A 57671-nucleotide genomic window follows, 5' to 3' on the forward strand; every position below is an offset into this window, starting at 1 on the left:
TCCTGGCGACCCTGATCGCTACCCGTCCCGGGACGAGGTCGTCGCCTACCTCGAAGCGTTTGCGGCCACGCTGGACGTCGAGCTCCGTACTGGCGTACGCGTCGTCAAAGTCACCACCGCCGGTACGGGCTTCGCTGTTCACACGGAGAGTGGTGAGGTAGTTCAGGCTGCGGGAGTCGTCGCGGCCAGCGGCTCCTTTGGGAGCCCCTTCGTCCCGTCACTACCCGGCCTGGACGGCTTCACCGGCGACGTACTGCATGTGGCGGGTTATCGCAGACCTAAGTCGTACGCCGGCCAGCGGGTCGTAGTAGTCGGTGCAGGCAACTCTGCCGTCCAAGTCGCCTACGAACTCGCAGACGTCGCCACGGTGACACTGGCCGTGCGTAGACCCGTCCAGTTCATCCCGCAGGTCCGTGGTGGCCGTGACATGCACTATTGGCTGACGAAATTGCGTATCGACCTACTGCCGCCCGCCGTACTCTCGCGGGTCATACGCGGCACTCCCGTCTTCGACACCGGCGAATACCGCGCCGCGCTCGCGTCGGGCCGGTACCGCCAGCGTCCGATGTTCAGTGGCTTCGACGGCGACCACGTGGTCTGGCCGGACGGTGAGCGGGAACGGGCCGACACGGTCATCCTGGCGACCGGCTATCGCCCGAACGTCGACTATCTGGAACCACTTGGCGCTCTCGACACCGCCGGGCTGCCGCTGCACAAGGGCGGGGTTTCACTGACGCATCCCGGCTTGGTCTATGCCGGACTGGAGTTCCAGCGTTCGTTCTCGTCGAACACCCTGCGCGGCGTACACCGCGACGCGACCCACGTCATCGCCGCACTGAAGGCTCATCTCTAGGGACCGCCTTGCCTGTTGATTCGATATAAGTCAAGATAGACGCATGTCGAAGCAGGAGATTCCCTTGGAACGCAGCGGTGGGTGCTGCACGCCGATCTCGGTGGCCGCGCTGGACTCGACCGCCGCCGCCGATGGTGCAGCGGCGTTCAAGGCACTCTCCGACCCGATCCGGCTCAGGCTGATGTCGATCATCGCATCATCGGGTGACGAGGTCTGTGTCTGCGACATCACTCCGCATTTCGAGGTCAGCGGACCGACGATCTCCCACCACCTGCGGGTCCTTCGCGAGGCCGGGCTCGTGGATTGCGAGCGCCGCGGCACCTGGGTCTACTACTGGTCCATCCCCGAGCGTCTCACCTGGGTATCCACGCTGCTGTCCGTGCCGGAGACCGCCGGCGCCTGAGCGCGCCCATCCCCTCAAACCCAGCTGGAGCTCTGCCTGTGACCGACCTCGTCTTCGAGTTCGAAGCCACCGACGAAACCCGCGCCTGACCTTGACGTCCTCGGCCTCCCAGGTGTCCTCGGCGTCGTTGGCCTCCCAGCGCGTGCGAGTGGCCGTCATTGGTGGCGGTCAGGCGGGGCTCGCGACCGGGTTCTACCTGCGCCGGGCGGGGCTCGTCCCTGGTGTGGACTTCGTGATCCTCGATGCGGCCGAGCAGCCGGGCGGCGCGTGGGCGCGGATGTGGCCGACGCTGCGCACCTTCTCCCCCGCCCAGTACTCGTCGCTACCCGGCTGGATGATGCCCTCGTACGCCGGGTATCCGCCGGCCGGACACGTCGTCGACTACCTCACGCGGTATGAGGAGCGGTACGACTTGTCGGTCCAGCGCCCCGTACGCGTCCATCGCGTCGAACGGGCCGACGGCGGCCTGCTCGTACGTACCGACAAGGGTGATTGGCTCGCCGAACACGTCGTCTCGGCGACAGGCACTTGGTCGCGCCCCTTCTTCCCGACGTACCCGGGTCGCTTTCGCGGCCAGCAACTCCACACCGCCCAATACCACCGGGCCGCCGACTTCGCCGGCCAACGAGTCGCCATCATCGGCGGCGGAAACTCGGCCGCCCAAATCCTCGCCGAGGTGTCCGCGGTAGCCGATACAACCTGGCTGACCCAACGCCCACCCCGCTTCCTCCCGGATGACGTCGACGGGCGCGCCCTCTTCAACCTCGCCACCGCCCGCCGCCAGGCCCTCGCAACACCAGCCGGCTCGACGACCTCAACCAGTACAACGGCCTCAGCGAGTACAACGGCCTCAGCGAGTACGACGGCCGCGGGCAGTACGACGGCCGCGGGCGTTGGCGGCCTTGGCGACATCGTCATGGTCGAGGCCGTCCGCGAAGCCCGCGCCCGCGGCGTACTGGACGCACACCCGATGCTCACCCACCTGACCGACACGGGCTTCTCCTTGCCCGACGGCACCGACCAGCAGGTCGACACCATCATCTGGTGCACCGGGTTCCGCCCCGCCCTCGCCCACCTCGCCCCGCTCGCCCTCCGCGAACGCGACGGCCGCATCGCCACCGCCGAAACCCAAGCCCTGAGGGAATCCCGGCTCCACTTGGTCGGCTACGGCGACTGGACCGGTCCAGCCTCCGCCACCCTCATCGGCGTAGGCCAAACCACCCGCCCCCTGGCCGCCGCCCTGACCAATTGAGGTGGCAGACGCGCCGAACGGCGGTAGCCGCACTCGGGTGAGTGCGGCTACCACTTGTGTACGACGCTCGCGCAACAGCCGGCGGTCGTTCGGCTTCGTTGGTGTTACTTGCCTGCGTTGTAGGCGTTGATGAGGACGGTGCAGGGTGAGACGCCGCCACGGTTCTGGCTGTTGAAGAGAACGCTCGCCTCGACACCACCCGGGAACTTGGCGTGGCAGGTGTTCAGTTCAGTGCCGTTGAACTGCAGCAGACCGTCGTGCCAGTAGATGCCGGTGTTCGATCCACTGTTGGAACCGCCACGCCAGCCCAGCTTCAGGCTGTCCATCTGCAGACGAACGGCGGGCGAGATGATGGTGCCGTGGGCCAGGTGTGCCTGCCAGCGGACCAGGTCCATGGCCGACAGGTGCAGACCACGGTGTCCGGCGCACTGTTCAAAACCCACGCCGCTGAGCTGGTAGAAGACTCCGCCGTTGGCGACGTCGTTCACGTTGTAGGCCAGCGCCGCGGTGGACGGGTTGGCTGAGATACAAGAGGTCGGCGCGATGCCGGCCGGTGCGAGCAGCCGCTCGTTCACGTAGTTCAGAGCCCAGAGACCCGAGTTGGTCGAGGAGACCACCGGCACGCCGCGGTTCGGCTCAACGTCCCGCCACAAGCGCGGGATGATCAGCCGAAGGACGGCGTAGTTCATGTTCGTGTAGAGCCCCGGCGACGGAACCGTCAACTTGAGACCCACAGCGAACTCAACGCCGGTGTATGACTTGTTGTACTGCGCGAGCTGCGCGGCGGTCAGAGTCTGCTCCAGCTGCTCCAGGCCAGAGGTGTGGTTGAGCAGGTGCCGGAAGGTCACCTTGTCCCAACTCGCGTCCGCCTTCTGCTGGAAGCTGAGCGGCAGGAACGGCATGATCGGCGAGTTGACCGTGAGACCCGGCGTCTTCTCGATCAGCTTCTGCACGGCGACCGCGGTGAAGTTCTTGGTGGAACTGGCGATCTCCATCCGGGTGGTCGAGGTGAAGTTGACGTTGCCATCCGGTCCCGTGCGGGCCTTGCCGGCGCTGCCCGAGGTGGCGTACTGGCCGTTCTCGGCGATGGCATACGCGAAGCCGACCGTGTTGCCACCACCGAGCGCCTTGGCGATCGAGGCGCCCATGGCGCTGGTGTCGACGCTCGGATCGACGATGACGTCAGCGGAAGCCTGCGTGGCGGTGGCCCCGATGGCGGTAAGCAGAGCGGCCGCTGTGGCGACCGTGGCAATGGTGCGTCGGATGAACATTTTTCGTTTCCCCCTGGTCCGGCACCGGCTGTCCCGATGTCTCGTCACAACCTTCGCCGTGCAACCACCCTTCACGCATGAGGGACCACCCCTCATCCCCCCAACTGGGGGTACGCACATCTCCATCCCCTGCCCACCATCAGTCCGCGCGCCCGAAGCCTGCACGAGCGGTCTGCCTAGTTCGCTCCCTAGTTCGCTCTTCATGTTCTGCCTCCTTGACGCGCCTCGCCTGGGCCCCGGTTCGGTGGTCCGGGGCCCAGGGTCAGTGGCTCACGGCAACCACCGACACCAACCTCGTCAGTCCGCTCTGGGGAAGCCCGCTGACTAGGTCGGCGCAGAGAATGTACGGCTTTCCGGTGCGGATATCCGGGCAGAAATTGCCTTGTGGATAACGACTTTCGGGTTTGGACCGGTCTGCGCGGTCGACTATAATCGAGCACATGTTCGACACCGACCTGGCTGAGCTGGCCCCCGCGGAGCAACTGTCCGCGCTGGGCCAGTTCCGCCTGGGCCGCAATCGCATGGAGGTCCGCATCCTCGAAGGCATACTCGCCTTCGCCGACAACCATCCCGAGCCGCGCCCCTCCACCACTCGCAGCACCGGCGACCTCACCGCACCCGGCGGCGACGACCCGATCGAGGGGCTGCCGGGCATGGAACGGTTGAAGGTGTACGGCGGCGAGGGCTGCCCGCCAGTAGGCGAGTTCGTAGCCGCGGACCTGGGCGCCGTGCTGGAGATGTCATCGACAGCGGCCGCGGGCCTGCTGGGCGACGCGCTGGGGTTGCGGCACCGGCTGCCGCGGGTGTGGGCCCGGGTGCTGGCCGGTGAGGCACGGGCGTGGCGGGCCTGCCGGATCGCCCGCGCCACCGCGGCCCTCCCGCTGGAAGCCGTCGCGATAGTGGACGCGAAAGTGGAAAAGATCATCGACCGGGTCGGCCCGGACCGGCTGAAGAACATCGTGAACGGCGCGATGTGGCAAGCCGACCCCGAACGCGCCCAAGCCCAAGCCGAAGAACTCGCCCGCTCACGCGGCGTATGGGTAGGCCGATCCGACTCGCTAGGCACCAACACCCTGTTCGTCAGGGCCGCCACCGGCGACGTGATCCAAGTCGACGCAACTATCCAAGCACTGGCCGACGCGCTGAAGGCACTGGGCGACCCCGACCCGGTGGACAGGCGACGCGCCAAAGCAATCGGCTGGCTGGCCGACCCCGCCGACGCCATCAAACTCCTCCACGCCGCCCGCCACCTCGCCACCAACCCACCCCACCCAGCCGAGCGTCGAGCACCCCAGCCCAGCCCAGGCGAGCGCCGAGCAGCCGAGTCTGCCCCAGGCGAGCGTCGAACAGCCGAGTCTGCCCCGGGCGAGCGTCGGACAGCCGGGTCCAGCCCACGCGAGCGCCGAGCAGCCGAGTCTGCCCCGGGCGGGGACGGCACAGGCACAGGCAGCCACGGACCGAGCGGGCTCGGCTCAGGCGGGCACGGCTCAGGCGAGCACGGACCGAGCGGGCACGGCTCAGGCAGATCCCGGTCCGGCCAGGCGGCCGAGACCACGCCGGACCACCCCACCGAGGCCAGGACCGATGTCCGGGGCGAAGCCCGGGTAAGTGGGCACGCCGGTCACCGCGATGACGATCCGGCTGAGTCCCTAGCCGGCCGATCGGCCGAGTCCCAGGTCGGCCATCCAGACGGCGATCCAGGCAAGGTCACCCAAAAGCAGCCTGCTGAGGAAGAGGTAGCTCGGGAGGAGCAGTGGCTTCGGGGTGCGGGCTGGCAATTGGCTGCCGATGGATGGGATCAGTCGTACATTCCGGATTCGGATCAGCGAGGACTTGATGAACCTCCACCAGTCGAGGAACCGCCACCACCAGACGACCTGGTGCCCGACGGACACCCGTCGCCGGATGGCCCGATGCCCGGCGACCCACTGCGACATGTGCCGCTGCCGGACGTGCCACTGCAGGATGCGCCATCGCCGGACGCGCCGCTGCAGGGTGTGCCGGTGTCGGATGGGCCGTTGGCAGGGCTGCTGCCTGCGGCTGGAGGCGCGTGCGTACCTGCGGCTGGAGGCGCGTGCGTACCTGCGGCTGGTGGCACGGGCGTAGCTGCGGGTAGAAGCACGGGCGTTCCTGCGGGTGGAGGCGCAGGCGTTCCTGCGGGTGGAGGCGCAGGCGTTCCTGCGGGTGGAGGCGCAGGCGTTCCTGCGGGTGGAGGCGCAGGCGTACCTGAGGCTGGAGGCGCGCGGGGCGGTGCGGTTTGGGAGGGCGATGAGTTTCGGCGGGGGTCGTTGAGTAGCCGGTTGGCCGAGATCAAGGACAGTGCTCGTACTGGCGAGGCGCGGGCCGGTGCGGGGGCGGCTCGGGTGGAGGTCAAGGTGCACCTGAGTGCCGAGGACTTGGCCGCGCTGGCTCGCAGTGGACCACATGGCGAGGGCGCGGGCGGGAGTGGCGATAAGGGTGGTCGTGGTCGCGATAAGGGTGGTCGTGGTCGCGATAAGGGTGGTCGTGGTGACGATAAGGGTGGTGGGGTGATGCGGGTGGAAGGTGTGGGGCCGGTGTTGGCGTCACTGCTCAAGGAAGTGCTGGGGCATGACAAGGTCGTGCTCAAACCCGTCATCGACCTGCGCGAACGGGTCAGCGTTGACGCCCATGAGATCCCGGCACGTATCCGGGAACGCGTGTTGTTGCGGGATTTGTACTGCGTGTTCCCGTGGTGCAACAGACGGGCAACCCCTTCGATGGACCTCGACCACGTCGTGCCGTACCGGAAGGACGGGCCGCCGGGGCAGACCAGTACGGACAAGCTGGCGCCCGAATGCCGGTATCACCATCGGTTGAAGACTCATGGCGGGTGGAACTGCGTCGTGCTGACCGAGGGTACGTATCAGTGGACCAGTCCCGAAGGTGCCCGATTCGTGGTCGACCACACGGGGACCCGGGCGGTCGACGACGAAGCCGCGGATGCAGCCATGGATGCAGTTATGGATGCAGCCATGGACAGCTGGGTGTTGTCTGAGGTCGAGTCGGCGGCCGGAGGGCATGCGGCGCCTACGGCTGGAGGTCGAGGGGCGCGTGCGGGCGGCGGATCGGCCGGGTCAGTTGCGCCGGGCCGGCGTGGGAAGGCGCGCAGGCGGCGGGAGGGCCGTCCGCAATCGGGAGGGGAGGTGCGTGGTCAAAAGGCGCCGCTATCCAAATCCTGAGCGTTCGGCTCTGGGCGAGGGGCGACCGAGGGGTTACTTCGTGACGATGGGCATTTGGGTGAGGGCGCATTCGATCCAGGTTGTGCCGGGAGCTAGGAGGAGGGGTTTGCCGTTGGTGGTGGTGAATTTGAAGGGATCCGGGACCGCGCCTTTGGACCAGCGGCCGTTGATGACCTTGTTGCCGGTGAAGAGTTGGAGGTCGCCGGAGGCGTCGAAGAGGTCGAGGGTGGTCATGCTCGGTCTGGCCTGAGCGAAGCTGGTGTCGCGGGCGGCTTTCAGGACGATGACGTTGTCCGCGGTGACCTGGGTGCCGTTTTCGAGCAGGTGGCGCGACCACTTCTCGGCGCGGAGCCAGCGGCGGGTGCGGGCGTCGTACTTCCAGGTCACGCTGGCTGGTCCGCCGTACCCGATCGCCACCGAGGCGGCCTTCTTGCCTTGGAGTTGGGCGGTGGATTGGGCGGCGTCGGGCGCGTAGGCGAAGTACGGTATCGGGGCCGTCTTGCGGTCGGTCAGCGCGAGCAGTTTGGCGGGTTGGGCGAAGACGTGGTTCGGGGCTCGCCGGGTGCGGTCGATCTTGTACGTCCCGGAGGGCACGCGCAACGTGCCGAGGTTGGCGAGGCCCGAGGCGCGGTCCATGTATTCGAGCACCCACTTGTCGGCCATCGTGTTGGCGATGACGCCTTTGGTCGGGCCGATCAGCGCGGAGTCCATTGGGCGCAGAGAGCGTACGGGGCCGATCTGGGCCGGCAGGCGGGAGTGGAAGATCGCGGCGAGCCGGGTGGTGCCGGTGGCGATGGGTTCGACGAACACGATGTCAGCGTTGCCGAGTCCGCGGTGTGGATGGGCGTCCGCGGTGTTGGAGATCTTCACCGTGATCGCGGGCCGATGGGCAAGGTCCTGCTCGGTCCGTACGCCGGTCAATGGCGCGCGTCCGGCCATGCTCACGCCACCCTCGCCGGCCGGCGTCGTCGTCGCGGTACCGGGCGACCCGGGCAATCCGCTGTCCCACGTGCAAGCGGGGATGACGGCCAGCACGGTCAAACCGACCAGCGCCGGCGTGGTCGCGAACCGAGGTCCTCGGCGTACCGCGCGCACTCGTTCCATGGCTATACAGTGCCCCGCTCCAGCCATCACGAGCGGTAACCGGCGCGGCGCGTCCCGGCGCCCGAAATTGGTTGCTGAGGGCAAGAGGTTGTTTTCGGGGTGTGATCTTGACACGCGGTGTGCGGGCGAGGACTCTCGGAGAGGGACCCAGGGGGCGTGACCGGTTCGGATGGGCTGGTCTGAGCTGGGTGGGGGAGGAATGCGGCGTGCTGTTCGAGGAATATGGCCAGCCGTGAGGCGGTCCGCGCCAGACCCGGGCCGCTGCTGAAGGTCGAGGCCGAGAAGGCGCAACGCCTTCTGCAGCAGAGCGTGCGCCTGGTCGCCGATTTGCCGAAAGACTCGTCGGCCGATGTCGTCTGGGTGCAAGGCGCCAGCGAGTTGCTCGTACGCACCGGGTCGATCGGTCTGGACTGCCGCGAGGGTCTGATCACCGTGACGCTCACCGTCACGTGCGACCAGTTGCGCGAGGACGCGCTGATCCAGGTCCCGTTCGCGGTCGGTACTGATCGGGCGCCTGCCGGGCTGGTGATGTCCGCACTCACCCGGCCGGTCGGCGTTGACCTGGTGATCGACGAGTGGTCGTCCGCGCTGACTGCGTTCGCGTGGGAGGCGGTGCTGCATCTGGCGCAGACGCTCTGCGCGCAAGAGGGCGCGTTCGTGCCGGCTTCGATCGCGGCCGCCCGCGGCGTACTGCTGATCCTGCCGGTGGAGCGACGACCATGACGATGACCGCGGACAGCCTCGACTCGTTCGGCCGACTGGCGACGGCGATCGGCCTGCTCGATCCGAACGGCCAGCCCAACTCGTCCTGGTTCGGCGACCCCCTCGGAGCCACCGCGACGACCGGCAACCAGCACGGCCTGCGGCACCTGCTCGCGGACGACGCGCAGCGCACCGCGTTGTTCGAGTTCGTCGACGAGATCCTCGGGCCGCCGGACCAGCGGGTGCGTTCCGGCAAAACGTGGGTGCCTCTGTTCAGCGAACAAAGCATCACCTTGTACGCCGTGGTGGAGGCCGTCGCGGGCCAGGTCGAGCTGGGAATCGGCGTCGACCACAACACGGGTACGACGCTCCCCCGCGTTTCGACCCGGATCCACGTGCCGGTCTTCCGCTTCGCGCGACGGGGTGGTCCCGCCCTCGCCGGCACGGGCGACCTGCCGGCCTGGCTGATGCTCGGCACGCCCGGCGCCCGGATCGGGATCACCGTCGACGCGACCTTCACCGACACCACGCCACCGCCCGGCGAGGCGGGATTGGCCGGGGTCTCGGTCGGTCTCGGCATCCCGACCGCCAGCGGCGACGACCTCTCCATAGAGTTCGAGCTGCAAGGCCTACAGCTCCCCGGCGCCCAAGCCCCGCGCACGTTCTCGTTCGACGCGAGCAGTCTCGAAGAGCTCGGCACCGACGTATTCGACCTGGTACTCGGCCTCGTCCGTGCCCAGGCCGACGCCCTCAGCGGACTCGATCCAGCCCTCGCGCCGTTCCGCGCGGTCGCCGGTCTAATAGGCCTGAGGGACGTCGGCGGCCTACCCCCGCTACCGCTCGCCGATTTGCCGACACAAGGCATCTCCGCGCTGGTCGAGTGGGTCGAGCAAGTCCTGTCCGACAACACGGCCCGCGACGCCTGGCTGGGTGAACTCGCCGGCCTCCTCGGCGGCACGCTCATCCCTGCCGACGACGCCGTCCGGGTCACCGCAGGCCCACTCGAATTCGTCATCGGCATCCGCGTCGAACCGGGCTCGGCCGGTCATCCCCTGCTCATTCCTTGGGCCGAGATCGCCCTCAATACCGGAACGGGCGCCCGCGCCAGGCTCACCGCAGACCTGCTCCGCGCCGATACCGGAACAGGGGCCTGTACGGCGTTGCCGGCGCTCCGAGCCGAGGCCGTCTTCGGGGCTGACGCGGATGGCGCCGACCTCATCCCCGGCACAGCGCCCCACCTTGGCAGTGTCCACACGGGTATCGCCCTGGATCCGGCCGGCCGGCCCGCCTTCGTCCTCACCCTGCACGACGTCGTCATCACCAACGGCGGCCCGCGATACGACGTACTCGATCTCTCGTCGCCATCGGCAGCGCTGGATGCAGCGGCGGACATACTCGAGACCGCGCTGAGAAACGCCATCGCCGACCTCGGACCAGCAGGCGTGCTGATCAACCGGTTGATCGGGCTGGACCCGCCGACCGGCATCGACGCCATCGAACTACCAGAGCTGCTCGCCGATCCGATCAAGGCCATCCGCGACTACTGGCAGGACCTCACCGATACTGATGCGACGGCAGCCGCGGCCGACGTACTCGGACGACTGAGGTCACTCGTCACCGGCGAGCCGTTCGCGTTGATCGCCGGAGCCGGAACCGCCGTCGATCCCTGGCAAGTGGAACTGGTGGAAGGCGTCGAGCTGGACATCTGGCGAGACGGTACGACGCTGTCAGTGGACCTCGTCGGCGCGGTGACGACACCCGTTCTCGGCGAGCACGAAGTCACGGCCACCTTGGGCGTCCTGCTCCTCCGGACCGACCTCGCCACCGGCACGGCCGCGTTTGTGGTGGACACGCACGGCAAGCTGTCAATTGGCAGACAAGACGGCCAACCCGTCGAGCTGCCGCTCGGGTCCGTCGCGATCACGGCCAACGACTTCGCCATCGAGGCCAGCTGGTCCCCCGCCCATGGACTCCGCGCACTCGTCGGTGCCGACGGCCTCGCGGTGGTCGCGGGCGAGACGCGCATCGCGCTCCCGCTGCCGGAGTTCGACAACAACGGCGAGCTCGTCCTGCCAACCCCCGACTGGCCCGCCATCGAGCAAGCCGCCGCCGCACTCCTGGCAGAGCTCGGCATCCCTACGGTCGACGCGCTGCTCGAGTTCGCTGGTTGGACCGGGAGCGGCGCGCGGTTGTCATTGGAAGGCCTGCTCGGCCTGGATCCCGGCGCTGCCGTCCAAGCGTGGCTGGCCGATCTGATCCTCGATTGCGAGAACGTACGGACAGCGCTCGGCCCAGTCGCGGCGTTGCTGAGCGGCTTCCACACCAGCGTGCCGTTCGGATCGGGCTCAGTCCGTACGCCGTACCGCTGCCCAGTCGCCGGGCAGGCGCGCGCTCCCGGGCTGGCCGTTTGGATGGATCCGGGCTGCTCCAACGACTTCGCCGAACTGCTTCCACGCCTCACCGCCCTCACCATCGGCGAGCAACCCGAGCCGGAAACGATCGTCGGCATCCTGCGTGGCGCAGCCACCGCCCTTCCGGACATTGCCGATCTGCTGGTCGGACGCGACTCCCTCGCCGAGGGCCTCGGCCTGCTGCTGACCCGCTGGACCGGCACCGACGGCCTCACCGGGCAGCCCGCCACGCTCCCCGACGACGTCACCGGTCTCGAACTCGGCGGCCTGAGTTACGACGAACTCGTCGCCCTCGGCAGTGTCGGCCTACTGGTCGGCGACGTGCTCGACCCGGCCCCGGCCGCCGTCATCCACGTCGGCTGCGAAGCCACCTGGACCACCGACCGCCCAGCCGGAACCGCCTTCGACCGCACAGGCACCGAAACCGCCGACACCAGCGGCGCCATCCCGGCATCGGGCGGCGGTACCTGGTTCGTCCGGCTGCCCACGCCGGCGGCGGCCGCCATCGCGCGACCGGACCGCGGGGGTGTCGGTGAGCAGGCCGCCCGGCTCAGCGTCTTGCTGGCGGATCGGGCGGACCCTGTCGTCGTCATCGCGTACGGCGCCTGTGGTGCGGCCGCGATCCGGGCTGCCGCCACCGCCCCGGCCGTCTCCAACGTCGTGACAGTCGGTACGCCGTGGGCAGGTCTCGCCGTCGACAGCCTCCGCAACGGCCTCGGTGGTGACGCGCTGCGCCTCCTCGAACGACTGCGCCGGCCCAACGTCCCGTCCTGGCCAGACCAGTTGCTCGCGCAGCAGGCGACACCGCATGAGCAGGCCCGTCGGGTCATCCAGCGAAGCCTCAGCGACCTCGATCTGCCGTCGGCCGGTGGCGAGGCGAGACGTGCCGGATTGACCGTGCACGCGGTGTTCGGACAGCTGGATGAGTCGACCCTCAAAACCGGGCTCGGCGCATTCGTTGCCGACGGCATCAATGCGCGGATCGCCGCCAACATCCCACCACCCGGAGCCGACGACGCCGCCAGGACGGGACTGCACGCCGCCCTCGACGTACCGGTGATCGACCTGGATCTCGGCGGTCTCCTGGTCGGTATCGGTGTGCGCGTCGAGCTGTGCCGGATCGGTCGGGCGACACCAGGTCCAGGTCTGGAAGCGTCCCTGATCCGCGGTGTCGTGCTCGATGTACACCTCGGCGTGCACGACGGTTGGCTCGTCGGCGGCCCTGGTTCGGGCAGCACGGTCGGCGATCTGCGCTGGATGTCCGCCCAGATCGACGTACCCCTCGACGGCAGGCCGGGTGACGCCGAGCTGGTGCTGCACGAGGCGCGCGGTTTCGACATCGACCGAGAGCGGTGGGTGGTCCGAGCGGACGCGGCCGGCGCGGCGCCCGACGTACCGGCCATCGACATCACCGGCGTGGTTCCGGAAGTCCGCGTACTGCTCTCGGACGTGGTCGGCCGTCTGCGCGTGGCCTCACCCGATCTCGCCGCCGTGCTCGACCTCGTCGGCCTAACCCGCGCGGGCGGGCTGGACCCCGACGGCCTCGACCGGCTGCTGCACGACACGGCGATCACGTTGCGCGGCGCCGTCACGGCAGGCGCAGACGAACTCGCCACCCGACTCCGCGCCTTGGTGCCAGCAGCCACCGGCACCGGCAGCACTCTCAACTGGACGATCGGCCCGGCCACGATCGCCATCGACCTCGCCGCAGGCACGCTGACGGCCAACCTCAACGCGGCGCCACTCCAGCTCCAGGTCGCGTTGACCAGCACGGGCGCCTCGGCAACCGCGTCAATCGGGACAGCGGGCGGCCTTCAGCTCAGAGCGCGAACGTTGCCGACCGCAACGGTCTCGGTCGATTGGGCCGGACGCGAGGTCGCACTACTGCCCACCCCCGACCCAACCGCCCTCAAAGACCTGGCGACAACGCTGCTGCCTGCCGTCACGGCGCACGGCCTGCTCAGCGCGTTCCGACAACTCGTCTCGAGTACGGCGGCACCTCTGCTCGACACCGCGCTCGACGCGGTCGGCCTGCTCACACCGGCGGATCCGCTCGGCTTCCGCGGCGTCGTCGTACCGATCGGCCTGGTGCAGGATCCCGGCGCATGGTTGCGGAATGCGCTACCACTGCAGGCCACCAACGCGGTAGTGCTACTCGACGCGCTCGCACCCCTCGTCGTACCGGATCGCGGCTCGGCAACCGGCTGGCCGCTTGGCAATGGCGTAGCAGTCGGATACGGCGTCGAGGCGGGCGACCAGTTGCGGCTCACGATCGACGTCGGCCTGGCCGTGAACATGACCGGCGGGTCCATCGTCACGACCCAACTCGGCGGCGGCCTGCTGATCGGACCCGACGCACTCCCCCACCCGACCCTCGAGCTGTCCGTCAACGTGGACGGCCGCGGCCTCGCTCTGGTAGTTGCCCCAGGCACCGATCCCCCAGTCCGGCTCAGCCTCATCCGACCGCCCGCGCCCTCCCTCCAGCTCTACCCCGGTGGCCCCGGCTTCGGCGACGTACTGGCCACGGCCGGTGAAACCGTCGTACCGATCGTGCTCAACACCCTCGCCGGTCACCGCACCGACGCCGGTACGACGCTCGTGAAGGCCGTCGGCCAGGCCGTGTTCGACGTCGGCGGCGCACTCGATCTCCGGGACGGCGCGACGTTCACGGCGGCAAAGGTGACCGCCTTCGCGACCGATCCCGCGACCCGGCTCACGGCCCGGCTGCCGCAGCTCATCACCTCCGGTACGGCGGCCATCGCCAACGCCCTCGACCCGGCGCACGCCCTGGTCGAAGTCACACCCGGGCCCGACAAGGTGACGCTCGGGTTCGGCGTCGGCCGGGACTTCCGCGTGGTGCTCGACGCGAGTGGTGTCGTACCGGCGATCGAGATCCAGGCCGACGTCGAGATCGACGGGGTCGGCCGGCTGATGGTGGAACGGCTGCGGCTGTCGACCACCGGGGTCGACGTGGCGGCAACGCTTGGTCCGATCGTGCTGGACCTTGGGGCGTTCTCGCTAAGACCACTGATCGTCGTCCGGGCCGGATCCGCCACGACCGCACGCACAATAGGTGTCGGCCTCGCGCTGGACGATCTGGCAGCGAGGGCGGTGGAATTCCGGTGGGCGCTCGACGCCAGTCCGCCGACGCTCGCCGCGGTCCGCCGTACGGTGACCGGGGAATCGCTCGGCACCGAGGCCGAAGCCGGCCAATGGCTGCTGGCCCTCGCGCTTTCGATCGCGGGCGGCGTGGTGGTCGACGGGCTGCAGCCGGTGCTCACCGCGAAGGCGAAGGCATGCCTGCAAGGCGTCGTGTTCACGAACGTCGCGAGTAGCACCGAAGTCGATCCAGGCCTCGCGCTCGACCTGCTCAACCCCGACGCGCTACTCGTCAGACTGAAGCGCCTGCTCTGGAACGCCGCCCAGGCCCCCGCGTTGTCCGTCACCCTGGACGGCGTCGTGACCATCGGCCTGGCCGCCACCGGCGCCGCCACCAAGCAGCTCGGCGTCAACATCACGCTCGCGCCGGGCCGGCGCTTCACGATCGCCGAGGGGGACGTCAAGGTCGAGCTCGAAGTCGACGCGACCTGGGTCAACCCGGCCGTGCCCGCGGGCCTGTCCATCTACGTCCTATCCGGCCCCGACGCCGCCACGCTGGCCATCGTCCCGGCCGTCTCGGTCGCGGGCCTCGGTCTGCGGTTCAGCAAGATGACCGGCGCCCTGTTGTCACTGGGTGCCGTGTCGCTCGACGGCATCGCGGTCCACCTGTACGGCGAAGCCACGCCGGCCGGTATCGGTGGTGGCGTCAACCTCGAACTCGCCGGGCTCGCCTTCTCCCCCAGCGCGGGCGGCGGCAGCAACGGCGTGGCGAACAGCATCATGAACGACGCGGGCCAGGCCGGACCCGCGAGCCGTCCGGCCTTCTCGCCCTCGATCGCCGTCCAGAAACATCCCGGCCTTGGGCCTGCCGTATCCCTGCGGGCGGGACCGCCACCAGGGCCGTGGTGGATCGTCGTCCAGCGGCAGCTCGGCCCGCTGTACCTCGAACGCGTCGGCCTCGACACCGTTGAGACGGCCGGGACCGTCAGCCGTATCTCGCTGCTGTTCGACGGCCGCGTCTCGATCTTCGGCCTGACCGCCGCCGTCGACCGGCTGTCGCTCAGCTGGACCGGCGGCGACGTACTCGACGCCGACAGCTGGGCCGTCGACCTGATGGGCCTGGCGGTATCGGCCGACCTGTCCGGGATCTCCCTGTCCGGCGGCATGCTCAAGACGATCGGCCCACCGGAGAACGGTCCGGTCTCGTACGTCGGCATGCTGCTCGGCCGGTTCGGGATCTATGGCCTGTCCGTGTTCGGCGGTTACACCGACGACAACGGCAATCCGTCGTTCTTCGTCTTCGGCGCGATCAACGGGCCGATCGGTGGACCGCCCGCGTTCTTCGTCACCGGTATCGGCGGCGGTCTCGGCATCAACCGCGGCCTGCGGATCCCGGACGACGTCACGCACTTCAACGACTTCCCCTTCATCAAGGCGCTCGATCCCGCGTCCAGGCCGTCGGACGATCCGATGGGCGAGCTGCGCAAGCTCAACGAGTACTTCCCGCCACAGCGCGGCAACTTCTGGTTCGCCGCGGGGATCAGCTTCAACTCGTTCGCGCTGGTCGACGGCATCGCGGTGATCGCGGTGTCCTTCGGCGACGGGCTGGAGATCAACCTGCTCGGCCTCGCGCGGATGGCCTTGCCGCGACCGGAGGCGGCGCTGGTCTCGATCGAACTCGGCCTGCTGGCCCGGTTCTCCACCCGCGAAGGCGTGTTCATGATCCGCGCCGGGCTCACCGAGAACTCGTGGCTGCTCTATCCAGAGGTGCGGCTGACCGGCGGCTTCGCGTTCGCGATCTGGTGGAAGGGCCCGCTGGCCGGGCAGTTCGTGATGACGCTTGGCGGCTATCATCCGGACTTCCACCGCGAGGGCTATCCCGAGGTACCGCGGCTCGGCCTGATCTGGCGGTTCAGCGACGCCATCGTGATCAAGGGCGGCGCCTACTTCGCGCTCACCTCCGAGGCGCTGATGGCCGGTGTCGACGTCGAGGTCTCGGCGAGCTTCGGCTGGGCCTGGGCGAAGATCGCGTTCGGCGCGCACGGCATCGTCTACTTCGACCCGTTCTGGTTCGAGGTGATGGCGTACGCCCGGATCTCGGCCGGGATCAGGATCAGCACGTTCTTCGGCACGATCAGCTTCAGCATCTCAATCGGCGCCAAGATCAAGGTCTGGGGCCCGGACTTCTCCGGCGAGGCGACCCTGGAGATCGGGCCGTGCGACATCACCGTCGGCTTCGGCAGCGAGCGCAAGACCGATCCACGCACGCTGGCCTGGGGTGAGTTCGTCGCGAAATACCTGGAGGACGCCGGGTCCGGCACCGCCCGCGCGCTGTCGGCCATCACCGGACGCGGCACGTTGCCCGCGGCAACCAATGGCGACCGCTCGGCGCCAACGTCCGACGGTACGCCGGAGCGCCCGTTCGAGGTGTACGCCGAGTTCGAGCTGACCGTGGTGACCACGGTTCCGACTTCCCGGGTCGACGTCGATCTGGCGACCGGTGTCGTGCCGGTACCGGTGATCCGGTCCGACGGTTTGGCGGCGAGTCTCGGGCTGAAGCCGATGAAGTCCGGCTCGCTCAGTTCGACGTTGCGAATCCGCCTCGAGCAGCGCGACCCGTCGACCGGGGTTTGGCAGGCGATCAACGATCGGCTTCGGCTGCTGGGCGCCAACCTGGCCGCCGCCGCGCCGAGGCCCGAGGGCAGCACGATTGGCAGGGACTCGTTCCCGATCGGAGCCTGGGGTGAACCCGAATCCGACGGTGTGCCGGCTCCACTGCCGCAGGGAGACGTCGTACAGGCCGGCAATCTCGTCCGGCTGGTCGCCGAAGCCACCAACTTCGCCCGCGGGCCTGAGATCGACTACTACAAGGTGGAAGCCGCTCGTCGACCGCTGCCGCTGCAGGCCGGTGGGCCGGCGCGTGGCGATCTCCTCCAGCAGGCCACCACCGTCGTACTGCCCGTCGTCGGCACCGTCGCCGCAGCGCTCAACGCGGCAAGTGCGCAACTCTTCACCGCACAAACGGCCGCGACGCCTGCAGGGCTTCTGGTCACTGGTGAACGCAGCGCGCTGGCCAAGGCGTCGTACCGGGGTGAGGTCGCGGCGCCGCCTCTCTTCGGGACGCTGGCCGACGGTATGGCCGAGGTGAACGGTGACGACGCCGACGCCGGCCGGGTTGATCCGGGACCGGGCAAGCCGTTGCGCAGGTTGCGTACGCCCGTGGTGGCCGGCTATCTCACCGCCGGGTCAGGGGTGGCCGAGCGAGCGGGCGGTACGACGGTGGCCGATCGGCGGCTCAAGCGTCGTACGGCGCCCACCCTCGACTCGGTGCAGGCGCGGTTGGGGGCGCATCTGCCGATTCGGTTGCACACCACGGCCGTGCCTTCGGTCGAGCAGAAGGACACGTTGGCCGCCGTGCGGGTGCCGCGTACCGAGGCCGTCGGCGCGGTTCGGTCGTACGCGCTCGGGACCAGCGGCCTGACCGGCTTGGTCGGCGGTCTCGACAGCGGCTTCGATGACAATACGAGGGCCAACCGAAGGGTCTCGGACGAAGGACGCATGCTGGCCTCGGGCGAACTGGTCGTGCTCGCCTTGCCCGACGCGTCCGTCGACTTCGGGGACGAGCGGCCGCAGTTGATCGTCGACGGCAACGCTCGCGTGACCGTTCTTCGCGGCGACGGCGAGGTCGTCGTTGACGCGGTCATCCGCGAACTAGCGGTTCCACCCGGCGCGGCGCTGGTCGCCGTACAGGCTGATGGGCCGACCGGAACTGGCGACGGGCTCGCGGGTTGGCATCTGCGGTCGCGCGTGTGCTCTCTCGGCTCGCAAGCGGCGTTGGCCGCGGGCTGCGTGATCACCGCCGACGGCGGGCCGACCGTGCAAGGCGCCGTGTGGGTGACCGCAGCCGAGTTGCTCGCCGGCACGGCGGCCACCAAGACCTGGTTCAGCCACTCGATCCAAGCGGTCGCGGTTGTGCTCGAGGAAGGCTCGGGCGACCGGTTGGAGTCCGTCGAGCTCGACCTCACCGGCACCCGCCGGGCACTCGATGCCGATGGCAACGAACTGCCGCCGATAGTGCTGCTGTCCGGCGACCAAGCAGTGCTCATCTACCCGCTGCAAGGCGGGCGGACCCCGGTCGCCGTACAGGTTCGATCGGGTGGCGACTGGCAGGTCACCGGCGTGCTCGGCGGCGACCAAGGTGTAGAGGCGTTGAGCCAGGCCATCGTTCGCGACGGCGTCGTCGCCGCGGCCGGACGGCTGCTGTCGGCAGCGGGCGATGGGTGCCGCATGAGCTGGATCGAGGGACGCTGATGGCCGTCGGTGAAGGCAAGTTCGTGCTCTACTCGCGGATCGAGCCGCCGTTACAGGCAGGCGACTACCGCTTCAAGGTCAACCAGGACCTGACCGCCACCGGCCATGCCGCGGGACAGCTGCCGGTCGCGGAGTTGCCGGCGCACGTGACGGTCCGCTCCCCCAGGTACACGCTGCCGCCCGACCAGGTGTTGTCCACGTACCCGCCCGCCGGGAGCGAGGGCTCGTACGGCTCGCGCCTGCCGCAGGTGGTCATCCGGCGACGGACCCTGCCGTGGGAGCGCCTGGTCGAGACCGGCCAACCCCGCACGCACCCGTGGCTGGCGTTGGTGCTGGTCGCCGAGGGCGAGGCCGAGCTCAAGCTGAACCAGCCGGTCGCGCAATGCGTCACGCCCGGCAAAACCCTCCCGGGTAAGGCGGATGTCGAACTCGGCAACTACCTGCAGATCCGCAAGTCGATGGTGGACCGGATCTTCCCGACCCGGCTCGACGTACCGCTGCTGGCCCACGCGCGCGAAGTCGACATCCACGACACCGAGTTGATGATGGGCGACGACGACGGCTTCCTGGCCGTTGTCATCGGCAACCGTCTGCCATTGCCCGGACGCGACCCGCAGGGCAACCCGGTGCCGGTGAAGTACCTGGCCTGCCTGGTCAGCCTCGAAGGCCAGTTCACCAGCTTGATCCCGAGCGCGCCCGAGCCTTCGGCGTTCACGCTGCAACCGACGAAGACGGTCGCGATCCAGACCAACCTGGCCCAGTGGGACCACGCCAAGATGGGCATGACGCCGTACGACGTCACCCCGGCGCCGGCGTTCGACCACCTGCCGGCAGCTGCCGAGGTCCAGACCATCGGCACCATCTCCGGCATCCCGGCCACGGGCACGGCCGCGGCCAAGTCCGTGCAGCAGACCGGGTGGTCCGCGGAGGCGAAGCTGAAGAGCAACGCCGACGTGTACGCCGACATGGCGCGTGACTTCTCCGATGCCGTGGTGTCCGGGTTCGTCGCGGGTGACTTCGTCAAGCTCGATCCGACCATGCGGTTCCCGGTATTGCTGCACTGGAGCTTCAGCTCCTTCGGCAGCATGACGTTCCGGTCATTGGTCGAAGGGCTCGACTCGGGCCTGCTCGGCACAGTGCCGGAGGAGCCGGACGAGTCAGGCCGCAAGCCGCTGGAGGTCGTCGAGACCGGCCACACCGGGCTGGACCACCGACTTCGGCGCGGCGATGGCGTGCGCTGCTGGTATCGCGGTCCGTTCGTGCCGCACCCGACGAACCTGGAGCGACTGCCGCTGGCGCACGCGGCGGACCAGCTGCGCATCGTCGTACCGGATGGGCGGGAGGACATCTCGATCTCGGCGGCGTTCGAGATCGGGCGGTTGCTCGCACTGGCCCGGCCTTCGATGGTGGCGGCGCTGATGCGCTGGCGGCAGACCGGGTACCAGATCGCGCGCCGGGATGCGGTGTGGAAGGACCACGCGCACTTCCTGGCCGACATCCTCGGCGAGGTCGGCAAGATCGACGCCCGCATCGGCGTACGGCTCGGACGTGGTCTGGCCGAGGCCGCCATCAAGCGTCCGGAGGACCTGCTCGGCAACCCGGCGCCGCTGGTCACCCAGGGCGTACGCCTGCCAATCGACGAGTCCGCCGAAGCCTTGCTGGCAACGGGATTCGGGTTCTCACGGGAGGTGCTGACGGGTGATCCAGTGGAGGTACTCACGAGGCTGCGCGACACCTCGGTGCTGCGGTCGAAGCCGGCCAGCGTGAGCCCGGACGTACAACGGTTGCTCACGGCAACGTTGGACCGCGAGGTCGACCGGCTGGTGATGGACACGTTCGCCCGGAACAAGCGGATCCCGGACGCACTCGACCACCTGATCGAGGGGGACAACCGATGAAGGTCACCGCCACGGCCGTACTGAAAGAGCTGCCGTTCGCGATCAGCCAGCTGCCACCGGTCGAGATCGCGTCCGAGGACGACGGCGATGGCGCGCTTCCCGCCGAGCTGCGCGACTGGCTGGTTCGGCTGCGACTGCTCGACGGGGTGCCGTTCGCGTACCTGGTCGCGGACACCGAGCTGCTGCCGCCCGAGTCGATCCGCTGGTTCTACATCGACCGGCGCTGGACCGACGCGCTCGTCCAGGGCGCACTGGCCGTCGGCACGGTGAACAGCGACGACCGGACCCAGCTGACCGCGCAATACCCGAGCGTCCGGGACGAGCTGGACAACGAGGAGCGCAATCTCCGCCGGGACCGCGGCTCGAAGCGGTACGCCGGTGACGCCGGACCGATCAGCGGGTTCATCCTCCGCTCCCAGGCCGTCTCGGGTTGGCCTGCCATGCACGTCCGGGCGTTCAGCATCGACGCCGGACCGGATGCCGATGAGGCCCGGATCAAGGAGGACGAGCCCGGCCGGATGCGGCTGCTTCGGTTGGAACGGCTGGCGCCGGCGGTGTTGCTGTGCCTGTTCGACGGCGTGCCCAAGGTCGTCCATCTCGAGGAACCACGGCAGGGCGTGCAGTTCGGCTTCGAGGCCAACGAGCAGAACGGCCAAGTCGAGGCCACCCTCAAACCACGGAACGCGACCACCTTCGAATACCTGCCGGGCGCGCCGATCGACGTACCGTTCCGCGTCGGCACACCTGGCGTGGTCGACATCCAGCGGCTCGAACGGCGGCTCAAACCGCGCGTCGGCAGTGGCGCGGCGGATGGGCTCGACAGCTCCGAGTACGCCTTGCAGCTGGTGCGATTCCCCTTCCGCCAGGTCTTCGGGGATCCGAGTCTCACGCAGGTGAAGCTGGTCTTCAAACCGACGGTCGCGTACAAGGTCATGATCGAACAGGTCTTCCGGCAGGAGGGTCCGTGATGGTCGATCCGGAGCTGCGCCGCAAGGCCATCCTCGAACCCCGGTTCACCGTGCTCGCCCGGTCCGGGGTGGACTTGCCGACGATCGCGAACTGGGACCGTCGGATCTCCCGGCGGACCCGCATCCTTGTGCCCGTTGACGTCCAGGCGTTCGTGGTGACGGCCGTCGACGACGAGAAGACCGTGCCCGTCACGGGTGGAGCCGGTGATCCCGGTCCGTTCGATGCCGGCGAGGTGCGGCCCAGCGGCGTACATCTGCATTGGGCGATGCCGGACGCCCTGCTGTCGGGCAAGGACTACGAGGGCGCCCTGAAGTTGCCGGCACTACCCGATCGCTGGGTGGTCATACGGACGCTGCAACCGAGCGAAGGCGCGCAGGTGGACGTCCGTGGCTGGGTCATCGACGCGCCGACCGCGACGGTCATGCCGCTGCCGTCGTACGACGGAACCGTGCCGACGTCGTCGGGTCAGCCGTTGATCCAGCCACTCGATGGCGCTGCGGGCGGGTCGTTGCTCTGGACCGCGTCGTACTCGGCCAGTGCTGGGCGGTTCGGCTTCCACGATCCGCTGGATGATCTGGAGGGTAAGAAGCCCGAGGGCGAGCAGGCGGTTTACACCGTCGCCGGGTGGTGGAGTTCGCTCGATCAGGACCCGCTGGCCGGCTCCATCGGGCCGCGTCGGCTGGATGCGCGGCTGGCCGAGCTCGGCTGGCACGTCGTCCACGACGGTGACGACGACGCCTTGGTCGAGGAGGATCCGCGGCTGGTCCGGCTGCGTTCGGCGATCGGCCTGAAGGCGCCGCAGGAGAACGCTCCGGCCGCGATCAAGGGAGCAGACGGCCGGACGGTTTCGGGCGCCTTGGACAACATCACCTTCGCGATGAAGTCGCCGGTCAAGCTGGCGGAGAAGGTGCTGATGATGCCTGCACTTCCGCGCTACGCGACACTCGTGCACGGCAGCGTGCTCGGCGTTCCGATCGGCAAGGAGCTACCGGGTGCCGACGATCGGCCGGCGCCCGAGGCCGTCGGAGTGGCGTTCGGGCAGGACACCGATGACGTCGCGGCCGCCTTTGGCGCGAAGGCGTTGGGTCTGGGCGAGGCCGATCGGCGGTCGGCCGAGACGTTGATGGCGGCCTTCACCAGCGGGTTGATCGAGCAGCTCGGCTCGCCCGATGGGCTGGAGGATCTGGCCGAGCGCGAACACGGCGACGGCTTCTGGTCCTTACCCGGTACGCCGCTCGCCGCCGCGCAGCCCGACCGGTTACACGCCGAGGACAGCGCGCCGATGGGGCCGATGACCGTCGGCCGGAAAGGGCGAGCCGCGCAACCGCTGGACCGTCTCGCCGCTCGACTCGAATGGTCTGACGTGTCGCTTGGCACCGGTCGTACGAAGAAGGCGTTCGCCGCCCGGACGGGCGAGACGAGGTTGAAGGGGGTCGGGAAGGCGCTGTCGCAGTCGCGCGAGGTGGTTCGCCCGGCGCCACGGTTCTTCCGGCCGCAGGCGCCCATGCTCGCGTTGCGCGGCGCCCGGCCGAACCACCGGCACCACGGCGACGGCCTGTTCGACGGGAACGGGCGACTGCGCTGCCGCTATCCCCGCGAGTGCGTGCCGGAGATCGAAGGCGTAGTCACCGGCAGCGCCGTACTGCCCTCACTCGGCTCCGGCGCCATCCCGTCCGAGGTGCTCAGCGTCGTCCGCGAGGCCGTACTGCTGAACCCGTACGGCTATCGGTGGCTCGCCGCGGTCGGTGCTCCGAAGGGCGCGAACCTGGTTGCCTATAGCAACCGAATTGCCGCGGAGATGGTCCGGCTGTACGGCGTCGAGGGCGTGTACGACGGGACCTCGCACGTCGGCTCGTCATCGGCAGAGCCGGCCGCGAATGGCGGTTGGCAGGGGGTCTCCGTCAGCGCGACCATGATCAACCGGCAGATCACGGCGGTGCTGGCCGAGCACGCGCTGGTCCGGGGTACGCCGCCGAGCCCGGTCGCGCTGACCACCTGGCGGCAACCGTGGATCCCGCTCTGGCTGGAGTGGCAGGTCACGCTCGACGGGCGGGACTCGATCGACGGCTGGAAACTGGACGACCTCGACCTTGAGCCCGACTCCCCCGTCTCTGGCGGTGGCAACCCCGTCACGACCACGCTCACGGGGCGGAGCCCGATCGGGCAGGGTGTGTCGAAGTCGCTGCATGAGGGCATCCGGCGCTGGATCGGCACCGAAATCCAGCGCGACGCGACCGGCAGCTCGACCCTGCCGACGTCCGACCAGAACGCGCTGGAACGGCTCGGCGATCTGGTCGCACCGCTCGACCTGGTGTCGGCATCACTCGACGGCATCCGCGAGCAACTGCTCGGCATCCCGTACGTCGGCGTACTGGATCGTGGCACCGGCGAGGACCCGTTGCCTCAGGCAACCGGTGCGCCCGCGCCCCTCTTCGGCGGGACTTGTCGGCTCGACAATCTGCGTCTGGTCGACGCCTTTGGGCGTACCCTCGACATCCCGTCGGCGGCTCTCGACGCGACCGCGACGACTTTGGATCTCGAGGTCGATGGACAGACCGGGACGATTCGGTTGCGGCCGCGGATCCAGCACTTGGCCCGCTGGCTCTTCCGGTTGGTCGATCCCAGCCAGGCTGCGGCGACCGCGCCCGAAGAGCTGCGCGAGGCGTACGTCGACCAGCTCGATCCGGTCGGCGCGGTCAATCCGGTCTCCGGGTTCTTGCTGCCGGACCACATTGACGAGGAGCTGGAGGCCTTCACCGTCGGCGGTACGGCGATCGGGCAGATCGGCCATGACGCTGTCAGCGGTGCCGTCGTCTGGGACCCGGCACCCGGTCGGCCGATTCCGCCGGACGCGGGCCCGTTGACCGAACTGGACGCGCAGAGCCGGATCACCGGTGAGATCGCGGCCGGGCTGGTCCAGGCGGATGCGGCCGCACGCCATCTCGACGTGCCACCCGCGGCTAGCGCGTTGACCTCGCTGTTGCGGGCGATCGATACGACGCTGTGGACGGTCGACACGTTCGCCGCGATCGGTTCGCCCACCGTGGCCGGCCTGGTCGGACGGCCGGTGGCGATCGTACGGGCGACGCTCCGGCTGGACGCGCCGGATGACCTGGACGAGGTCGACGTGGTGGCCACGGGTGGCGCTGACGCGCGGCGGGCGGCGTTCGAGGCGATGCGGGAGCAGCGGTTCGAGGTACGGCTCGGGGCGCTGACGCGCGCGGACGACGCTCTGCTCGGCTTCTACGTCGACGACGATTACGCGCACCTTCACCTCGTTGACCGAGTGATCGCTGCCCAGGCGATCGACAGTGGGCGGCAGCACGGTCATCTCGGACTGCTCGGAGCGGTCACGACCCCCGCGGTCGATCCGCTCGCGCATCCGTACCTCGTGCCGGACGGGACCATCCGGCTTCGGGTCGGCCAGACCGTGCGGTTGACGTTGCTGATGTTGCCGGTCGGCCGGGTACATCTGACCTCAGGGATCCTGCCGCGTAAGCAGCTCGCGCTTTCCGACGACTGGGTCACGCCGGGTCTGCGCAAGCTGGTGCCGTCGGTGCGGGTCGGGCCGGTGCTGGTCGATCCCGCGGAAATCCGGCTGCCACTGGTGAACCTGCTCGGCGACCACCAGACGTTCACCCGCCGGACCGGCCCGCTCACCTGGCGGGATGACGCGATCGTGGCGGCCACCCAGTCGGCGTACCTGCCGCGTCTTCCACACGAGGCGCAGGAAGGCTATATCCGCGTGACTCCGACCGAAGAAGGCTCATCGTGAGCCCGCGAAAGTACGGCCGGGGACGGGCCTCGGAGCGGCAGGCCTTCGTCGCCAATCGCGCTGGCTCGTTTGACCCTGCCGCGTTGGCCGAGGCGTTGACCGCGCGGGTCGCTGACGTCTTTGAGGCGGGGTTGCTTGCCCCGGGCAACAATGTTAGGCGGTGGGTGCCGATCGGGCCGTCGGTGGTGCGGTCGAAGCGCGGGCTGTTCGGGGCCTCTTGGCCGCGGGCGACTGGGCGGGTGCGGGACTTGGCGGTGAGTACGGATGGACGCCGGGCCTACGCGGCCACGGCTAAGGGCGGGCTCTGGTACACCGAGGATGGCGCGGCGACCTGGGCGCCCATTGGCGGCTGGGCTGAGCGCGCCGGCGTACGGGGTGGGGTGAACAACGCGCAGGCGTGCGGCTGCGTGCTCGTCTCGTTTGGCGCTGGAGCCGCGGACGACTTCGTGATGATCGGGACCGGCGAGCTGCAAGGGTTCGGCCGTCCGCCTGCACGTCCTGCGCTCGGCGGCCGAGGTGTTCTGGCCGCGCGTGGCCCGGCGGCGTCCGCATCGGCTGATCCGTGGGAACCCGAGGCCGGGATCGCTTTGCTGGAGGATCTTGGCGTCTTCGAACTTGCCCGCGATCCCGCGTCCACGGCCGGCACCACGTCAGGTGCCGGCCTGGACCGGGTAATGGCTGCGACCAGCCGCGGGTTGTTCCTCGGTACGCGTGGGCCTGCCGCGGCGCCGCACAACGGGTCGTTCACGTGGGTGGCGCGTCCGGCGCTTGGGCCGTTCATGGGACTTCCCGCCGGGCAACAGCCGATCGTCACCGACGTGATGTGGCTGACCGGCGGACGCCTGCTGGTCTCGGTCGCGCGCGGGCTGGAGACCCCGACCGCGCTCGCGCCGCCTGGTAGTGGGGTGGCGTTCAGCGACGACGCCGGGCTGACGTTCCACTGGGTGACGAACCTCGATCCGACGGCCGTTGGCGCCGTACCGATCGTGGGCCGGATGTCGTTCGCGAATCCCGCCGCCGACCGCGTCTACGTTCTCGGCGACCGGCAGACGGGTGCACCCACCGCGACGGACGCCGCCGTCTGGCGTATCCCGGCGGCGGCCGCGGCGACGCCGACCGCCGACCTGCTGACCGGCGTACCGATGGTCTGGTTACGGAACTCGCTTGGCAAGAACCAGCGCGACTACGACCAGACCATCGCCGTCGATATCGTCGCGGGCGTCGACCGGATCTACCTCGGCGGCAACGTGGCGAGCCCGAGCGCCTCGGTGTGGTGCATGGACGTCGCCGGGTCCGCGCTCGTGCCCGCCCCGGGGGTGTCGAGGGTCGGCGCGCCTCCCGGCGGCGACGGCGCGAGCACCGCTGGCCTCATCGGCGACGACATTCACCCCGACGTACACATGATCCGGTTCGCGGGCGCCGCGCCGAACCGCCAGGTGTGGGTGGCGACCGACGGCGGCGTCTTCGTCTCGACCCGGGCCGGCCGTGCGCAGACCTTCGCGGTGCGGGCCACCGGTATGGCCGCGCTCGAGGCCAACTTCATCGCGCCACACCCGTCGTCCAGCCACTTCGCGGCCTTCGGTTCGCAGGACAACGGGCGCCACTCGCGCATCGGCGACGTGGTGTGGGAGGACATGATGGGCGGTGACGGCGGCGGAGTCGCGTTCCACCCGAACCAGTCGCAGCTGATCGTGTCCCAGTTCTTCCGCGCTAACTGGGGTGCCGATCCGTCGAGCGGTTTCGCGAGTCCGCTCGACCAGAACTCCGGCACCGTCACCATCTCGACCGACCGCGAAAGCAACCTGTCGGCCTTCTACTCGGGGTCCGCCACAGTGCGCAGTACGGCTACTGTCGGCCGTCTCGCGATCGGCACCAACCGCGTCTGGCTTACGGACAACCTCGGCACGTCTGCCGTCAACACCTGGCGAGTGCTGCCGTATCCGGGCGGCGTCGCGCCGAACCCGCGCTCCGGCGGTGGCGATCTGCCCGCGAACCGCGGCGTCGGCGTACCGGGTGGCGCCCCGCTCGCACCTGTTGCCGGGGGCAACGGACCGCTGGGTGACGTGATCACGGCGAAGTGGGCCAGCCCGACCGTCATCCTGGTGCTTTTTGCGAACGGGCTGGTCCGGTGGACGCAGGACGCGGTGACCGGTCAGTGGAGCTCGCGCGTGCTGGTCGCGCCGGCTGGCGTCGTTCTCGCGCCCGCGGTGGCCGATGCGCCGGATCCGGCCGTCACCATGCTCAGCGACGTGGCGCCGATCCCCGGCTCGAACGACTTCTACCTCGTCACGACGGGTGCTACCGCTGGAGAGACGTGTCTGCTCTTCCACGACTCGGGCAGCCGCTTCTTCCCGACGCAACTTCGCAGCCAACTCCCGCCACTCGACCCTGCGTATTCGTCTGTGGTCGACCCCGAGGTGACCAGCAATGTGTACGTCGGAACCGTGACGGGCGTGTGGCGTGGCGTCCGCGGGGCTGGTCCGCCCGCCGCCGGTTCGCCTTGGCCGCATACGTGGACGTGGGACGTTAATGGTCTCCCCCAGGCCGCCGTACAGGATCTGGCGATTTGGGTTGACCCGACTGGCGATGCGTCGAGCCCGCGGTTGTTGCGGGCGGCGATCCAGGCTCGTGGCATTTGGGAGCTCGACCTGAAGGCGGCGACTGAGCCTCAACGCACGTACCTGCGCGTCCATCTGCGCGACGACCGGCGACGCTTGCCGACACCGATGGCCAACCCGCGACTCCGGCCCGGCTCGGCCGACGTGGTTCCGTATGCGAGTCCCGACGTGGTGATCCGGCCGAAGGCCAGTCCGGCCACGGCGCCGACTTGGCGATTGGGGCCCGCTGACACGATCCACGCGGGCAACGTTCCGGCGTACCAGCTGTGGACCTTCCAGACCGCGTTCCGGTGGATCTATCCGTCGGTGCTCGCGGATGGTCGGTGGACCGACGCCTTTGGCGCGCTGGTCGAATTCCACCGCAGTACGCTGCCGGCATTGGCACCGGTCGAACCCAAGATCAACAAGGCGTTGTGGGATTCGGTTGTCGGCGGCACTCATCTCAGCCCGACCGGCCAGGTCACCGCGAACGCCGCCGACCCGCTCGCCGTCTATCGCGCGGGCTGGCAGACCCCGCTCGCCATGGACGCGGTCGCGACCGAAGTGGATTTGCTGGAGAACGTCGTCGTACCCCGGACGCTGCTCGACGTCCAACAGGTCTTCAAGGAACCGAGCACGGTCGACGTCCTCATCCACCACCGCGACACGTCCCCCACGGCCGCCTTCGCCCTACTTCTCTGGCGATCCAGCGCATCCCCATCGACGTTGCTCAACACCGACGTGACCAACCTCCCCGCGTACGTCGCCTCAGTCCTCGCGGCCGGCCCCGTCCCTTCCGTCCCCACCGGCTGGGACCGCCCACCCGGTCCCGCGCGCATCCCGCTATCGGTCCCGGTAGACGCCCGCATGCCCCGAGCCGTCCCCATCGACGTGGACCTCTCGACCATCCCCACCGGCCACTTCGTACTCTTCCTAGCCATCGCCGGCTCAACCGCCGACCTCTGCACAGCCCCACCCGTAGGCCTCCCGGCCACCCCCAAACCCCCCGACCTAACCAAATCCTGGCCCCACGCCGCCCTCCGCCTAATCCGCGTCACCCCCCGCCCCTAACGGCCAGCGCCACCGCGCGCGCCGTTTCTTCCTCCCGCGAGTGGTCACCTCTGACCCGCGCGCGAGTGGCCCGGCAGAACGCGACCACTCACGCCAGGACGTCGGCGGCATACCTTCTTACGTTCATTCGTCGCAATCCGCCCTCCAGCACCGCGTACCTGTGCGGGTGCGCGGCGGGAAGAGGGCGGATTGCGACGAATGAACGTAAGAAGGGGGTGGTCTAGCAGGCGTTGAGCATTGAGGTGAGTGCGGTCTTTTCGGATGACTGGAGGGAGAGGCCGTAGTAGGACTTCACCCAGATCCACTCGCGGGCGTAGATGCAGTGGACGCTGGTGTTGGTGGGTTTCCACGAGGCTGGGTCGCGGTCGCCCTTTGAGCGGTTGCTCGACGCTGTTACCGCGATCAGCTGTGCGCGGGTCAGGTCGTTCGCGAACTGCTGGCGCCTACTGGTCGTCCACGTGTTCGCACCCGACCTCCACGCCTCCGCCAACGGCACGATGTGGTCGATGTCGACCGACGAGTCGTCCTCCACCCAGACCGCGTCGTACACGCTGTACCAACGACCAGCGGTCGGCTCACACCCCGAGTCGACGGTCACCCCAGTGCCGTCCCGCTTCAGCACCTCATCCCGCGTGTCGCACGTGCCGGACACCGTCGACCAATGCGGGAACAAGTCGCGGCTATACCCATTGGTCGACCCCTCAGCCCGGACCGTCAACGCGCTGAGCTGCGACCGAGCAGTCGCCTCGCTAGGCGGAGTCGGTGGATAAGCGAACGCCGCTGGAGCGGTCAACGAGAAGACCACTGTCAGGACGAGCAGGCAAAGAACGGATAAGCGACGCATCTCGGACCTCCGAGGTTCGGGCGGACATCCCCCGCGACTCCCCCACGACTCGCTGTCCAAACCCTTCCCCACCGGGCCGCCAACGGAAACCACCAAGCGGTGAACCTTGTCAGTCCCTTTCGACGACGGTCAGAGTCCAGCCGGTGGCGGCCCGCTCGAGCTCGGCCGTCCAGCGCTGCGCGATCAACGCGTGGATTCCCTGCGGACTGCGCGGGTCCTTCCCCGACTCGAGCAGATGCCGGGCCACCTCGCCCCGCGTGTGTTTGGCGTTGTGCGACACGACCGACCGCTTGCCGTCGCGCTCGCGCACCACCGAGACCGAAACCCACCGATCGGCCTGCGTTCCACTCGGTCGCCAGGCCGCGACGTACGTCGACGAGCGGCAATCCACGATCGGCCCATCGCCGGCGGCCAACCCGAGTGACTCGCCCAACGGCTCGCGCCAGACCGAGGCCAGCGGCCCGAGCCCCGGCAGCGTCGTACCCATGGAGAGCCTGTACGCCGGGACGCGGTCGGCCATTCGCAAGGCACCCCACGCGGCTGAGACCACCAGCAGCCGCGAGCCCGCTCGCCGTTTGGCGCCGGGTGACAGCGTCGAGAAGCCCAGGGCGTCGTACAGCACGCCCGAGTACAACTCGGAGGCCGGGACGGACGGCTCGGTGCGCCAGCGGGTGTTGCGCTCGACCTCGGCGGCGAGCGATGGTCCGACGTCGAGGACATCTTCGGCGTCCGCGCTAGCACTGACCTTGGCGAGCGCCTCCAGGACTGACTCGCGGACCGGGTTGAGCTCCGTGAACGACAACGACGGCAGGTGGACGGGCTTGCCGCGAGTGCGCCCGGTCTTGCCCTCGGATGGCGGCAGCAGGATCAACGTCATAGCTCGTCCAGGGCGACGAGGTCCTCGGCGGTGGGCTGCCAGGCGCCGGCCGCGACGTTCGCCTCGACCTGCTCGGGCCGGGTGGCGCCGGCGATGACCGAGCCGACGGCCGGTTGAGCCGCGAGACCACCGATGGCCACCTCGATCATGGACAGCCCGCGCTCCTTGGCGAACCCCTCGAGCGTCTCGATCCGGTCGAAGTCGGCGTTTTCGAGTCGGGAGGTCTGACTGGCCAAACGGGTGCCCTCGGGCGCGGATTCGCCGCGGCGGTATTTGCCCGTGAGCAGGCCGAACTCCAGCGGGAAGTACGGCAGGATCCCGACGCCGACGTGCTCGCAGGCCGGGATCAACTCGTCCTCGGCGGATCGGTCGTACAGGGAGTATTTGTTCTGGGCGCTGATGAACCGCTGGTGTCCACCGGCCTGAGCGGTCCAGTCGGCGTCGATGACCTCCCAACCAGCGAACTGGGAGCTGCCGATATACCGAACCTTGCCCTCGGCAACCAGCTCCGACAGCGCGTCGAGGGTCTCGTCGATCGGCGTCTGCGGATCCGGCGTGTGCAGTTGGTAAAGGTCGATCCAGTCCGTGCCGAGGCGCCGCAGACTCGACTCGACCGCCTTGCGGATGTACCGCCGGGAGCCGCGGACACCCCAGTCCGGCCCGTTCGCCCCGCGCATGTCCATGCCGAACTTGGTCGCCACGACCACGTCGGCCCGGTTGGCGCCGAGGGCCTGGCCGAGCAGGGTCTCGCTCTCGCCCGGCTCACCGCCGTACACATCCGCGGTGTCGAACAGCGTCACGCCCGCATCCAGCGCAGCCCGCACCACCGCCGTCGTCTGGTCGGCGTCGATCCGGCTGCCGAACGCGTTGCAACCCAGACCGACCACGCTCACGGTCAGGCCCGAATCACCCAGCTGGCGATGGCTACTTTCAGTCATGGGAGAACAGTAGTGGTCCGTCAGCGGTGATTCTTGAGTGGTGGCGGACCACGGAATTGCCGCCCGGACAGTTTTTGTCCGAGGCACCACATAGCATCGGGGCATGCCGAGCCTCACCGCCGAGTCAGCCCGTACCCGGGCGGCCGCACTCACCGTTCACTCGTACGCCGTCGATCTCGACCTGACCACCGGGGACCACACCTTCGGGTCCACGACCAGGATCCAGTTCGCCGCGACCAATCAGGCCAGTTGGCTTGACGTCAAACCGCACGCGCTCACCTCGGTGACGCTGAACGGTGAGGCCGTCGACGTGGCCGGATTGTCCGATGGCCGGCTCGAGCTCAGTGGGCTCAAGGCGGAGAACGAGCTGGTCGTGGTGGCCGAGATGGCGTACTCCAACGACGGCGAGGGCCTGCACCGCAGTGTCGACGTGGCCGACGGGCTCGTCTATCTCTACGGGATGTCGTTCCTGGACGCCGCGCCCCGGATCTTCGCCTGCTTCGATCAGCCCGACCTCAAGGCGCCGTACAGCTTCAAGATCACCGCGCCCACCGAGTGGATCGTCCTCGGCAACGGTGCCGCCACGCAGGTGTCGCCCGGCCGCTGGGAGCTGGCCGAGACGAAACCCCTCTCGACGTACTTCGTCACGCTCGTCGCCGGTCCGTACCACCTGGTCAGCAGCGAGCACGACGGCATCAACCTCGGCATCGCCTGCCGCCAGTCGCTCGCGCAGCACCTCGACCCCGAGGACATCTTCGAGGTGACCGGCCAGTCGTTCGACGAGTTCCACCGGCTGTTCGGCTACCGCTACCCCTTCGGTGAGTACCACCAGGTCTTCGTTCCCGAGTTCAACGCCGGCGCCATGGAGAACCCGGGCTGCGTCACGTTCCGCGATGAGTACGTCTTCCGCTCGGCCGTGACCGAGGGCGAGCGCAGCAACCGGGCCCGCACGATCGTGCACGAGATGGCCCACCAGTGGTTCGGCGACACCGTCACGATGCGCTGGTGGAACGACCTCTGGCTGAACGAGTCGTTCGCGGAGTACATGGCCTACCGCGTCGCCACCGCCGCCACGCGCTACACCGACAACTGGCTGGACTTCGCCTTCGTCCGCAAGTGGTGGGGCATGCAGGCCGACCAGCGCTCCTCGACCCACCCGGTCGCCGGTGACGCGGTCAAGGACGCGGCCGGTTCGCTCGAGGACTTCGACGGCATCTCCTACGCCAAGGGCGCGGCCGTGCTCAAGCAGCTGGTCGCCTACCTCGGCGACGACGTCTTCCTCAACGGCGTCCGCGCGCATATCAAGGACAACGAATTCGGCAACGCCGCGCTCGCCGACCTGCTCGCGAAGTGGACCGAGGCCGGCGCCGTCGGGCTGGACGAGTGGGCCGCGCAATGGTTCCGTACGGCGGGGCTCGACACGATCTCGGCTGAGCGGACCGCCACCGGTGTGCGACTGCACCGGGCCGCGCCGGAGGGCTCGACCGCGCGCCGTCCGCACCAACTGACCGTCGGCGGGTACGACGAGACCGGGCGCGCGCTGTCCGTGCCGGTGCTGCTCAACGCGGACGCCGTGGACGTCGAGCTCGACCCGGCGATCGCTGTCGTCGTGCCGGATGCGCTCGACGACTCGTGGGCCAAGATTCGCCTCGACGAGAAGAGCCTCGAGAACCTGGCCAAGGTGCTCCCCCACATCAGCGACGGTGCCACTCGCGCCGTGATCTGGAACAGCCTGCGCGACGCCACCGCCGACGCCGAGCTCGACCCGCGCCTCGCGTTCGACGTACTGCTCGCCGCCCTTCCGCACGAGGACTCCGACATCGCGGTCGCGACCCTGGTCGCCTGGGGCCGCAGCCGGCTGCTCGGCCGCTACCTGCCGTACGAGCCGTACCGCGGGCGCCTGGCCGACGTCCTCACGGCACGCCTCGGCAGCACCCCGGCCGGCAGCAGCCTGCAGCTGGCGATCGCCCGCGGCGTGGTCGGCACGACGACCGACACCGGCCTGCTCACGGGTTGGCTGGCCGGCTCCGACGTACCGGTCGGCCTCGCGGTCGACGCGGACCTGCGCTGGCTGATCACGCTCCAGCTCGCGCGGCTCGGCGCCATCGGTGACGCCGAGATCGACGCCGAGCTGGCTCGCGACAAGTCGTCCGAGGGCGAGGTGCACGCGGTCCGCTGCCGCGCGGCCTTGCCGACGCCCGAGGCCAAGGAGCGCGCCTGGGCCCTGATCAGCACGGACGCCGAAGTGGCGAACTACGAGTTGTACGCCGCTTGCGAGGGCTTCTGGCATCCGGCCCAGCTCGAGGTCACCGCGCCGTACATCGATCGCTATTTCGCCGAGATCGCCGGCACCGAGAAGCTGCGCTCCGGCTGGGTGATCGCCCGCACGGCCCTGCTCGCCTTCCCGAACACGGTCATCGACGAGCAGGTCGTCCGCAAGGCCGAGGCACTCGTCGCGGACGACTCGGTCTCGACCGGGATCCGCCGTTCGGTGGGCGACGAGGCCGACGACCTGCGCCGGGCCGTTCGCATCCGCACCGCGTTCAGCTGAAGTACTGAAGTTGGTCCTGTCCGGGGCCGCGCGGCGACCCCGGACAGGAAGCACTTGGTGACACCCTGGTGATGTGTTGCAGGTGTGACTGTTGTGACACGAAGGACCCTGCTGAGCAGGCGCGATGTGCTGCCGTGACGTAACCTCCACAATGACCGTCCGGCACGGCGCGCCGGTCTTGGTCAGGCAAGCATCCCGGGAGAGACTGTCTAGAACCGCACAGGAGAACAGAAGGCAATGCGCGAGGCGAAACTCGTTGGCCTGAGTCCGGATGGCAAGCAGCTCATCCTGGCCGCGGCCGAGACGGGTGAGGAGTTCGCCGTACCGGTCGACGACCGGTTGCGTGCTGCCCTGCGCGGCGACCGTGCCCGACTCGGCCAGCTGGAGATTCAAATGGAGAGCGCCCTCCGCCCCAGGGACATCCAGGCGCGGATTCGCGCCGGGGAGAGCCCCGAAGCGGTCGCGGCGGTCGCCCAGATGCCGATGGAACGGGTGATGGCTTTTGCCGGCCCCGTCTTGGCCGAGCGCGACCACGTCGCCAACCTCGCTCAGCGTGCCTCCGTTCGCCGCCGCGGTGGCGAGGGCCCGACCCGCAACCTGGGCGCCTGGGTGACCGAGCGCCTCCGCGGCCGTGCCGTCGACCCGGCCAGCGCCGACTGGGATGCCTGGCGCCGCGATGACGGCCGCTGGGCGGTGCGCGTGTCCTACCAGGCGGAGGACATCGAGCACGTCGCCATGTTCGCGTACGACGCTCCTGGGCGTTATGCCGTGCCCGATGACGAGGAAGCGCGCTGGCTGGTCGGCGAGCAGACCCAGGTCATCGCACCCCAGCAGCCCGAGCGACGGCTGACCGCGGTGGTCAACACCATCGACATCGCGCCGGACCACATGGCCGACAGCTACGAAGCTGGTTTCGAGGCTGGGTTCGAGGACGCCATCAGCATCACCCGGGAGCGCCCCGCCAACCCCGCGAACCGCGACGAGTCGCGCGACCAGCGTGGGCCGCGGCGGTTCCAGTCGGTGCCGTCGACGGCTGAAGGCTCGCCGGATGAGGAGCCGACTCTGATCAACGTCGGGCCGGTCGATCCGCCGTCGCCGATCCGGGGCACGGTTCGCACGGTCGAGCGTTCGCCGGAACCACCGGTCGAGGTCCCGGTCAACCCGCCGGCCGAGCGTCGGCCGGAGGCACCCGCGGCCGAGGCTCCCGCTGCTCCCGTCGAAGCCCCGGCTCCCGCGGCACCTGCGACGCCCGCTGCTCCCGCGGCTGAGACGAACGTGGCCCGGCTGGCGCCTGCGCGCAACGCCGAGACCGCCGACGTACAGGCTCGTGAGACTGCTCGTTCGGAGTCGTTCCCGCAGGCAGCGCCGGAGCGCGGCAACCGGGTCGAGCGACCGGAGCCGCTCGACGCGCTGCCATTCGAACCGGCCGCACCGGAAATCCCGACTAGACCTTCAGCGCCTACGGCCCCGGCTCCCCAGGCGCCGAAGGCTGATGAGCCTGACGCCAAGGGCGAGGTAGCACAGGAGACGCCGGCGCCTGAGCCGAAGAAGAAGCCCGCCCGCCGGGGTTCGAAGCGGGCGAGCGTGCCGAGCTGGGACGAGATCATGTTCGGCAAAAAGGCCGACTAGACCTCTGCACGATCAGGAGTTCCGCGCTTGATCAGGGCGGTTCCGTAGCTGAAGAGCCAGACGACCCAGAGCAGCCAGCCGGCCAGGCCGATCAGCCCGAACACTCCGCCGCGGGCGACCACCAATGGCGTCAGTACGGCGGAGAGCAAGGTCAGCGCGGCAGCCGTGAACCCAAGCGTGCGCTGCCACGGGCGGATCAGCCCGCAGCGAAGACCGGCAATGGACAAGCCCGTCAACGCGAGGGCAAGGAACGTGCCGTTGATGGTGAGCAGCGCGTCCTCCAGCGGCCAGAGCGCCGCCGCCTGCTCCGGCTGCTGCACCAACGCGACGCGCGTCGAGATGACGCCGACGAACACCGCGGTCTGGAGCAAGAGGCCTGCGACGCCGACTACAGACCACGCCTCGTTCCGCTCGCGTTCCTGCGGCCAGAGAGTCGCGAACGCGCCTGCGGCGAACAACACCACGCAGAACCAGGCGATCGGAGTGAGCGCCGAGGACAACCCGACCAGACCACCGTGATCGGCGAAGAACGCGGTGACCTCGTCGAGTTCGGCGCCGGATGTCGGATGTCCGGCGGGGATTGTGATCAGGTTGGCTAGCACGATCGTGGTGGCGAAGCCGATGGCGCCGAAGCCGCCCACGCGATTGAATTGACTTGTCATATATTGATTATTACACCCGTAAAGTGAATTCGGCGAGAGGGTCGTATGAGCGAGGAGCCAGGCGAGTCCGACGGCGGCGAGCGGCGGCGGTACGAGTCGTTGCGGCGGACCGCGCAGGCACAAGAGACGCGAGCCGAGATAGCTCGAGCAGCGCGGCAACTGTTCCTTGACCGCGGCTGGTCAGCCACGACCGTGCGAGATGTCGCGCGGGAGGCCGGCGTGTCAGTCCCGACCGTCTACGCGACGTACGGCAACAAGACCGGGCTGGCGCTCGCGCTGGCCGACGCGGCCGACCTCTCCGCGGATCTCCCCCGGCTGCTCGACGAGCTGGCGTCGGCGGATCCACGCGGCCAACTCGCCGCCATGGCCGCGTACGACCGCCGCCTCTACGAACGCGCCGGTGACGTGATCGGCCTGGTCCGCGACGCCGGCCGAACTGAACCCGATCTCGCGAGCACGTACGTCGACGGCCGCCGCCGAGCCGACGAGGCCCACCGCCAGGTCTTCACCTCCTGGCCGGCCGGAACCCTCCGCATGGAGGTCGACCAGGCGCTCGACGTCTATGCGGCACTGTGCACGATCGACGTCTTCACCACGCTCACCGGCGAACGATCCTGGTCCCCGGACCAGGTCCAGAGCTGGTGGGCCGAGACCCTGCCACGCCTCCTGCTGACCGAGGAGTAGTCGCGTCGTCTCAGATTGTGGATCGGGTTGGCAGTGAGCCAAGGTTCTGCCATCATCGATCGCACTATGCGAATTACCTGTTGTCTCTGTTGTTGTCGCTGACGTACGCCGTCACCGGCGTGCGAGGCCTTGCTCCAAGCCCGACGCCAACAACACAGATCACAGGAATCCGGATTCGCCACGATGAAACTCTCGTCTTTCGCTGACCTGCTCGCCTCGCGCGGTCTCGAACTGCTGCCCGGCTCGTCCGCCGTACCGGTCGAGCTGCTGGTCCGGCTCCCCGATCGCACCATCGCGCACTTCACCGCCCGCGGTACGACGCTGCGCCTGCGCCTCTTCGCCGAGCACGCGCTCGCGAACGTGGTGATCGCGCCCGAGTGCGGTTGCGCCGATCACCACCCGCAAGTCGGCCCAAGCCGCCTGGTCGTCGGCGCCCACGCCGTACCGCTGGCCGAACGCGTCATCGACGGCGAACTCACCTTCGGCTGGCAACACCACGAGGCCGGCCTCCTCCGCCTCCCCGACGCCGCCACCCACTTCTTCACCCTCTTGGAAAACCTCACGCGTTCCGCGGCCGCCCGCACCACCCCCGCCCGCGCCCTGGTCAGCGTCGCCTGACCTGCGTGCTCGGCGGCCGCCTTCCCCTTCTTTGCGTTCATTCGTCGGAATCCGCCCTCTTCCGCCGCGTGCAGGTGCCGGTCCACTGAGCAGAGAGGGCGGATTCCGACGAATGAACGCAAAGAAGAGCACCGGGTTGACGAGGTCTTGAATTAGTAACACGCATGGTTTAACTTAACCGGCACTGTGACGGCCGGGTCAGCTGAACCGGTTGTCAGCCGCCGCTCGGGCCGCCCCCTGGAGGTTTGTCGATGACCGTGCGCCGTCTGCTAGCGGGACTGCTGCCCACCACTTTGCTGCTCGTCGCGCTCCCCGCGCCGGCGAACGCGGCCCCGAACTTGTACCCCAGCGGTGTCGGCGTCGACCTCGGTCCGACCCCGACCACTCTTGGCGTGAAACCAGCCGCCGGCGAGGATCCGGCCGGCCTGCAAACCGGCACCGAGCAGGGCAAGACGTACTGGCGGACCAACCGCGCCGCCAACACGGAGTTCCTGTCGTTCGACGTGGATCGGGACTACGTCGAGGCGCTGAGTACGAACGACGTCGTGGTGACGGTGACGTACCTCGATGCCGGCTCAGGCGTACTCAAGCTCCAGTACGACGCCGAGGCCGATCCGGCCGCGAACGCCACCGCCATCCCGCTGACCAACGAAGGCGGCTGGAAGACCGGCACCTTCGACCTCGCGGACATCGAGTTCGCCGATCGCCTCGGTGGTGCCGACCTGCGGCTGACCGGTGATGCCGACATCACGATCGCCGCGCTCCGGATCAGCACCGTCGGCGCGAGTGTCCAGCTCGGCGCCAACCCGCAACAGGACGGCGTCAGCGTCCGCGCGGGCGACCGTGGCGAGGGCCTGATCACCGGCGCCGAACAAGGCCGGACCTTTTGGCAGACCAACCTCGCCGCGCCACCGCCGGGCACGGGCTTCTTCTACCTCAACGTCTCGGACACGTTCCTGTACGACAACAGGAACCTCGTCCTGATCAGCATCGACTACTTCGACGAGGGCAACGGCCGCCTCGGGTTGCACTACGACTCCCCCGGCGACGAGCTGATCGACAAGTTCAAGCCGTCGGCGGTGTTCCAGTACGGCGATACGAAGACCTGGAAGACGCACACGTTCGCGCTCGACGACGCGGTGATGACGAACCGGTCGAATGGGTCCGACCTGCGGATCCACGTCGGCGACGGCACGGTCGACCTGAAGGTGGCCGCCGTACGGATCGCCAAGGTCGCGACCACGCTCAACCTGACCGAGGGCCTGCAGAACCTCATCACCGAAGCCGCCCGCGTCGAGAAGGCTGCACGCGAAGGCACGCGCGACGGCCAGTTCCCCGTCGGCAGCCGCGCCACTCTCCGACAGGCCATCGACAAAGCCCGCGCCGTCGCCGCGAAGCCGGGTGTGACCGACACCGAAGTCAAGGCCGCGCTGTACGAGCTCGACGGAAAGCTCGCCGCCTTCCGTGCCTCGGCGGTCGACACGAATATCGCTCCATCGGGTACGGCGTCCGCCAGCTCAGGCGGCGGCCCAGCTCAGGTGATCGACGGCAACCCGGCGACAGTCTGGACGAGCGACGCCGGCACGACCGGTGAGTGGCTGCAGGTCGATCTCGGTACGACGCGCGCCATCAACGACGTACGGGTCAACTGGGCCGGGGCGTACTCCCCGGACTACGCGGTCGCGCTGTCGACGGATGGCGCGAGCTTCACCCCTGCCGGGCGGATCGGCTCGCCGGGCGGCAACCAGACCAGCCGCACGCGCTTCGCGACCACCACGGCCCGGTACGTCCGGGTGATGCTCGACAACTACGCACCGGGCGGAAGCACCTTCGCGGTGAAGGAGCTCCAGGTCCGCAACGTGCCGGTACCGACACCGCAGTCCAAGCTCGTCCAGACGGTCAACCCGACCGAGGACGGGGTGATCGCGGACTTCGACATCACCAAGTACGGCGTGGACCGCACCGGGCGGGCGGACGCGACGAAGGCGATTCAGCGCGCGTTGTACGACTGCCAGGACGCGGGTGGTGGCACGGTCTGGCTGCCAGTCGGCAAGTACCGCGTGACCGATACGCTCGAGGTGCACGCGTTCTGCACGCTGCGCGGCGATCGACGCGATCCGGATGTTGCCCACGGCAACTACGGCACCCTGGTGGTCGCCGATCTCCCGACCGGCGGCGACGCGCCCCTGTTCCGGATCGGCGGCAGTGCCGGCGTGATGGGGCTGACGACGTACTACCCGCGGCAGAACGCGACCAGCCCGGTCCCGTACGGCTACACGTTCGAGGTCCCCGGGAACGCGTGGATCGGCAACGAGAACTACATGATGTCGACGGTCTCCGACGTCACGATGCTCAACTCGTACAAGGGAATCGGCATCAGCACGTTCGCCAATGACCGCGGCGGCTCGCCGGGCTCGAGCCAGGTGCACGAGTCGACGACCATCCGCAACGTGAAGGGCACGGTCCTGTTCGAAGGGACGCGCGCCTACAACGGTGCTGACGTCGGCACCTGGGAGAACGTGACCTTCAGCAACGCCTACTGGGCCGCAGTGCCAGGTGCGCCGACACGGGCTGCCATCGACACGTGGACTCGAGCCAACGGCACCGGCTTCGTACTCGGCGACTTGGAGTGGGACCAGTTCCACCGGATCAGCGCGAGCGATTACAAGGTCGGCATCCGCGTGGTGGCCGGGCAGCGCGCGAGCTTCACTGGGAGCTTCCTCCAGCCCGAGATCCGCCGTACGACGACAGCGCTCCTGGTCGACGAGATGGACGAGCGCTGGGGTATGACGTTGGCGGGCGGGCGGCTCGAGGGCAAGATCCAGAACGACTCGCGTGGATACGTGAAGATCACTGGTACGGACGTAGAGGGTGAGACCTCCGGCACGGTCTACCGGATGGCGGGCGCGGCTCCGACGTACACGCCGGGTCCGTTGCCGAGTCCAGCGCGTCGGGTGCTCTACAGCGCCTCGGCGGCTCCGCACGGCGTCGGGTATCTCCCGAGCGCTGACGCGACCGGTGCAATCCAGAAGGTGCTCGACAAGGCTGCTCGTGAAGGAGGTGGCATTGTCTATCTGCCTGCGGGTTGGTACCGGATTAGCACGCGTCTACGGGTTCCGGCGGGCGTAGAGCTTAGAGGTGCGTCAGCGGTTCCGAACCGGGATCAGTCGGGCACTAGCGGCGGTACGGTCCTCCACGCGTTTGAGGGTCGGAACGCGCCTGCGACGGCTCCAGCGCTCATCACGCTCGACGGCAACCGTGCGGGCGTACGCGGGCTACGGGCGTTCTACCCCGAGAACAACCCCGGTAAGGCGGAAGGGCTCGTCCCTTACCCGTACACCGTTCGCGCCAACGGCACGTCGACGTACGTCGTCAACGTGGGTCTGCCGAATGCGTGGAACGGTCTGGACTTCGCGACGTACCGCAATGACGGGTTCGTCGTACGGAAGCTCGCGGGCGCGTTCTTCGACAACACGATTGCCGTGGGCAACAGCAAGAACGGCCGGATCGAGGGCATGCTGTCCAACGGGAACGCCGTCACCCGAGTCGGTTACCAGGTGCCGCATTGGATGACCGAAGGGGACATCTTCGCGCTGGTGATCGACAAGTACATGCGCAAGCAGGCGAAGCTCGTCACGGTTGATGGTGCGACCAACCTGAAGATCTTCAACATCTTCGGGTACGGCTTCCACGATGGTCTCAAGGTCACGTCGGGCGAGGTGGACGTGTTCAACATCGGCACGGACAACCTCGGTTCGGATGGCTTCACCATCGCGGTCGCGGGTGGAGACGTCGATGTCACGAACGTTGCCCGCTACAACGGTTCGACCAGCACCGGGCCGGTGAAGCTGCGCAACGTAATGGCGATCAACATCGTTGAGCGGGCGATCAGCGCTAAAGCGGAAGCTGGTGGCACAGTCGTTCTCCAGGGCAACGAATCCGCGCCTGGGCGGTACGAGCCGGGCGTGACCGTCACCGCGTCCGCGAAGGCCTCGGCCGGATACGCGTTCCGCGACTGGACGGTCGATGGCACTGTGGTGTCGACGTCGGCCGACTACACGTTCACGGTCGGCAGCACTGACCTCGTCGTGACCGCCAACTTCACTACGAATTAAGGGAGTTCACCTGTGGAGCATTCCGGTTCGATCCGGGCAGTGCGCTGGTGGCGAAGACCATTGCCGAAGGCGGCTTCGGCAAAGTCACGTCGGCTGTCGCGACCGTGGCCTGGTGGCGCAGCGACGAGTACTACGATTCGGCCGCCTGGCGTGGCACCTGGGCCCTCGACGGCGGTGGTGCGTTGATGAACCAGCCACCGCGACAATTACCTTCGCGAACGGCGCCGTACCGGCCCTCGACGAGCCGGACGGACATGTCACTCAGTACGCCGACATCTTCCAGGCCATCGAGAACTGGCGAGCGCCGGGCGTAACCGTCCAGCACGCCATCGACGCCCTGGCGACCGTCCGCGCCGTCTACCTCGCCGCAACCTTGCAACGCCCGGTCGCCTTCGCCGAAATGCTCGCCGGCAAGTACGACGACCAGGTTGCATTCATTCGTCGGAATCCGCCCTCTCCCGGCCACTGACCTGTGCTGGACCGCGCTGGTTGGAGGGCGGATTCCGACGAATGAATGCATAGGTGGCGGCGGATCAGCCCCAGGCGCCGGCGGGTTCTTTGATGGTGGTGTTGATGCGGTTGAAGAAGTTGGCGGTCGCGATCATCAGGATGATGGCGGACAGGCCCTGCTCGTCGAAGTGGTCGGCGGCGTCGTCCCAGATCTGGTCGGTCACCGCGCCGGGTCGATCGGCCAGCCGGGTGGCCGCTTCCGCGAGTGCCAGCGCGGCCCGCTCGGCGTCAGTGAACAGGCTCGACTCGCGCCAGGCCGCCACCTGGTGCAACCGCTCGTCGGTATCACCCGCCTTCTTGGCGGTCGCGATACCGCCGCTCACGCAGGCGCCGCAGCCGTTGATCTGACTAGCGCGCAGATGCACGAGCTCGAGCGTGGTCTGCGGCACTCCCCCTTGGTGCATGGCCTTGAAGATGTTCTGGATGCCCTTCATCGCGTCAGGCAGGACCATGGCCGGGTTCTTCATACGGGCGTTCATCGTCTTCTCCTCCATCAGTAGGTTCTTGCCCCACTGACGGACCCCACGCCGAAGATGTGACAGCGGCACGCAAAGTTCTTATTTGGGCAGGCGGCGAGCTTGGGTGGAGCCGCCGCCAACGCGGGGGGTGAAGGCGTCGTGGAAGATCGTGGAGGCGGCGCCGATCGCCGCGGCGTCGGCCTGGAGCATCGACTCCTCGACCGCGACGGTCCGGGTGGCCCGGGCGATCGGATGCGAATTCACGGCCCGGTCAATTGACGTCAGGAATTCGGCCGCGATCGTTTTCTCGAATGCCGGTCCACCAAGAACGATCAAGTCGATATCCAGCAGATCAACCAGCCCGACCGCACCTTGCGCAATCACTCCCGCGACTTGCGCAACCGCTTTCCGCGCTGCTTCATCACCATCGGCCGCGGCTTTACACACCGCTTTATACCGACCGGCCTCGTCCTGAATACCCGCATCGGCGGCCACATATCCAAAACCCTCGGCGATGACCGGCAGCGAGGCGGTCGGATTACACTCCGCCATCATTCGGGGACCGCCTGTCGCGTCCCACTCGCCCATCCGCAATGCGCACAATTGCCCGAACTCGCCCGCATTAGCCGTACCACCGCGATAGATCGACCCGTTCAGGATCAACCCACTGCCAACACCCGTGCCCAGATACAGATACGCGAAGTCGCGCGCCCGCGCGGACCGCCCGATCCAGCGCTCGCCAATGGCGGCGGCGGTGCCGTCCTTCTCCACGATGACCGGGTGGTTGAGCCGTTGCTGCAGCAGCTGGCGGATCTCCAGATCGCGCCAGGCCGGTTGCAGCGGCAGGTTGAGCAAGGTGCCGTCGGCGTTGATCGGTCCGGGCACGGCGACACCCACGCCGAGCAGCGTGTCGGTGGGGACCCGGCTCGCGCCGATGACCGATGTGACCGTGGTCGCGGCCAGGTCGACCAGCGTGGCGGCATCCAGATCCGCTGCCAGGGCGACGGTTTCGCGGCTCACGATCTGGCCGTCCAGATCGACGACCGCGACGGTCAGCACCTCGGGATCGATGTGGATGCCGACGGCGTGGGCCGCGTTCGACCGGAGCCGGACCGGTGTGCGGGGCTTACCGAGCCGCTCGGCGCGCTCCTGCGCCTCCTCGACCAGCAGCCCCTGCTGCAACAGGATCCGGAGAATGCGCGAGACCGACTGCTGGGTCAGACCGGTGCGGTTCGAGATCTCGGTCCGGCTGATGATGCCGGCCAGCCGGATCGTCTCGATGATGACGGCCTCGTTGAACGTGCCCAGGTCGTACTGGTTCGCGCCGGAGCGGCGCAGCTCGTCGAGAACGGAAGCGTCCCCGTTGGGCGTGACCACCGCCCCACCTCCTTGTCTGATAATTAGTGCGGATCGTACCCCGCGGCGCGGGCGATCGAGGTGAGGTAGTCGAGATTTCCGGCGGTTCTTTCCGCCAATGGCAAGACGTCGGAGAAATCCTCCACGGTGACCCATCCGTCATAACCGACCGCGCGCAGTGCCCGGAATAGCGCAGGCAGATCCGCACGACCTTCCCGCAGCGGTACCCATTTCGGTTCCCAACGCAGCGTGCCATCCGCTTCGACGCCGGCGACATGAAACGCGCAGTTCTTTACATGCACATGTGCGAGATATTCACCGAGAAGGTCAAGACTGTGCTCTGGTTCTTCCCAGCCCTCGATCACCATGTTGCCGATATCGTGAATCACGCCGACATGTAAAGGGTCGAGCCCTTCGAGCAGTCGCCGGGCGGCCGAGGCGCTCGGGGTGAGCGTGCCGTGGTGCAACTCGACCAACGCCCGTACGCCGTGGTGGCGCGCGCGTTCCTCCACCCACTTCCAGTCCTCGCGGTTCTTCGCAAAACTCTCGCTGTACGACGTACCGGGCTCGACCTTCAACCCGGCGATGCGCACGCGCCCAGCGCCGAGCGCGGCCGTGGCGGCGAGCATGCGGTCGGCGTCCACCCGGTTCGTAGGCGGCACGTATCCGCCGATCGAGGAGAACTTGAGCCCGGCCTTCTCGGTCACCTCGCGAATTCGGTCGAGCTGATCCTCCAACCCGGTCAACGGCCACGTCGCCTTGTTCCCAGCCCAAAAACTAGTGCCCTCGGCCTGATCCGTGATGCGCCACTCGATCCCGTGCCAGCCCTGCTCCGCGAGGATCGTCGCCGCCTCCTCCGGAGTCCAGGAAGGCGTCGACGCGGTGAACACTGCGAACTTCACGGCGCCTCCAGAGCTCCGTCGGGACGTCGTACTCCTGCGGCCCAGGCGTCATGCCCGGACAACTCGGCCGGATACGCGGCAGCCGCTTCCAGGTCCACCGAGATCCCCCACCCTGGCTTATCGCTAGGCGTCAGCCAACCGTCCACGATGCGCAGCGTGCCGGGGAAGACCTCGTGCACCGCCTCGCCGTACACGTGCCCCTCCTGGATCCCGAACGCCGTCGACGTCACGTCGAGCGCCACGTTCGCGGCAGCGCCGATCGGCGAGGTATCACCCGGCGCATGCCACGCCGTACGGACGCCGCACAGCTCGGCGAGATCGGCCAGCCTGCGCGCCGGCGACAACCCGCCTATCCCCGAGATGTGACTCCGGATGAAGTCCACCCCGCCATCGCGAACCAGGCGAACCGCATCCGTCATCGACGTGGTCAACTCCCCCACCGCGATCGGCACCGGCGACGCCGCACGGACTTCGGGCAGGCGATCCCAATGCTCCGGCGCGAGCACGTCCTCGAGGAAGAACAGGCGATACGGCTCCAGCGATCGCGCGAGCAACACCGCCTCTTTGGGCGTCAGCCGCGAATGGACGTCATGCAACAACTCGACGTTATCCGGCAACGACTGCCTGGCCGCAGCGAACAACGCGGGCGTCGTACGCAAATAGTCCCGCGCACTCCAGCCATTCCGGTACGGCGCATCCGGGTATTCCGTCGACAGCCGAGGCGCGCCGTACCCGCCACCACCCGGCGTCGACACCTGCAGCCGCACGTGCCGCCAACCTCGCGCGACGAACGCCTTCGCCTGGTCGAGCGTGTCCTCGATCGAGATGCCGCCGGCGTGGATGTACGTATCGGCCGCCGCCCGGATCTTGCCACCGAGCAATTCGTAGACCGGCATCCCCGCGCGCTTGCCGGCGATATCCCACAAGGCCATGTCGATCCCGGAGATCGCGTTGTTCGTCACGGGCCCGCCACGCCAATAGCCCGAAAACGCGGCCAGCCGGACCAGGTCGCCGATATCGCCCGGATACCGGCCGACGAGCAACCGCGCCAGATGGTCGTCGACGAACGTCTTCACCGCCCGCCACCGCTGCGTGAACGTCGCACACCCGAGCCCGTACAACCCCGGCTCCGTAGTCTCGATCCGCACCACGACCAGCGGTATTCCATCCGGCGCGGTGACGATCGCCTCGACCTTCCGGATCCGTACGTCAGACCGAACCGGCCAGGGCTGCGAAAACGTCGCAGGTGTTTCAGCCATCGAGGACTTCCCCATCTCCTAGATCAAGCTCGTACACGGCTTGGAATCCGAGCAGCGTGCGAGCCACCGTCAGATCCATCGGCACCTCGCGCCCCACAAAGCCCCTCAAACGCGGAACTCCTCGCGCAAAGGCCCGCAGCAAATCCTCAGTCCGGTACGGCGCGTTGGTGGTCGGCGCCGCCACCAACACCACGTGCGCGCCAGTCAAAGGAACAGTGAGCCCGAGCTCGATCACCCGCGCCGCATCCCGGGTGTCCAGGTACGCCCACCCTTCCCGCATCCCCTGCACAGGGTCTTCCCGGTACCACTCGGACTGCCGCGTCAGCGCCTCGGGCGAATGCACATGCGGGAATCGCAGCGACACCACGTCGATCCCCCAATGCCGCCAGGCCATTCGCGCGGTGTTCTCGTCATTCAGCTTGGACAGCGAATACCAGTCGTCGACGTCAACCGGGATGCGCTCGTCCAACGGGAAGTACGCCGGATAGACGTCGTGATGGTTCATCGGTACGCCGTACGCGTTGATGCTCGAGGCAACCACCGCCCGCCGAATCCCCGCCGCCCCGGCCTGCGCCAGCACGTTGAACGTCGACACCACGTTGGTGCTGTACACGTCGTACGGCGTGCCGGCGTCGCGGTGTGCGATCGCCGCAAGGTGTACGACGAACTCGACGCCTTCCAACGCGTCCGCGACGTCTGTCTCGGACCGCGTATCGCCGACGAGCACGCGGTCGGCCTTCAGCGTCGGATCGGCGTTGGCCGACAACGTGGTGACGACGGCACCCAGCTCGTTCAGGTGCGGAACCAGCATCGAGCCAATCCGGCCCGTCGCGCCCGTCACCAAGACGCGCTTGCCAGTGAGACTGCTCATTCCTTTATGCCTCCCGACATCCCGACACCACGAAGGAACTGCTTCTGGAAGATCAGGAACAGCACGACCGGCACCAGCACTGCCAGGAACAGGGCGCTGAGCTGCAACGAGATCTCCGTCGTCTCAGATACCCGCGGCAAGGCAACCGAAATCGGCTGCTTCTTCGGATCGGGCAATACGAGCAACGGCCAGAGGTAGTCCTTCCACGATCCAATCACGGTCAGCAACGCGACCACGCCGAGGATCGGCTTCGACAACGGCAACACCAACGACGTGAAGAGCCGGACGTTGCTCGCGCCATCGATCCGCGCCGCCTCGATCAGCTCGCGCGGGATCGCGTCGAAGTACCGCTTCATCACCAGGATGTTGAACGCGCCAGCGGCCTGCGGCAGCCAGACGGCCCAGAACGTGTTCTGCAGGTTCACGCCGATCAGCGGCATCTTCAGGATCGTGAGATACAGCGGCACCAGCGAGATGACGCCGGGCAGGAACAGCGTGGCCAGCACCGCGCCCGTGACGAGCGGCCCCCACTTCGGGCGCAGCACGCTCAGCACGAAGGCGCCCGTCGTACAGACGAAGAGGGTGGAGAGCAACGATCCGACCGCGATGATCGCGGTATTGCCCAGGTACGACCCGATCTGGACCTGGTTCCAGGCGTTCGGGATGTTGGCCCACTGGATTCCGCTCGGCCAGAGCTTCATCGGGCCTTGCAGGATGTCCTGGCTGGTGGAAAGGCCCGACTTGAGCAGCCAGACCAGCGGCCCGACGCCGGCAACCACCACGCCGATGAAGAGCAGCACCTGGATGAACGGCAGGCCGAATCGCACCAACGGCCGCCGCCGGTCCGCGAACGAGATGATGCCGCGTTCCTGCGCCTCGACTTCCCGGGCCTTGCGCTTACTTAAAGGCGCTGTGGTCTCCACTGGCTCGGCGACCTGCTGCGGTACGGAGATGCTGGTCATGTGGTACTCCACCTCCGGGTGAGCAGGTGATAGACCACCGACAGCACGCACAGCACGATCGCCAGCAGCACACTCAACGCGGTGGCCGCGCCGAAGTCGCCGTTGATGAAGGCATAGCGGTAGATCAGCAGCAGGATCGTCGTGGTCGCGTTGTCGGGACCGCCACCGGTGAACAGGAACGGCTCGGTGAACACCTGGAACGTGCCGATCAGCTGCAGCAGCATCATGATCAGGATGATTCCGCGGATCTGCGGCAGCGTGACGTGCCAGACGCGCGACCAGATGCCCGCACCATCCAGCTCGGCGGCCTCGTACAACTCCGTCCGTACGCCGGTGAGCGCGGCCAGATAGATGATCGACGTGGCACCCGCGCCGGCCCAGGTCGCCTCGAGCACGATGGCGGGCATCGCCAAGGTGGACGAGTTGAGCCAGGGCAATGGGTCGATGCCGATCCAACCCAAGATGGTGTTGAAAACGCCCGCGCTACTCGGATCGTAGAAGAACTTCCACAACAGGATCGCGGCCACTGGCGGCACGACGGCCGGTAGGTACGAGAAGACGTTGTAGAGCCAACCGGTGCTGCGCAACTCGCTGATGAAGACCGCGAGGAACAACGGCACCGGGAAGCCGAAGATCAACGCCAGCAGGGCGAAGTACAACGTGTTCATCGCTGCTTGAGGCAACTGCGGATCGGTCAGTACGTAGCTGAAGTTGGCCATGCCGACCCACTCGGGCGTGGTGACCAGGTTGTTCTTCTGGAAACTGAGCACCAGGCCGCGAACGATCGGCCCCCACGAGAAGTAGAGGAAGACCAGCAGCAACGGCAGGACGAAGACGACGGCGCTGAGCCCGCCGGACCGATACCAGGCGGACGGGCGGCCCGCGAAGTTGGCCATAGGACTACCTACCAAGGCGTGCGTCGATCTTGGTTGCGGCGTCGGTGAGTAGTTTGTCGATGTCTGCGTCCTGCTTGGTCAGCACCTGCTGCACGACCGGGTCAAGCAGGGCGTACACCTCTTGCGCCTTGTTCGACGGCTCGGGCAGCAGCTTGAGCGACTTGGTCGAGTCGATGTAACCCTGGAACTGCTTGACCGGCACGTTGGCGTACGGCTCGCGCCACTTGTTGTACTGGTCGTACGTCTCCTGGCTCAGCGGCGAGATGCCCGGGCGGCCGACAAAACCCTTGTCCGCGATGGAGTTCTTGGCGTTCTCGACCGCGAGCGCCTCGCTGGTGTACTTGTCGAACTCCTGCGACTTGATCCACTTCAGCGCGGCGACGATCTCGTTCTTCGTGGCCTTCGGGTTGATCATCTTGATCGAGCCACCGCTGAGCGTGCCGTGCGGGCCACCGTCCTGCGGCAGCGCGCCGTGGCCGTAGTCCGTCGGCTTCATGCCGAAGTTCTTGACCGTCATGTCGTACGCGTCCGGCGCCTGCAGGACCATGCCGATCTTGCCCGCGGCGAAGTCCTGGCGGATCTCCTCCTGGTTGTAGAGGAAGTTCGTGCCCATCGTGTCGTCGGTCCAGCGCATGTCCTTCAGCAGCTGCAGCGCCTTCTTGGTCGGCGCGTCGTTGAAGGTGCTCTTCTTGCCATCGGTGCTCTGGACGGTGCCACCCATGCTGTACGTCATCGTGGTGAGCATCCAGCCGCCGGTGTTGTCCTTGGTCAGCTGGGCATAGCCGGCCTTACCGGTCTTCTCCTTGATCTGCTTCGCGTACGCACGGACCTCGTCCCAGGTCGTCGGCGGCTTGTCCGGGTCGAGCCCGGCCTGGGTGAACAGCGCCCGGTTGTACGCCAGGCCGACCGAGAACACGTCGATCGGCACCCCGTAGATCCGGCCCTCGCCGTCCTGGACGATCTTCAGCGTTTCGGGGTTGAGGTCCTTGGTCAGATCCACCAGCTTGAGCTCCTCGGTGATGTCCGGGAGCTGCTTGTTGGGGATCATGTTCTGCGGTTCGGTGAAGCTGATATTCATCACTGTCGGAAGGGATCCACCGGCCACCTGAGCCTGGAAGGTCTGTGCATCCCATTTCGTCTCGGTCGACTTCACCGTGATGTTCTGGTGCTTCTCCATGAACGCCTTGACGTTGCGGTCGAACGCCGCCACGTCGGCCGGTTTGTCCGGGGTCGGCCGGTCCCCGATGGTGATCGTCACCGGCGCGTTCTGATCGATCGATCCCCCGGCGGCCGGACCGCTGTCGTCTGCGCAGGCGGTCAGGGTGAGCAGGGCGGCGGTCGTCGTGAAGGCCGCGAACGACCTGGCCGAACTTCTCGTCATCGGAACTCCTCAGGTATCCGAGAGCCACCGCCAGCAGGCGGTCAGGGAGTGGCTGTGAACCACTGCGGGCTCAATTTCGAGTAAGTTAAACCATTGGTGTTACTTTATCAACAGCCCACGAGAGGCCCGTTTTCGTCACTCAGCGTGTGCGTACGCGGCGGGTCGCCCCGGCCTTGGCTTGGGTCGTCGCACTAGGGTGATGAGGGTGGAGAGAGTTCAGTTCACCGAAGAGCAGTCCACGATGTTGGCGACCCTTTACGGGCGGGCGCTCGATGCCCGTTCGGCCGAGCCGATACTGGGCGATCCGACCGCCCAGGAGGCCGTCGCGCGGATCGACTACGACTTCGCCAAGTTCCGGATGGGCCCGGATCACGCGCTCTCGATCGCCTTGCGGGCAAAGGTTTTCGACGACTGGACCCGCGATTTCATCGAGCTCCACCCGAACGGCATGGTCGTCCACCTCGGCTGCGGCCTGGACAGCCGGGTCTACCGGATCGACCCGCCCGAGTCGGTGCTGTGGTTCGACGTCGACTACCCGGCCACGATCGACCTGCGCAAACGCCTCTACCCCGCGCGTGCGTCGTACGAGCTGGTCGGCAGCTCGGTGCTCGACCTCAACTGGGTGGACCATCTCCCGGCGGATCGGCCGACGCTGGTGATGGGCGAAGGCCTCACGATGTACCTCGACCCGGTCGGTGCTCCGGCGTTGCTTTCCGCGTTGGTGCGGTACCTACCCGAGGGCGAGATGGCCTTCGACTTCTACAGCCGCTCCGGCCTCAAGGCGCAGAAGCTCAACTCGATCGTGCGACGGGCCGGCGCCACGCTCACCTGGGGTATCGACGACCCGAGCGAGCTGGAACCACTCGGCCTGAAGTTGGCCGAGCGCATCGGCGTACTCGACTTCATCACGCCAGAGGTGACGGCCCGCGTCTCCCCCGCCACCCGCGCGCAGATGTGGCTGGCGAAACGCGTTCCGTATCTCGCCAATATGGGCTCGCTGCTCCGCTTTACCTTCTAGCTGTAGTAGCCGTCGATCGGGACGCGTGCCTCGTCGAACAGCGCGGGGCCGTCCAGCTCGAAGCCGGTGAGGGTCGAGCCGCTGGGTTTGAGCGAGTTGAGTTGCTCGGTGGCCAAGGCGTACACGACCTTGCCTAGGCCGGATCGCTCGATCGCGCCGGTGCACATGCCGCACGGCTGGCAACTGGTGTACATCGTGGTGGTCTTGGCCGTCGCGCTGTCGAGATTTCGTGACGCCCAGAGCGCGAGTTTGAACTCGGGATGGGCGCTGATGTCGTTGCCGCTGAGGACGGTGTTCCACTCCTCGATCAGCACGTCGCCGTTCGATGCCGCGAGCAACGAACCGAACGGCATCTCCCCCAGGTCGCGCGCCTTCTGCGCCAAACCGATTGCCCGCCGCAACAACTCATCCCGCATGGTCCATCGCCTCTCGTCGGTCTTCGGCTCGTCGGTATTCGGCGGCTACGGTCGCGAGGGCCTGCCACGCGATCTCGGGCCGTAACGTCTCGCTCGGATCACCGCTGAACGGATCCAGGATGACGACCTCGGCACCTAGGTCTCGGAGTGCGTTCAGATCGCCGATGACCTGGTCGATCGTACCCTCGCCTACCAGTCTCGAGTCGTCTGCTGGCTCGTTCTTCAGGTCGAGGATGATCCGTGGCGCTAGCGCAGGGATGGGCTTGTTTGCCTTAGCTGCAAGGGCTTTCATGGATTTGAGTGCGTCGGGCAACCAGTTGGTGCGGAAGCGCAGCGGATGCCAAGCGTCGCCGAGGTGTACGGCGCGGCGCATCGCGGCGGCACTACTTCCGCCGATCCAGATCGGGATATCGCCGGCGCGGTAGTCGGCGGCGTCTTGCCACGCTTCGCGGATGGCCCGCAGATGGTCGTTGGTGAGGCGCCCGCGTTGGTCGAACGGCACACCCAGTACGTCGTACTCCTGGCGAGCCCAGCCGACGCCCGCGCCGAGGATGAACCGGCCTTCGCTGAGGTCGTTCAGGTTGGCCGCCATCCGGGCGATCTGCAGCGGATGGCGATACGGGATCACGAGGACGGAAGTGCCGAGCTTGATCCTGTACGTGCTTCCGGCCAGCCAGGCGAGCGTGGTGAATGGTTCGTAGAACGGCGCCGGGTACTGCGCGGCCACGTCGGGGGTGATCGCGAGGTGGTCCGAGAGCATGAGTACGTCGTAGCCGAGGTCTTCGACCGTCTGGGCCCACTCTTGCAGGCGCGCCGGGTTCGTACCGGGGCCGAAGTTGGGGACGTTCACGCCGAGTTGCATGGGATTCAGGCTATCGGGGGTGATGCCTCGTATTGAAGAGACTTCTCCTTGTATGAGGGGTGGTAGACCGTGGATATATCGGTAGATTCGGGCCATGACCGAGATTCTCGATTCGACCGACTGGGCCATCCTCAGCGAGGTGCAGCGGGATGGGCGGATCGCGCTCACCGAGCTCGGCCGCCGGGTCAACCTCAGCGCCTCCGCGACGACTGAACGGCTGCGGCGGCTGGAGTCGGTCGGCGTGATCACGGGCTACCGCGCCGAGGTCGACCTCACGCGCACCGGGTACGCCGTACTGGCTGTGGTGCGGCTGAAGTATCCGGGCAGCGCGCACGGCCCGTTGCACAAGCTACTGGGCGAGCGCTTCGAGATCCTCGAGTGCCTACGCACCACTGGCGACGACTGCTACACCTTGAAGGTCGCGGCGACCTCAATGGCCCACCTCGAAAAGGTCATCGACGAACTGGCCGCCTTCGGCAGCACCACCACCAACATCGTCTACACCCAAACCCTCCCCTACAGAGGCCCCCAACAACCAGCACCATAACGAGGCTGGCCGCCGCTCACATTTGTCGTTCATTCGTCGGAATCCGCCCTCACAGCACAGCGGACAGGTAGAAGTCAGCGGCGGGTTGAGGGCGGATTCCGACGAATGAACGACAAATGGGGTACCGCTAGCGGCCCGTGGCGATTGGGCGAGACGAATCGGTGATCCACTCGGACCAGGAGCCTACGTAGAGGTCGGACTCGACGCCGGCGATCTCGAGGGCGAGGGCTTCGTGGGCGGCGGTTACGCCGGAGCCGCAGTAGACGCCTACCGGGGTTGAGCCGTCGGCGCCGAGGGACTTGAAGCGGGAGCGGAGTTCCTCGGGCGCCAGGAACAGGCCCTCGGGTACGACGTTCGCCGTGGCCGGGGCGTTGACCGCGCCGGGAATGTGGCCGGCCACAGGATCGATCGGCTCGACCTCACCCGCGAAACGCTCGGGGGCACGGGCATCAAGCAGTACGCCGTTGGTCGCCCGCTCGGCGGCCGCGTCTGCGTCGAGCACCGGCATCCCGCCAGCGTGCGCGACAAACGAGCCAGAGCCGGCGGCCGGCACCTCGGTCACGACGGCACCACCCGCCGCCTTCCAATCGGCCAGTCCCCCATCGAGTACCCGCACATTCGTCGCGCCGAAGTAGCGGAAGACCCACCACGCACGCGCCGCCGCCATCGAGTTGGCCGCGTCGTACACCACGATGGCTGAATCGTTGGACGCGCCCGCACGACGCAGCGCAGCCTCGACGATGGTTGCCTCGGGCAACGGATGACGTCCGCCCTTGCCCGGCGGCGCGGCCAGTTCGGTTTCCAGGTCCACGAAGTGCGCGCCGGGAAGGTGCCCAGCGTCGTACGCCTCGCGCCCGGGCGGCCCGACCAGGTTCCACGTCGTGTCGATCAGAACCACGTCGGCCGACGACGCGAGCAGGTCGGCGGCGGAGATCAAGGGGGTGGTCATGCGTTACCTCCGAACGGGAGTACCTCGGGGGACAGCGTGGCGCGGGCTCTTGCCGCGGTCAGGCGTCGGCGATGGTGACGGCGGCACAACACCTCGTACGCCGTGATGCCGACCGGGTCGTCGTCGTTCTCGAGGTCACCGACGACGAGCTGCTCGCCCTCGGTCACCATCTCGCCGTGCACGGTCCGGGCGTTGTGGGTGGCGCGTTGACCGCACCAGCACAGCGCCTCGACCTGGAGCACCTCCAGCCGGTCGGCCAGTTCGACCAGCCGCGCCGAACCCGGGAACATCCTGGCGCGGAAGTCGGTCAGGATGCCGAAGCAGAAGACGTCGATCTGCAGCTCGTCCACCAGCCGGGCCAACTGCTCGATCTGCTCCGGCTCGTAGAACTGCGCCTCGTCGCACACGACATAGTCGATTCGGCCGCCGTGGGTCAGCTCGTCGACGGCGTACTGCCAGAAGTCGAGATCGGTCCGGACCTCTATCGCCTCGGCCGTCAGCCCGAGCCGGGACGACAGCTTCGCCTCGCCCGCGCGGTCGTGGCTGGTGAAGATCCGGCCCTGCCGGCCCCGCACTTTGTGGTTGTGATCCATCTGCAGCGCGAGGGTGGACTTGCCACAGTCCATGGTCCCGGTGAAGTAGATGAGGTCCGCCACGGGCGCCCATCTTGCCCTGCCACTTTCGTCACTGCGAACGGGGGTCCGCCGCCGCGGTGAACAGCGGCCGCAACACCCCGTGCGACGCTGGCTCTATGGCCCCTCGGCGAGGTCTACTAGGGCACCGGAATTCGCGAGGTATCCAGGAGGCCCCATGTTTGCGCCGCTGCGCAAACCACTCGCGGCGATCGCTGCCGCCGCACTAGTCACCGTCACCGCCCTCGCGGCGCCGATCCCGACCGCGAGCGCCACTGGCGCCTCCGGCCAGCAGATCAGCGCCGGCCTCCGGGCGTACTTCGTGATCACCGCCCCCGGCGCGACCGCTGCCGCGGGCAACGCGGTCAAGGCGGGCGGCGGCACGGTCTACGCGGCGTACGACGCCATCGGGGTGATCGTCGCGCATTCCACCGCGCCGGACTTCGCCACCAAGGTGCGTGCCGCTCAAGGTGTGCAGAAGGTCGGCGCCACCCGTACGTCGGATATCCCGGCCGCCGCCGCGAACCCCGCCATCCCGGCCGCGCCGGCGCAGGTCCCGGTCAGCTCGCCCGAGGTGCCGCGCCCCGATATGACGCAGATCGGCGCGGACAAGGCCTGGGCGGTCAACCCGGGCAAGCCCTCGATCACCGTCGCCGTACTCGACACCGGTGTCGACGACCAGCACGCGGACCTGAAGGCCAACTTCGACGCTTCACGCTCGGCGTCCTGCGCTTATGGCAAGGCGGACACCCGGCCCGGCGCCTGGCGGCCGGTGCAGGAGCACGGCACGCACGTGGCGGGCACGATCGCCGCCGCCAAGGACGGCAAGGGCATGGTCGGCGTGGCGCCCGGGGTGAAGGTCTCCTCGATCCGGGTGGCGGAGCCCGGCACGTCGCTGTTCTTCCCGGAGAACACGGTCTGCGCGTTCATGTTCGCCGCGGACAAGGGTGTTTCCGTCACGAACAACAGCTATTACGTCGACCCGTGGATGTTCCTCTGCCCGGACAACCAGGACCAGGCCGCGATCCTCGAGGCGGTCAAGCGCTCGACCGACTACGCCGACCGCAAGGGCGTGGTGAACGTCGCCGCCGCGGGCAACGAGGACACCGACCTGGCGAACAAGACTTCCGACAGCACCAGCCCGAACGACTCGACTCCGGCGGCACGGTCCATCACGAACGACTGCCTCGATCTGCCGGCGGAGATCCCAGGCGTGGTCTCGGTCAGCGCGGTCGGCATGCTCGGCACCAAGGCCGCCTTCTCGAACTACGGCACGGGCAAGATCCACGTCGCCGCGCCGGGTGAAGGCGTCTACTCGACCGTTCCCGGCGGCCGGTACGCGGCCAACTCCGGTACGTCGATGGCCGCACCGCATGTCGCAGGCGTCGCCGCCCTCGTACGCAGCGCCGACCCCAAACTCACGCCCGCCCAAGTCCGGGCAAAACTCGCCAGCCAGGCCAACGACCTCACCTGCCCGGCGTCGTCGGGTGGCGAATGCACGGGTACGCCGGAGAACAACTCGTACTACGGCGAGGGCATGGTCGACGCCGCCGAGGCCGTCGGTGCGGAGAGCGTGGATCCGCCTACGTCGGGCGGTGGACGCCTGTCGATCACCGGGCCGGCAACGCAGCTCGGGTTCACGGGGTTGCCGGTGATCCCGGTGCAGCTGAAGGCGATCAGCAAGGTCACCTACAAAGCCATCAACCTACCTACCGGCCTCAGCCTCACCCCGGAAGGCCTCATCAGCGGAGTAACCAGCGCCCGTCCCGGCGAATACGCCGTCCTCGTCTCAGCCAAAGACGCCTCCGGCCGCACCGGCGTCAAAGTAATCCGCTGGACCGTCTGGGGCTTCTAACAGCCCACGCTTTTCCGCGGACCAGCGTTTCGCGCGGACCAGACTTCGCGGACCTCACAGAACGACCTTTGTGCGGGTGGTGTTGGTTGCACCCGTCCCCCCAAAACCCGGCCAAATAGTTGATACCTGGTAGGCGATTAGCGTTGATTCGTCCGAATCCGCCCGCCTGCGTTGCCGTACAGCTGACCCGCCGTGCAAAGGGGCGAGCGGATGCAGACGAATCAACGCAGAAGAGGTAGGTGGTCCGTTAGCGCGAGGTGGGGGCGCCGGGGTGCGGAGGTGGTCGGGCAGCGCGAGGTGGAGTGGGCGGGGGCGGATGTGGGGTGGGGTTAGTAGCCCGGGTCTATTAGGAGGGGGATGGCCATTTCGGCTTCGGTTAGGGAGCCGTGGAGGCCTAGGAGGGCCGCTTCTTGGGGGAAGCGGCGGCCGGCGACGAGGGAGAGGGGGCCGAGGGCGGCTACCACGATGTCGCCGATGCGGGGTGCTACGCGCGGCTCGACTGGGCCGAACCAGCCTTCGGCGATGGCTTGATCGCGAGTGAGGACCAGCGCTCGGTCGCCGACGCGGGATTGGTACGTCGCCCGCACATCGTCCACAGCGCCCGGGACACAGTAGAGATGACGGAATCGCGACTCGCCGGCCACCAAAGTCAGACCACTGGTGAGATCGGGCTCGGCGTCGATATCGACCCGGTCTTCCGGCGAAACGTCGATCATGCCGTGATCCGCGACGACCAGCAGAATGGCATCTCGCGGCAGAGACGAGCGCACACGCTGGGCAAACTGGTCCGCCGCCAGCAACTCGGTCCGCCATTCGAGGGATTCCGACCCGAAGTTGTGCCCGATGTAGTCCAGTTGCGAGTCGTACACGTAGACCAGCGCCGACGACCCTTCACGAATCGCAAACCGAGTCGCGTCCAGCCGATCCTCAATGCTGTCCGACCCCCGATGCGCACTCCCCCGG

General features: G+C 68.1%; 38 protein-coding genes (2 of these 38 running past the window's edge). 19 read left to right on the top strand and 19 right to left on the bottom strand.

Annotated features, from left to right (window positions below):
* The 3 genes from OG394_RS07895 to OG394_RS07905 form a co-directional block, all read left to right on the top strand.
* Positions 1 to 853 carry the 3' portion of a flavin-containing monooxygenase gene (locus tag OG394_RS07895; protein WP_328994344.1) on the top strand. It extends 200 nt beyond the left edge of the window, so the window shows 853 of its 1053 coding nt (coding positions 201–1053); the start codon falls outside the window, past its left edge; it ends in the stop codon at positions 851 to 853.
* A 43-nt stretch (positions 854 to 896) separates the two neighbouring features.
* Positions 897 to 1256 (top strand): ArsR/SmtB family transcription factor, encoded by a 360-nt coding sequence (locus tag OG394_RS07900; RefSeq protein WP_328994346.1) that lies wholly within the window; start codon positions 897 to 899, stop codon positions 1254 to 1256.
* A gap of 148 nt (positions 1257 to 1404) precedes the next feature.
* A complete protein-coding gene (locus tag OG394_RS07905; RefSeq protein ID WP_328994347.1) occupies positions 1405 to 2508 on the top strand; it encodes an NAD(P)-binding domain-containing protein in 1104 nt (367 codons plus the stop codon).
* Between the two features lie 104 nt (positions 2509 to 2612).
* On the opposite strand, the gene OG394_RS07910 is transcribed toward OG394_RS07905, so the two are convergent.
* On the bottom strand, positions 2613 to 3779 hold the full coding sequence (locus OG394_RS07910; RefSeq protein ID WP_328994348.1) for a serine hydrolase domain-containing protein: 1167 nt from the start codon (positions 3777 to 3779) through the stop codon (positions 2613 to 2615).
* Positions 3780 to 4219: 440 nt separating this feature from the next.
* On the opposite strand from OG394_RS07910, the gene OG394_RS07915 reads away from it, so the two are divergent.
* Positions 4220 to 6979: a hypothetical protein gene (locus OG394_RS07915; protein ID WP_328994349.1), complete on the top strand. Its 2760-nt coding sequence runs from the start codon at positions 4220 to 4222 to the stop codon at positions 6977 to 6979.
* A gap of 33 nt (positions 6980 to 7012) precedes the next feature.
* On the opposite strand, the gene OG394_RS07920 is transcribed toward OG394_RS07915, so the two are convergent.
* The gene (locus OG394_RS07920) at positions 7013 to 8083 is read right to left on the bottom strand and encodes a DUF3048 domain-containing protein (RefSeq protein ID WP_328994350.1); all 1071 of its coding nucleotides are present in this window, start codon (positions 8081 to 8083) and stop codon (positions 7013 to 7015) included.
* Positions 8084 to 8305: 222 nt separating this feature from the next.
* On the opposite strand from OG394_RS07920, the gene OG394_RS07925 reads away from it, so the two are divergent.
* From OG394_RS07925 to OG394_RS07950, 6 genes are read left to right on the top strand one after another with little or no spacing between them, the layout of a single operon-like run.
* Positions 8306 to 8806: a hypothetical protein gene (locus OG394_RS07925; protein ID WP_328994351.1), complete on the top strand. Its 501-nt coding sequence runs from the start codon at positions 8306 to 8308 to the stop codon at positions 8804 to 8806.
* Positions 8803 to 18606, top strand: a complete 9804-nt coding sequence (locus OG394_RS07930; RefSeq protein WP_328994352.1) for a DUF6603 domain-containing protein — start codon at positions 8803 to 8805, stop codon at positions 18604 to 18606. The genes OG394_RS07925 and OG394_RS07930 overlap by 4 nt, the downstream gene beginning before the upstream one ends.
* Positions 18606 to 20504, top strand: coding sequence for a hypothetical protein (locus OG394_RS07935; protein WP_328994353.1), 1899 nt, complete (start codon positions 18606 to 18608; stop codon positions 20502 to 20504). Before OG394_RS07930 ends, OG394_RS07935 begins: the two co-directional genes overlap by 1 nt.
* A complete protein-coding gene (locus OG394_RS07940) occupies positions 20501 to 21472 on the top strand; it encodes a hypothetical protein (protein ID WP_328994354.1) in 972 nt (323 codons plus the stop codon). The genes OG394_RS07935 and OG394_RS07940 overlap by 4 nt, the downstream gene beginning before the upstream one ends.
* Entirely contained in the window at positions 21472 to 25248 is a 3777-nt protein-coding gene (locus OG394_RS07945; protein ID WP_328994355.1) for a hypothetical protein, read from the top strand. Before OG394_RS07940 ends, OG394_RS07945 begins: the two co-directional genes overlap by 1 nt.
* The gene (locus tag OG394_RS07950) at positions 25245 to 28916 is read left to right on the top strand and encodes a hypothetical protein (RefSeq protein WP_328994356.1); all 3672 of its coding nucleotides are present in this window, start codon (positions 25245 to 25247) and stop codon (positions 28914 to 28916) included. Before OG394_RS07945 ends, OG394_RS07950 begins: the two co-directional genes overlap by 4 nt.
* Positions 28917 to 29136: 220 nt before the next feature.
* Here OG394_RS07950 and OG394_RS07955 read toward each other — a convergent pair whose 3' ends face one another.
* From OG394_RS07955 to OG394_RS07965, 3 genes are all read right to left on the bottom strand, one after another.
* Positions 29137 to 29760, bottom strand: coding sequence for an HNH endonuclease family protein (locus OG394_RS07955; protein ID WP_328994357.1), 624 nt, complete (start codon positions 29758 to 29760; stop codon positions 29137 to 29139).
* Positions 29761 to 29869: 109 nt separating this feature from the next.
* A complete protein-coding gene (locus OG394_RS07960; RefSeq protein ID WP_328994358.1) occupies positions 29870 to 30637 on the bottom strand; it encodes a YaaA family protein in 768 nt (255 codons plus the stop codon).
* On the bottom strand, positions 30634 to 31575 hold the full coding sequence (locus tag OG394_RS07965) for an aldo/keto reductase (RefSeq protein WP_328994359.1): 942 nt from the start codon (positions 31573 to 31575) through the stop codon (positions 30634 to 30636). The genes OG394_RS07960 and OG394_RS07965 overlap by 4 nt, the downstream gene beginning before the upstream one ends.
* Before the next feature lie 103 nt (positions 31576 to 31678).
* Here OG394_RS07965 and pepN point away from each other — a divergent pair, with 103 nt between their 5' ends.
* On the top strand, positions 31679 to 34126 hold the full coding sequence (pepN, locus tag OG394_RS07970) for an aminopeptidase N (protein ID WP_328994360.1): 2448 nt from the start codon (positions 31679 to 31681) through the stop codon (positions 34124 to 34126).
* A 237-nt stretch (positions 34127 to 34363) separates the two neighbouring features.
* Positions 34364 to 35755 carry a septation protein SepH gene (gene sepH / locus OG394_RS07975; protein WP_328994361.1) on the top strand — a complete coding sequence of 464 codons (1392 nt, stop codon included), beginning with the start codon at positions 34364 to 34366 and terminating at the stop codon, positions 35753 to 35755.
* On the opposite strand, the gene OG394_RS07980 is transcribed toward sepH, so the two are convergent.
* The gene (locus OG394_RS07980; protein ID WP_328994362.1) at positions 35752 to 36417 is read right to left on the bottom strand and encodes a hypothetical protein; all 666 of its coding nucleotides are present in this window, start codon (positions 36415 to 36417) and stop codon (positions 35752 to 35754) included. The two genes, sepH and OG394_RS07980, sit on opposite strands and share 4 nt — an antisense overlap.
* A gap of 45 nt (positions 36418 to 36462) precedes the next feature.
* Here OG394_RS07980 and OG394_RS07985 point away from each other — a divergent pair, with 45 nt between their 5' ends.
* The 4 genes from OG394_RS07985 (at position 36463) to OG394_RS40035 (ending at position 42148) form a co-directional block, all read left to right on the top strand.
* On the top strand, positions 36463 to 37101 hold the full coding sequence (locus OG394_RS07985; protein ID WP_328994364.1) for a TetR/AcrR family transcriptional regulator: 639 nt from the start codon (positions 36463 to 36465) through the stop codon (positions 37099 to 37101).
* Between the two features lie 183 nt (positions 37102 to 37284).
* Positions 37285 to 37719: a hypothetical protein gene (locus OG394_RS07990; protein ID WP_328994365.1), complete on the top strand. Its 435-nt coding sequence runs from the start codon at positions 37285 to 37287 to the stop codon at positions 37717 to 37719.
* A gap of 251 nt (positions 37720 to 37970) precedes the next feature.
* A complete protein-coding gene (locus OG394_RS07995) occupies positions 37971 to 41834 on the top strand; it encodes a discoidin domain-containing protein (protein WP_328994366.1) in 3864 nt (1287 codons plus the stop codon).
* Between the two features lie 104 nt (positions 41835 to 41938).
* Positions 41939 to 42148: a hypothetical protein gene (locus tag OG394_RS40035; RefSeq protein WP_442914300.1), complete on the top strand. Its 210-nt coding sequence runs from the start codon at positions 41939 to 41941 to the stop codon at positions 42146 to 42148.
* A 219-nt stretch (positions 42149 to 42367) separates the two neighbouring features.
* Here OG394_RS40035 and OG394_RS08005 read toward each other — a convergent pair whose 3' ends face one another.
* The 8 genes from OG394_RS08005 to OG394_RS08040 all read right to left on the bottom strand — a co-directional run bounded on the left by OG394_RS08005 (position 42368) and on the right by OG394_RS08040 (position 50429).
* Positions 42368 to 42823 carry a carboxymuconolactone decarboxylase family protein gene (locus tag OG394_RS08005; RefSeq protein WP_328994368.1) on the bottom strand — a complete coding sequence of 152 codons (456 nt, stop codon included), beginning with the start codon at positions 42821 to 42823 and terminating at the stop codon, positions 42368 to 42370.
* A 78-nt stretch (positions 42824 to 42901) separates the two neighbouring features.
* A complete protein-coding gene (locus OG394_RS08010; RefSeq protein ID WP_328994369.1) occupies positions 42902 to 44179 on the bottom strand; it encodes an ROK family transcriptional regulator in 1278 nt (425 codons plus the stop codon).
* Positions 44180 to 44202: 23 nt separating this feature from the next.
* Positions 44203 to 45060, bottom strand: a complete 858-nt coding sequence (locus tag OG394_RS08015; protein ID WP_328994370.1) for a sugar phosphate isomerase/epimerase family protein — start codon at positions 45058 to 45060, stop codon at positions 44203 to 44205.
* Positions 45057 to 46319: an enolase C-terminal domain-like protein gene (locus OG394_RS08020; protein WP_328994371.1), complete on the bottom strand. Its 1263-nt coding sequence runs from the start codon at positions 46317 to 46319 to the stop codon at positions 45057 to 45059. Before OG394_RS08020 ends, OG394_RS08015 begins: the two co-directional genes overlap by 4 nt.
* Positions 46312 to 47190 (bottom strand): NAD-dependent epimerase/dehydratase family protein, encoded by an 879-nt coding sequence (locus OG394_RS08025; protein WP_328994372.1) that lies wholly within the window; start codon positions 47188 to 47190, stop codon positions 46312 to 46314. The genes OG394_RS08020 and OG394_RS08025 overlap by 8 nt, the downstream gene beginning before the upstream one ends.
* A complete protein-coding gene (locus OG394_RS08030) occupies positions 47187 to 48152 on the bottom strand; it encodes a carbohydrate ABC transporter permease (protein ID WP_328994373.1) in 966 nt (321 codons plus the stop codon). Before OG394_RS08030 ends, OG394_RS08025 begins: the two co-directional genes overlap by 4 nt.
* The gene (locus tag OG394_RS08035) at positions 48149 to 49048 is read right to left on the bottom strand and encodes a carbohydrate ABC transporter permease (protein ID WP_328994374.1); all 900 of its coding nucleotides are present in this window, start codon (positions 49046 to 49048) and stop codon (positions 48149 to 48151) included. The genes OG394_RS08030 and OG394_RS08035 overlap by 4 nt, the downstream gene beginning before the upstream one ends.
* A 4-nt stretch (positions 49049 to 49052) precedes the next feature.
* The gene (locus OG394_RS08040; RefSeq protein WP_328994375.1) at positions 49053 to 50429 is read right to left on the bottom strand and encodes an ABC transporter substrate-binding protein; all 1377 of its coding nucleotides are present in this window, start codon (positions 50427 to 50429) and stop codon (positions 49053 to 49055) included.
* Positions 50430 to 50634: 205 nt separating this feature from the next.
* On the opposite strand from OG394_RS08040, the gene OG394_RS08045 reads away from it, so the two are divergent.
* On the top strand, positions 50635 to 51447 hold the full coding sequence (locus OG394_RS08045) for a class I SAM-dependent methyltransferase (RefSeq protein ID WP_328994376.1): 813 nt from the start codon (positions 50635 to 50637) through the stop codon (positions 51445 to 51447).
* Here OG394_RS08045 and OG394_RS08050 read toward each other — a convergent pair.
* Positions 51444 to 51863, bottom strand: coding sequence for a nucleoside deaminase (locus OG394_RS08050; protein ID WP_328994377.1), 420 nt, complete (start codon positions 51861 to 51863; stop codon positions 51444 to 51446). The genes OG394_RS08045 and OG394_RS08050 overlap by 4 nt on opposite strands.
* Entirely contained in the window at positions 51853 to 52725 is an 873-nt protein-coding gene (locus OG394_RS08055) for a TIGR03619 family F420-dependent LLM class oxidoreductase (RefSeq protein ID WP_328994378.1), read from the bottom strand. Before OG394_RS08055 ends, OG394_RS08050 begins: the two co-directional genes overlap by 11 nt.
* 94 nt (positions 52726 to 52819) lie before the next feature.
* On the opposite strand from OG394_RS08055, the gene OG394_RS08060 reads away from it, so the two are divergent.
* Positions 52820 to 53272 (top strand): Lrp/AsnC family transcriptional regulator, encoded by a 453-nt coding sequence (locus OG394_RS08060; RefSeq protein WP_328994379.1) that lies wholly within the window; start codon positions 52820 to 52822, stop codon positions 53270 to 53272.
* 127 nt (positions 53273 to 53399) lie between these two features.
* Here the strand turns inward: OG394_RS08060 and OG394_RS08065 are convergent, their stop codons facing one another.
* Both OG394_RS08065 and OG394_RS08070 read right to left on the bottom strand, forming a co-directional pair.
* Positions 53400 to 54221 (bottom strand): sulfurtransferase, encoded by an 822-nt coding sequence (locus OG394_RS08065; protein ID WP_328994382.1) that lies wholly within the window; start codon positions 54219 to 54221, stop codon positions 53400 to 53402.
* Positions 54218 to 54877 carry a thymidine kinase gene (locus tag OG394_RS08070; RefSeq protein WP_328994383.1) on the bottom strand — a complete coding sequence of 220 codons (660 nt, stop codon included), beginning with the start codon at positions 54875 to 54877 and terminating at the stop codon, positions 54218 to 54220. The genes OG394_RS08065 and OG394_RS08070 overlap by 4 nt, the downstream gene beginning before the upstream one ends.
* Before the next feature lie 154 nt (positions 54878 to 55031).
* Here OG394_RS08070 and OG394_RS08075 point away from each other — a divergent pair, with 154 nt between their 5' ends.
* Positions 55032 to 56708: a S8 family peptidase gene (locus OG394_RS08075; RefSeq protein ID WP_328994384.1), complete on the top strand. Its 1677-nt coding sequence runs from the start codon at positions 55032 to 55034 to the stop codon at positions 56706 to 56708.
* Positions 56709 to 57037: 329 nt separating this feature from the next.
* Here the strand turns inward: OG394_RS08075 and OG394_RS08080 are convergent, their stop codons facing one another.
* Positions 57038 to 57671, bottom strand: partial view of an alkaline phosphatase family protein gene (locus OG394_RS08080; RefSeq protein WP_328994385.1) — the 3' portion only. Its footprint extends 488 nt past the window's final position; the window shows 634 of its 1122 coding nt (coding positions 489–1122); the start codon falls outside the window, past its right edge; the stop codon is at positions 57038 to 57040.

The organism is Kribbella sp. NBC_01245, assembly GCF_036226525.1.
In the GTDB taxonomy this organism is placed as follows: Bacteria; Actinomycetota; Actinomycetes; order Propionibacteriales; family Kribbellaceae; genus Kribbella.

Excerpts from the sequence above, each read along its gene's own strand:
- OG394_RS07935 (WP_328994353.1), top strand. The coding sequence starts at position 18,606 with ATGGCCGTCGGTGAAGGCAAGTTCGTGCTCTACTCGCGGATCGAGCCG.
- pepN (WP_328994360.1), top strand. The coding sequence starts at position 31,679 with ATGCCGAGCCTCACCGCCGAGTCAGCCCGTACCCGGGCGGCCGCACTC.
- OG394_RS08005 (WP_328994368.1), bottom strand. The coding sequence starts at position 42,823 with ATGAACGCCCGTATGAAGAACCCGGCCATGGTCCTGCCTGACGCGATG.
- OG394_RS07940 (WP_328994354.1), top strand. The coding sequence starts at position 20,501 with ATGAAGGTCACCGCCACGGCCGTACTGAAAGAGCTGCCGTTCGCGATC.
- OG394_RS08020 (WP_328994371.1), bottom strand. The coding sequence starts at position 46,319 with ATGGCTGAAACACCTGCGACGTTTTCGCAGCCCTGGCCGGTTCGGTCT.
- OG394_RS08025 (WP_328994372.1), bottom strand. The coding sequence starts at position 47,190 with ATGAGCAGTCTCACTGGCAAGCGCGTCTTGGTGACGGGCGCGACGGGC.
- OG394_RS08065 (WP_328994382.1), bottom strand. The coding sequence starts at position 54,221 with ATGACCACCCCCTTGATCTCCGCCGCCGACCTGCTCGCGTCGTCGGCC.
- OG394_RS07980 (WP_328994362.1), bottom strand. The coding sequence starts at position 36,417 with ATGACAAGTCAATTCAATCGCGTGGGCGGCTTCGGCGCCATCGGCTTC.
- OG394_RS08055 (WP_328994378.1), bottom strand. The coding sequence starts at position 52,725 with ATGCAACTCGGCGTGAACGTCCCCAACTTCGGCCCCGGTACGAACCCG.
- OG394_RS07965 (WP_328994359.1), bottom strand. The coding sequence starts at position 31,575 with ATGACTGAAAGTAGCCATCGCCAGCTGGGTGATTCGGGCCTGACCGTG.
- OG394_RS08050 (WP_328994377.1), bottom strand. The coding sequence starts at position 51,863 with ATGCGGGATGAGTTGTTGCGGCGGGCAATCGGTTTGGCGCAGAAGGCG.
- OG394_RS08030 (WP_328994373.1), bottom strand. The coding sequence starts at position 48,152 with ATGACCAGCATCTCCGTACCGCAGCAGGTCGCCGAGCCAGTGGAGACC.
- OG394_RS07930 (WP_328994352.1), top strand. The coding sequence starts at position 8,803 with ATGACGATGACCGCGGACAGCCTCGACTCGTTCGGCCGACTGGCGACG.
- OG394_RS07910 (WP_328994348.1), bottom strand. The coding sequence starts at position 3,779 with ATGTTCATCCGACGCACCATTGCCACGGTCGCCACAGCGGCCGCTCTG.
- OG394_RS07985 (WP_328994364.1), top strand. The coding sequence starts at position 36,463 with ATGAGCGAGGAGCCAGGCGAGTCCGACGGCGGCGAGCGGCGGCGGTAC.
- sepH (WP_328994361.1), top strand. The coding sequence starts at position 34,364 with ATGCGCGAGGCGAAACTCGTTGGCCTGAGTCCGGATGGCAAGCAGCTC.
- OG394_RS07960 (WP_328994358.1), bottom strand. The coding sequence starts at position 30,637 with ATGACGTTGATCCTGCTGCCGCCATCCGAGGGCAAGACCGGGCGCACT.
- OG394_RS07925 (WP_328994351.1), top strand. The coding sequence starts at position 8,306 with ATGGCCAGCCGTGAGGCGGTCCGCGCCAGACCCGGGCCGCTGCTGAAG.
- OG394_RS08040 (WP_328994375.1), bottom strand. The coding sequence starts at position 50,429 with ATGACGAGAAGTTCGGCCAGGTCGTTCGCGGCCTTCACGACGACCGCC.
- OG394_RS07915 (WP_328994349.1), top strand. The coding sequence starts at position 4,220 with ATGTTCGACACCGACCTGGCTGAGCTGGCCCCCGCGGAGCAACTGTCC.
- OG394_RS07955 (WP_328994357.1), bottom strand. The coding sequence starts at position 29,760 with ATGCGTCGCTTATCCGTTCTTTGCCTGCTCGTCCTGACAGTGGTCTTC.
- OG394_RS08060 (WP_328994379.1), top strand. The coding sequence starts at position 52,820 with ATGACCGAGATTCTCGATTCGACCGACTGGGCCATCCTCAGCGAGGTG.
- OG394_RS08035 (WP_328994374.1), bottom strand. The coding sequence starts at position 49,048 with ATGGCCAACTTCGCGGGCCGCCCGTCCGCCTGGTATCGGTCCGGCGGG.
- OG394_RS08075 (WP_328994384.1), top strand. The coding sequence starts at position 55,032 with ATGTTTGCGCCGCTGCGCAAACCACTCGCGGCGATCGCTGCCGCCGCA.
- OG394_RS07900 (WP_328994346.1), top strand. The coding sequence starts at position 897 with ATGTCGAAGCAGGAGATTCCCTTGGAACGCAGCGGTGGGTGCTGCACG.
- OG394_RS07920 (WP_328994350.1), bottom strand. The coding sequence starts at position 8,083 with ATGGAACGAGTGCGCGCGGTACGCCGAGGACCTCGGTTCGCGACCACG.
- OG394_RS07990 (WP_328994365.1), top strand. The coding sequence starts at position 37,285 with ATGAAACTCTCGTCTTTCGCTGACCTGCTCGCCTCGCGCGGTCTCGAA.
- OG394_RS07995 (WP_328994366.1), top strand. The coding sequence starts at position 37,971 with ATGACCGTGCGCCGTCTGCTAGCGGGACTGCTGCCCACCACTTTGCTG.
- OG394_RS07945 (WP_328994355.1), top strand. The coding sequence starts at position 21,472 with ATGGTCGATCCGGAGCTGCGCCGCAAGGCCATCCTCGAACCCCGGTTC.